Annotated in this window: 50 protein-coding genes and 1 tRNA gene (1 of these 51 running past the window's edge); 17 read left to right on the forward strand and 34 right to left on the reverse strand. The window is 71.3% G+C overall.

From position 1 onward, the window contains the following. The first annotated feature begins 167 nt into the window (after positions 1 to 167). Entirely contained in the window at positions 168 to 932 is a 765-nt protein-coding gene (locus IF04_RS0119495; RefSeq protein WP_030259023.1) for an SLATT domain-containing protein, read from the forward strand. Positions 933 to 944: 12 nt separating this feature from the next. Here the strand turns inward: IF04_RS0119495 and IF04_RS0119500 are convergent, their stop codons facing one another. From IF04_RS0119500 to IF04_RS36670, 4 genes are all read right to left on the reverse strand, one after another. Continuing rightward, a complete protein-coding gene (locus IF04_RS0119500; RefSeq protein ID WP_030259025.1) occupies positions 945 to 1,595 on the reverse strand; it encodes a hypothetical protein in 651 nt (216 codons plus the stop codon). Positions 1,596 to 1,721: 126 nt separating this feature from the next. Next, positions 1,722 to 2,399, reverse strand: coding sequence for a GntR family transcriptional regulator (locus IF04_RS0119505; protein ID WP_030259028.1), 678 nt, complete (start codon positions 2,397 to 2,399; stop codon positions 1,722 to 1,724). A 254-nt stretch (positions 2,400 to 2,653) separates the two neighbouring features. Next, positions 2,654 to 4,012: an aspartate aminotransferase family protein gene (locus tag IF04_RS0119510; protein ID WP_030259031.1), complete on the reverse strand. Its 1,359-nt coding sequence runs from the start codon at positions 4,010 to 4,012 to the stop codon at positions 2,654 to 2,656. Positions 4,013 to 4,290: 278 nt separating this feature from the next. After that, positions 4,291 to 4,866, reverse strand: a complete 576-nt coding sequence (locus IF04_RS36670; protein WP_030259032.1) for a hypothetical protein — start codon at positions 4,864 to 4,866, stop codon at positions 4,291 to 4,293. A 307-nt stretch (positions 4,867 to 5,173) separates the two neighbouring features. Between IF04_RS36670 and IF04_RS0119520 the strand changes: the two genes are divergently transcribed. Further along, the gene (locus tag IF04_RS0119520) at positions 5,174 to 5,935 is read left to right on the forward strand and encodes a response regulator transcription factor (RefSeq protein WP_037959993.1); all 762 of its coding nucleotides are present in this window, start codon (positions 5,174 to 5,176) and stop codon (positions 5,933 to 5,935) included. Positions 5,936 to 5,970: 35 nt separating this feature from the next. Further along, positions 5,971 to 7,416 (forward strand): sensor histidine kinase, encoded by a 1,446-nt coding sequence (locus IF04_RS0119525; RefSeq protein ID WP_245654444.1) that lies wholly within the window; start codon positions 5,971 to 5,973, stop codon positions 7,414 to 7,416. 128 nt (positions 7,417 to 7,544) lie between these two features. Here IF04_RS0119525 and IF04_RS0119530 read toward each other — a convergent pair whose 3' ends face one another. Next, the gene (locus tag IF04_RS0119530; protein WP_030259038.1) at positions 7,545 to 8,351 is read right to left on the reverse strand and encodes a polyphosphate polymerase domain-containing protein; all 807 of its coding nucleotides are present in this window, start codon (positions 8,349 to 8,351) and stop codon (positions 7,545 to 7,547) included. Beyond that, complete coding sequence (locus IF04_RS0119535) at positions 8,348 to 9,055, reverse strand: DUF4956 domain-containing protein (protein ID WP_078600496.1); 708 nt, start codon at positions 9,053 to 9,055, stop codon at positions 8,348 to 8,350. Before IF04_RS0119535 ends, IF04_RS0119530 begins: the two co-directional genes overlap by 4 nt. A gap of 372 nt (positions 9,056 to 9,427) precedes the next feature. Between IF04_RS0119535 and IF04_RS0119540 the strand changes: the two genes are divergently transcribed. Together IF04_RS0119540 and IF04_RS35850 are read left to right on the forward strand one after the other, a co-directional pair. Then, positions 9,428 to 10,411: a phosphatidylinositol-specific phospholipase C gene (locus tag IF04_RS0119540; protein WP_157847682.1), complete on the forward strand. Its 984-nt coding sequence runs from the start codon at positions 9,428 to 9,430 to the stop codon at positions 10,409 to 10,411. Positions 10,412 to 10,628: 217 nt separating this feature from the next. Further along, the gene (locus tag IF04_RS35850) at positions 10,629 to 12,464 is read left to right on the forward strand and encodes a serine/threonine-protein kinase (RefSeq protein ID WP_037959994.1); all 1,836 of its coding nucleotides are present in this window, start codon (positions 10,629 to 10,631) and stop codon (positions 12,462 to 12,464) included. 50 nt (positions 12,465 to 12,514) lie between these two features. Here IF04_RS35850 and IF04_RS0119550 read toward each other — a convergent pair whose 3' ends face one another. After that, entirely contained in the window at positions 12,515 to 13,801 is a 1,287-nt protein-coding gene (locus IF04_RS0119550; protein ID WP_030259051.1) for an adenylosuccinate synthase, read from the reverse strand. A gap of 299 nt (positions 13,802 to 14,100) precedes the next feature. Here IF04_RS0119550 and IF04_RS0119555 point away from each other — a divergent pair, with 299 nt between their 5' ends. Beyond that, on the forward strand, positions 14,101 to 15,042 hold the full coding sequence (locus IF04_RS0119555; protein WP_037959996.1) for a diacylglycerol kinase family protein: 942 nt from the start codon (positions 14,101 to 14,103) through the stop codon (positions 15,040 to 15,042). A gap of 149 nt (positions 15,043 to 15,191) precedes the next feature. Here the strand turns inward: IF04_RS0119555 and IF04_RS0119560 are convergent, their stop codons facing one another. The 14 genes from IF04_RS0119560 to IF04_RS37580 all read right to left on the reverse strand — a co-directional run bounded on the left by IF04_RS0119560 (position 15,192) and on the right by IF04_RS37580 (position 29,793). After that, the gene (locus IF04_RS0119560; protein ID WP_030259059.1) at positions 15,192 to 15,848 is read right to left on the reverse strand and encodes a response regulator; all 657 of its coding nucleotides are present in this window, start codon (positions 15,846 to 15,848) and stop codon (positions 15,192 to 15,194) included. Next, on the reverse strand, positions 15,845 to 17,287 hold the full coding sequence (locus IF04_RS0119565; protein ID WP_078600598.1) for a sensor histidine kinase: 1,443 nt from the start codon (positions 17,285 to 17,287) through the stop codon (positions 15,845 to 15,847). Before IF04_RS0119565 ends, IF04_RS0119560 begins: the two co-directional genes overlap by 4 nt. 258 nt (positions 17,288 to 17,545) lie before the next feature. Next, positions 17,546 to 18,760, reverse strand: a complete 1,215-nt coding sequence (locus IF04_RS0119570) for a cytochrome P450 (protein WP_030259065.1) — start codon at positions 18,758 to 18,760, stop codon at positions 17,546 to 17,548. A 26-nt stretch (positions 18,761 to 18,786) separates the two neighbouring features. Then, a complete protein-coding gene (locus IF04_RS0119575; protein WP_030259068.1) occupies positions 18,787 to 19,599 on the reverse strand; it encodes an alpha/beta hydrolase family protein in 813 nt (270 codons plus the stop codon). 51 nt (positions 19,600 to 19,650) lie between these two features. Next, positions 19,651 to 21,147, reverse strand: a complete 1,497-nt coding sequence (kynU, locus tag IF04_RS0119580) for a kynureninase (RefSeq protein WP_078600500.1) — start codon at positions 21,145 to 21,147, stop codon at positions 19,651 to 19,653. 60 nt (positions 21,148 to 21,207) lie between these two features. Continuing rightward, positions 21,208 to 22,116, reverse strand: a complete 909-nt coding sequence (locus tag IF04_RS0119585; RefSeq protein WP_030259074.1) for a tryptophan 2,3-dioxygenase family protein — start codon at positions 22,114 to 22,116, stop codon at positions 21,208 to 21,210. Positions 22,117 to 22,349: 233 nt separating this feature from the next. Further along, positions 22,350 to 22,763, reverse strand: coding sequence for a DUF3151 domain-containing protein (locus tag IF04_RS0119590; protein WP_030259077.1), 414 nt, complete (start codon positions 22,761 to 22,763; stop codon positions 22,350 to 22,352). Between the two features lie 172 nt (positions 22,764 to 22,935). Beyond that, positions 22,936 to 23,958 carry a class II fructose-bisphosphate aldolase gene (gene fbaA / locus IF04_RS0119595; protein WP_030259080.1) on the reverse strand — a complete coding sequence of 341 codons (1,023 nt, stop codon included), beginning with the start codon at positions 23,956 to 23,958 and terminating at the stop codon, positions 22,936 to 22,938. A 226-nt stretch (positions 23,959 to 24,184) separates the two neighbouring features. Continuing rightward, positions 24,185 to 24,727: an orotate phosphoribosyltransferase gene (gene pyrE, locus IF04_RS0119600; RefSeq protein ID WP_030259085.1), complete on the reverse strand. Its 543-nt coding sequence runs from the start codon at positions 24,725 to 24,727 to the stop codon at positions 24,185 to 24,187. A 55-nt stretch (positions 24,728 to 24,782) separates the two neighbouring features. Beyond that, positions 24,783 to 25,634, reverse strand: coding sequence for an aldose epimerase family protein (locus tag IF04_RS0119605; protein ID WP_037959999.1), 852 nt, complete (start codon positions 25,632 to 25,634; stop codon positions 24,783 to 24,785). Between the two features lie 67 nt (positions 25,635 to 25,701). Then, positions 25,702 to 26,757: an SRPBCC domain-containing protein gene (locus IF04_RS0119610; RefSeq protein WP_030259092.1), complete on the reverse strand. Its 1,056-nt coding sequence runs from the start codon at positions 26,755 to 26,757 to the stop codon at positions 25,702 to 25,704. Between the two features lie 107 nt (positions 26,758 to 26,864). Next, a complete protein-coding gene (locus IF04_RS0119615) occupies positions 26,865 to 28,535 on the reverse strand; it encodes a polyamine aminopropyltransferase (RefSeq protein WP_030259095.1) in 1,671 nt (556 codons plus the stop codon). A gap of 98 nt (positions 28,536 to 28,633) precedes the next feature. Then, positions 28,634 to 29,152, reverse strand: a complete 519-nt coding sequence (locus IF04_RS0119620) for a DUF2617 family protein (RefSeq protein WP_030259098.1) — start codon at positions 29,150 to 29,152, stop codon at positions 28,634 to 28,636. A gap of 338 nt (positions 29,153 to 29,490) precedes the next feature. Next, positions 29,491 to 29,793 carry a hypothetical protein gene (locus IF04_RS37580; RefSeq protein ID WP_078600600.1) on the reverse strand — a complete coding sequence of 101 codons (303 nt, stop codon included), beginning with the start codon at positions 29,791 to 29,793 and terminating at the stop codon, positions 29,491 to 29,493. 108 nt (positions 29,794 to 29,901) lie between these two features. On the opposite strand from IF04_RS37580, the gene IF04_RS0119625 reads away from it, so the two are divergent. Then, on the forward strand, positions 29,902 to 31,071 hold the full coding sequence (locus IF04_RS0119625; RefSeq protein ID WP_037960119.1) for a pyridoxal phosphate-dependent aminotransferase: 1,170 nt from the start codon (positions 29,902 to 29,904) through the stop codon (positions 31,069 to 31,071). 76 nt (positions 31,072 to 31,147) lie between these two features. Here IF04_RS0119625 and IF04_RS0119630 read toward each other — a convergent pair whose 3' ends face one another. After that, on the reverse strand, positions 31,148 to 31,678 hold the full coding sequence (locus tag IF04_RS0119630) for a YbjN domain-containing protein (protein WP_030259103.1): 531 nt from the start codon (positions 31,676 to 31,678) through the stop codon (positions 31,148 to 31,150). 116 nt (positions 31,679 to 31,794) lie between these two features. Beyond that, on the reverse strand, positions 31,795 to 34,446 hold the full coding sequence (gene clpB, locus IF04_RS0119635; protein ID WP_030259106.1) for an ATP-dependent chaperone ClpB: 2,652 nt from the start codon (positions 34,444 to 34,446) through the stop codon (positions 31,795 to 31,797). Between the two features lie 214 nt (positions 34,447 to 34,660). Here clpB and IF04_RS0119640 point away from each other — a divergent pair, with 214 nt between their 5' ends. Both IF04_RS0119640 and IF04_RS0119645 read left to right on the forward strand, forming a co-directional pair. Further along, positions 34,661 to 35,065, forward strand: a complete 405-nt coding sequence (locus IF04_RS0119640) for a pyridoxamine 5'-phosphate oxidase family protein (RefSeq protein ID WP_030259108.1) — start codon at positions 34,661 to 34,663, stop codon at positions 35,063 to 35,065. 323 nt (positions 35,066 to 35,388) lie between these two features. Continuing rightward, positions 35,389 to 35,793, forward strand: a complete 405-nt coding sequence (locus tag IF04_RS0119645; protein ID WP_030259113.1) for a hypothetical protein — start codon at positions 35,389 to 35,391, stop codon at positions 35,791 to 35,793. A 39-nt stretch (positions 35,794 to 35,832) separates the two neighbouring features. On the opposite strand, the gene IF04_RS0119650 is transcribed toward IF04_RS0119645, so the two are convergent. The 4 genes from IF04_RS0119650 to dnaK are packed head-to-tail and all read right to left on the reverse strand — an operon-like array spanning position 35,833 to position 40,015. After that, positions 35,833 to 36,291: a heat shock protein transcriptional repressor HspR gene (locus tag IF04_RS0119650; RefSeq protein ID WP_030259115.1), complete on the reverse strand. Its 459-nt coding sequence runs from the start codon at positions 36,289 to 36,291 to the stop codon at positions 35,833 to 35,835. Positions 36,292 to 36,293: 2 nt separating this feature from the next. After that, on the reverse strand, positions 36,294 to 37,478 hold the full coding sequence (gene dnaJ, locus IF04_RS0119655) for a molecular chaperone DnaJ (protein WP_030259118.1): 1,185 nt from the start codon (positions 37,476 to 37,478) through the stop codon (positions 36,294 to 36,296). A gap of 39 nt (positions 37,479 to 37,517) precedes the next feature. After that, positions 37,518 to 38,162: a nucleotide exchange factor GrpE gene (grpE, locus tag IF04_RS0119660; protein WP_030259121.1), complete on the reverse strand. Its 645-nt coding sequence runs from the start codon at positions 38,160 to 38,162 to the stop codon at positions 37,518 to 37,520. Then, on the reverse strand, positions 38,159 to 40,015 hold the full coding sequence (gene dnaK / locus IF04_RS0119665; protein WP_030259125.1) for a molecular chaperone DnaK: 1,857 nt from the start codon (positions 40,013 to 40,015) through the stop codon (positions 38,159 to 38,161). The genes grpE and dnaK overlap by 4 nt, the downstream gene beginning before the upstream one ends. A 425-nt stretch (positions 40,016 to 40,440) precedes the next feature. On the opposite strand from dnaK, the gene IF04_RS0119670 reads away from it, so the two are divergent. The 4 genes from IF04_RS0119670 to IF04_RS0119685 all read left to right on the forward strand — a co-directional run bounded on the left by IF04_RS0119670 (position 40,441) and on the right by IF04_RS0119685 (position 46,932). Then, a complete protein-coding gene (locus IF04_RS0119670; RefSeq protein ID WP_030259128.1) occupies positions 40,441 to 42,708 on the forward strand; it encodes a (Fe-S)-binding protein in 2,268 nt (755 codons plus the stop codon). Positions 42,709 to 42,912: 204 nt separating this feature from the next. Next, positions 42,913 to 44,238 (forward strand): FG-GAP repeat domain-containing protein, encoded by a 1,326-nt coding sequence (locus IF04_RS0119675; protein ID WP_037960009.1) that lies wholly within the window; start codon positions 42,913 to 42,915, stop codon positions 44,236 to 44,238. 172 nt (positions 44,239 to 44,410) lie between these two features. Further along, the gene (locus IF04_RS0119680) at positions 44,411 to 45,805 is read left to right on the forward strand and encodes an FG-GAP-like repeat-containing protein (protein WP_030259135.1); all 1,395 of its coding nucleotides are present in this window, start codon (positions 44,411 to 44,413) and stop codon (positions 45,803 to 45,805) included. A gap of 158 nt (positions 45,806 to 45,963) precedes the next feature. Then, entirely contained in the window at positions 45,964 to 46,932 is a 969-nt protein-coding gene (locus tag IF04_RS0119685) for a Yip1 family protein (protein ID WP_030259138.1), read from the forward strand. A 145-nt stretch (positions 46,933 to 47,077) separates the two neighbouring features. Here the strand turns inward: IF04_RS0119685 and IF04_RS0119690 are convergent, their stop codons facing one another. The 4 genes from IF04_RS0119690 to IF04_RS39110 form a co-directional block, all read right to left on the reverse strand. After that, a complete protein-coding gene (locus IF04_RS0119690) occupies positions 47,078 to 48,625 on the reverse strand; it encodes a ricin-type beta-trefoil lectin domain protein (RefSeq protein ID WP_030259143.1) in 1,548 nt (515 codons plus the stop codon). Positions 48,626 to 48,756: 131 nt separating this feature from the next. Further along, positions 48,757 to 49,254, reverse strand: a complete 498-nt coding sequence (locus IF04_RS0119695) for a phosphoribosyltransferase (protein ID WP_030259145.1) — start codon at positions 49,252 to 49,254, stop codon at positions 48,757 to 48,759. Between the two features lie 51 nt (positions 49,255 to 49,305). Further along, positions 49,306 to 49,881 carry a dCTP deaminase gene (gene dcd, locus IF04_RS0119700; protein WP_030259148.1) on the reverse strand — a complete coding sequence of 192 codons (576 nt, stop codon included), beginning with the start codon at positions 49,879 to 49,881 and terminating at the stop codon, positions 49,306 to 49,308. A gap of 136 nt (positions 49,882 to 50,017) precedes the next feature. After that, positions 50,018 to 50,176 carry a hypothetical protein gene (locus IF04_RS39110; protein ID WP_169746141.1) on the reverse strand — a complete coding sequence of 53 codons (159 nt, stop codon included), beginning with the start codon at positions 50,174 to 50,176 and terminating at the stop codon, positions 50,018 to 50,020. 245 nt (positions 50,177 to 50,421) lie between these two features. On the opposite strand from IF04_RS39110, the gene IF04_RS0119710 reads away from it, so the two are divergent. Then, a tRNA-Gly gene (locus IF04_RS0119710) sits at positions 50,422 to 50,495 on the forward strand. Between the two features lie 92 nt (positions 50,496 to 50,587). Here the strand turns inward: IF04_RS0119710 and IF04_RS0119715 are convergent. Further along, positions 50,588 to 51,223 carry a YceI family protein gene (locus tag IF04_RS0119715; RefSeq protein ID WP_030259150.1) on the reverse strand — a complete coding sequence of 212 codons (636 nt, stop codon included), beginning with the start codon at positions 51,221 to 51,223 and terminating at the stop codon, positions 50,588 to 50,590. A gap of 207 nt (positions 51,224 to 51,430) precedes the next feature. Here IF04_RS0119715 and IF04_RS0119720 point away from each other — a divergent pair, with 207 nt between their 5' ends. Then, positions 51,431 to 52,159 (forward strand): DUF4232 domain-containing protein, encoded by a 729-nt coding sequence (locus IF04_RS0119720; RefSeq protein ID WP_030259154.1) that lies wholly within the window; start codon positions 51,431 to 51,433, stop codon positions 52,157 to 52,159. 62 nt (positions 52,160 to 52,221) lie between these two features. On the opposite strand, the gene IF04_RS0119725 is transcribed toward IF04_RS0119720, so the two are convergent. Further along, positions 52,222 to 52,746 (reverse strand): hypothetical protein, encoded by a 525-nt coding sequence (locus IF04_RS0119725; protein ID WP_342668213.1) that lies wholly within the window; start codon positions 52,744 to 52,746, stop codon positions 52,222 to 52,224. 101 nt (positions 52,747 to 52,847) lie between these two features. On the opposite strand from IF04_RS0119725, the gene IF04_RS0119730 reads away from it, so the two are divergent. Further along, a complete protein-coding gene (locus IF04_RS0119730) occupies positions 52,848 to 55,298 on the forward strand; it encodes a phosphoketolase family protein (protein ID WP_078600506.1) in 2,451 nt (816 codons plus the stop codon). Here IF04_RS0119730 and IF04_RS0119735 read toward each other — a convergent pair. Next, the gene (locus IF04_RS0119735; RefSeq protein WP_030259159.1) at positions 55,295 to 56,413 is read right to left on the reverse strand and encodes a Gfo/Idh/MocA family protein; all 1,119 of its coding nucleotides are present in this window, start codon (positions 56,411 to 56,413) and stop codon (positions 55,295 to 55,297) included. The two genes, IF04_RS0119730 and IF04_RS0119735, sit on opposite strands and share 4 nt — an antisense overlap. A 63-nt stretch (positions 56,414 to 56,476) precedes the next feature. On the opposite strand from IF04_RS0119735, the gene IF04_RS0119740 reads away from it, so the two are divergent. Next, positions 56,477 to 56,542: the beginning of a winged helix-turn-helix transcriptional regulator gene (locus tag IF04_RS0119740; RefSeq protein ID WP_078600508.1), read on the forward strand. 354 nt of this gene lie beyond the right edge of the window; 66 of the gene's 420 nt are visible here — the first part of the coding sequence; the start codon lies at positions 56,477 to 56,479; its stop codon lies off the right edge, out of view.

Raw genomic sequence — 56,542 nt, forward strand, 5'->3', positions numbered from 1 at the left:
GTGAGGGCGGGAACTGGCCTATACCTGATCCCGCGCCACTTCCGGGCGGAAATAGCTGGATTCTGGCGGCAACGCCAGCCGTTCGGCGGTAGGAAGGGTGTCTGCGCGCCACGGCCGTCTCATTCGCATCGCGCGCACCGCACGTATCTTCAACAGGGAGTGCACGGGTGAGCCAGCCGGAGATGCAGCCCGAGAGGCCGCCCGAGGGGCCTCCTCGGGCGGATGGCGAGGACGCACAAGGGCGGGATCGCGGTGATCTAGCCGGCCGTGCCTTTCCGCTCGGTGACTGGGGAGAGCCGGCCGAGCGCCTGGACGAGCTGTACCAATGGGCCGAGACCGGCGCGCTGCACGTCATCGACTGGTACCTCGCCGACCGCGTCGCCAAGCGGCGCACCGCCCGGATACTGCGGGCCGGCGCCGCCGCCGGCGTCTCGGCGGGGGCGCTGCTGCCCCTGCTCGGCGTCAGCGGCGCCCTGGACCGCGGCGCGGAGTACGGCTATCTGGCGCTGCTGCTCGCCGCCGTCTGCGTGGGCTGCGACCGGTTCTTCGGCGTGACGGCGGGCTGGATGCGGGACGTGGCCGCCGCGCAGGCCGTACAGCGGCGGCTGGAGGCGCTGCAGTTCGACTGGGCGTCGGAGAGCGTCCGGGAGGTGCTCGGCCCGACGGAGGGCACCGCCTCCGAAGCGGCCGAGCGCTGCCTGACCGTACTGCGGCGCTTCCACGAGGACATCGCGGAGCTCGTGCGCTCCGAGACCGCCGACTGGATGATGCAGTTCCGTACGGGCCCGGTGCCCACGGCCGGCCGGCCGGCACCGGCCCCCTGGGGCCCGCCGCGCCAGGAGGCCGCGCCGGACCGCGCGGGCCGGATCGTGCTCCCCCCGGGCACCCGCCCGAACATGCCCCGGCAGCGACCGCCGGAACCGCCTCGGTGAGGGAGCGCTCGATCAGCTGAAGACGATCATCGAGCCCTGGCCGAGGCTGCGGGTGGCCGCCGCGTGCAGCCCGAGCCAGACATGACGCTCCCGTGCGAACGGACTGTCGTCGGCCCCCGTCGTCCCCGCCCGCTCCTCCAGCGTGGTCGGCCCTTCCGGCGGTGCCGGCGTGGCGGGCGGGTTGGCCGGGTCGATGCCGATGGCCGGCGCGACGACTTCGAGCTCCCGCAGCAGCCCGTGCGAGGACCCCAAGGGGCCGCCGCCTTCGAGCAGTTCGTCGTTGGCGAGCGGGTGCGGGAAGTCCACCGGTACGTACGCGCCGGCGTGGTCGTAGTGCCACACCAGGTGCGACTCCTGGGCCGTACTCTCGAACATCTCCAGCAACTGCTCGTAGTCGCTGCCCAGTTCGTCCACCGGCGACACGGCGAGCCCGCAGACCTGGAGGAGGTACGCGCGGCGCAGGAAGTGCAGCGCGTCGTAGTCGAAGCCGGCGACCGGCGCGACGTCCCCCGACAGACCCGGCATGTAGTTGAAGATCGGCACGGGCGGCAGTCCCGCGTCGTTCAGCGCTTTGTCGTAGGCGGCGAGCTCTTCGGAGAAGGGATTGTCGGGGCTGTGGCACAGCACGTCGACCAGGGGGACCAGCCAGAGGTCACACGCCACAAGTTCTCGCTTCCGTTCGGTTCCGTTCGGTTCGGTTTCCGTTCGGTTCGGTTCCGGCAGACCAGGCGATCGAAGACCAAACGATCGACTGCGTTCGACAAAGCCGATGGTCGGGACAGCGTAGTGCTAGGCGAGGTTCTCCACGAGGGCGAGGGAGTGGGCGTTGTACTCACGCACCAGACGCTGCGCGGTGGCCAGGTCGCGGTGGACGACCGCCGCCGCCAACTCCTGGTGTCCCTGCCACAGATGGCCGCACAGGTCGGTCTTGTCACGCAGCATCGGCACGGCGAACACCCAGCCCTGTATCCGCATCCGGTCCAGGAAATCCGCGATGTACGGATTCCCCACCAAGTTGCCGAACTCACGCCAGAACCGCAGGTCGTAGCCGATCAGTACGTCCAGGTCGCCGCAGCGCGCGTACCGTTCGGCCTCCTCGGCGCGGCGGCGGAGGGAGACGAGCATGTCGGACGTGACGCTGCGGACCAGCTCCTCCGCGCTCGTCCGGAACACACCCTCCACGACGAGCGTGCGCGCCTCGACCATGGCGCGGTAGTCGGCGGCCGTGAACGTGTGGACGCAGAAACCGCGGTGCTGCTCCACGTCCAGGAGGCCCTGCGCCGCGAGGTCGAGCAGCGCCTCCCTTACGGGGGTCGCGGAGACTCCGTACTGCTCGGCGATCTCCTTGACGGTGAACTGGCGCCCCGCGGGCAGCCGTCCGGCCAGCACCTCGTCGCGCAGCGCATCCGCGATCTGCTGACGCAGGGTGCTGCGCTGGATGACTCCGCTGACCGGCCCGGCGGGCATCGTGTCCGTCTCCTTCCGCGACCGCACGGCAGGAACGCGGCCCTCGCCCTCACGATAGGCGAGCGCCGCACGAGACGGATGAGGCAGTGGGTACGAAAGGGCGAGTGGAGGGGGTTTGTGCTGGTGAGCGGGGTGAGGAGATGTGTGGGGGCCGGGTGGGGACGGGGCTGGGGCGGCCCCGCGCGCTCAGGCACGGGGCCGCAGCAGTTGTCAGGCCGTGTACGCGTCGGCCTCGGACGGTGTACGCGCCGGGCTCAGACCGTGTACGCGTCTGCCGTGGTCAGGGCCTCGTCGAGGGCTGCCAGGCCCTCCTTCGCCTCCGTCTCGGTGATCGTGCACGGCGGGACGACATGCGTACGGTTCATGTTCAGGAACGGCCACAGGCCCCGCTCCTTGCACGCCGCCGCGAACTTCGCCATCGGGGCGTTGTCCGCGCCCGAGGCGTTGTACGGCACCAGCGGCTCGTGCGTCTCACGGTTCTTGACCAGCTCGAGCGCCCAGAAGGCACCCATGCCGCGCACCTCGCCCACCGACGGGTGGCGCTCGGCGATGTCCCGCAGCGCCGGCCCGATGACCTTCTCGCCGATCTCGGCCGCGTTCTCCACGATCCGCTCCTCCGCCATCGCGTTGATCGTCGCGACCGCGGAGGCGCAGGCCAGCGGGTGGCCGGAGTACGTGAGGCCGCCCGGGTAGGGGCGCTGGTCGAAGGTCGCGGCGATCTCCGCCGAGATCGCGACGCCGCCCAGCGGCACATAACCGCTGTTCACGCCCTTGGCGAAGGTCATCAGGTCGGGCACGACATCGAAGTGGTCGAGCGCGAACCAGCGGCCCGTCCGCCCGAAGCCCGCCATGACCTCGTCCAGGATGAAGACGATGCCGTACCGGTCACAGATCTCGCGGACCCCGGCGAGGTATCCGGGCGGCGGGACCATGATGCCGGCGGTGCCCGGAACGGTCTCCAGGATGATCGCGGCGATCGACTGCGGGCCCTCGTAGACGATGGTGTCCTCGAGGTGGCGCAGCGCGCGCTCGCACTCCTGCTGCTCGCTCTCCGCGTGGAACGGCGAGCGGTACAGGTACGGGCCCCAGAAGTGCACCACGCCGGCCGACGCGGTGTCCGAGGGCCAGCGCCGCGGGTCACCCGTGAGGTTGATCGCGGCCGCGGTGGCACCGTGGTACGAGCGGTACGTGGAGAGCACCTTGGACCGGCCGGTGTGCAACCGGGCCATGCGCACGGCGTTCTCGACCGCCTCGGCGCCGCCGTTGGTGAAGAAGATCTTGTCCAGGTCGCCGGGCGTGCGCTCGGCGATCAGCCGCGCGGCCTCGGACCGCACGTCCACGGCGAAGCCCGGCGCCAGGGTGCAGAGCTTGCCGGCCTGCTCCTGGATCGCGGCGACAACCTTCGGGTGCTGGTGGCCGATGTTGGTGTTGACCAGCTGCGAGGTGAAGTCAAGGTAGCGGTTGCCGTCGTAGTCCCACATGTACGAGCCCTCGGCGCCCGCGATCGGCAGCGGGTCTATCAGGCCCTGCGCCGACCAGGAGTGGAAGACGTGGGCACGGTCGGCGGCCTTCACGGCCGCGCCGACGGCGGGGTCTGGTTGCGTCGTGGTCACGGTCACTACCTCGGATCGCTCTGGGCCGCCAGGAAATCAGGAACGCGAGAACGCTGGACTGCGAGAACGCGGGAACGCGGGGCGGCGGACGCTCTCAGCCTAAGGATCACCACGACCGCGCCGGTACCGACAGTGTGTATGGCACTCACCACGCGCTCTGACAGGTTGTCGATCGTCACTCGTGAAGATCAAGATCGGCAGTCGTCGGGCGCGGGTGGTCGTCGCCGTCGTCACCGGGCGCGGGCGGTCGCCGTCACGCGCCGGCCGTCACCTGCGGCTCAGTCGTCATCGTCGTCATCGTCGTGGTCGATGTCGTGGTCCGCTATGGGTACGGCCTTGGGGCGGCCGTCGTCGCACCGGACCGCGTACGTGCGGTCGTCGCCGTCGTCCAGCGGCTCGAACTCGATCGTCGCGACGTCGGAGGGGCCTCGCTTCACGGAGTCCATGTGATAGCCCGACGCCGGGCTCCACACCGTGAGGTACACCGTGCCATCGGGGCGGCACTCGGCGGTGGCGCTGCCCCCTGTGACATTCACGGTCCCCACCCGCGCAGGGGAGCCAGGAGACGAGGCCCCGCCCGAGGACGGCGTGGCGCCGTCGGAGGGCTTGCCGGACCCGCCGGAATCGGGAGCGCCGGACTCGGAGGCACCGCTGCCCGGGTCCGAGGAGCCGGGAGGCTGCGCGGACGTACGCGCGGCCGCGAGCTTCTGGCGCACCCCGTCGTCGTCGAGCGGCTCGGCCCGGCTGTTCCGCACCCCCATGTCGGTATTGGCCAGCGACCACGCGCCCAGCCCGCCCGCTCCCGCGAACGCGCAGACCCATACGGCGGTCACCACCGCGCTTCGCCACTTCATCGCGCGCCCCTCCTTTCCCTGCCTCATCGATGCCTCGTCCCGGCCTCGGTCTTTTCTCACTCTGCCTGCTCGATCCGGCCCGCGTCGGTTTTCCACAGGCCGGATTTCACGGCCCGCCGCGATCACCGGCCTCGATCGGGTGAGCCGGTTGTCCACAGCGCCCCGTCCACGGCTTCCGCGCCGCAGCGAGAGGGCGCGGACCAGGCACGATCCAGACTCCCGCACCGTTCCCTAACGTCCGGTTAAAGCGGTCCCAAAGCCTCCGGCCGACCGCCCGGACGGAATCATTGCTGGTTACCGTGGCGACATGTCCCACCTGCTCGTCGTCGAGGACGACCCCCAACTGCGCAGTGCGCTCGTGCGGGCGCTGCGTGACCGCGGCCATGCCGTGGCCACCGCCGCGACCGGGATGTCCGGCCTCGACGCTGCCGTGACCGACCGCCCCGACCTCGTCGTCCTGGACCTCGGCCTGCCCGACGTGGACGGCGCGCAGGTCCTGCGGATGCTGCGGGCGGTCAGCGATGTACCGATCATCGTCGCCACCGCGCGCGACGAGGAGGGCGACATGGTCGCGGTGCTCGACGACGGCGCGGACGACTACATCGTCAAGCCGTTCGGCGCCGCACAGCTGGACGCGCGGATCAAGGCGGTACTGCGTCGGCTGGGCACCGCGGAGCCTGAGGCGCCGCTCCGGGTGGGCGGGCTGGTCCTGGACTCGGCGGCGCGCGAGGTCGTGCTGGACGGCGCGCCGCTGGATCTCACGCCCCGCGAGTTCGACCTGCTCCTGTACCTCGCCCGCCGCGCCGGCCAAGTGGTCTCGCGCCGGGAACTGCTCGCCGAGGTGTGGCAGCAGCCGCTCGGCGGCGCGGACAAGACGGTGGACGTCCATCTGTCCTGGCTGCGCCGCAAACTCGGCGAGACGGCCCAGAAGCCTCGGTATCTCCACACGGTCCGCACCGTGGGGGTCAAGCTCGCCGCCCCGGAGGAGGAGGCCGTCGCCGAGGACGAAGGCGGCACGAGTGATGTCGGTCGGGCCGGCGGGGCCAGCGGCCCGCGGATTCCGGAGTAGTTCCGATGCGTCTCCGGATTCTTCTGGTCACGGCCGTGACCACCGCTCTCGTCCTCGCCACGCTCCTGGTGCCGCTCGCCCTGCTCACCCGTAGTCACGCCGCGGACCGGGCCACCGCGGACGCCACCGCCCGCGCGCAGTCGCTGGCCGCGGGCATCGGTACCGCGCTGGCGCACCCCGGCCCCGGGGGCAGCCGGGCCACCGCCGCGTCTCTCGTGACGGCCGCCAACGGCGCGGATCTCCCGCGTACTTCGGTGATCCTCGCCGACGGGACCGTGCTGGGCCCGCCGGCGCAGGTCACGGACGCCGTGCGCCTGGCGCGTTACGGGCGTGCGTTCGCGTACGCGCCCCCTGAGGGCGGCCAGACCGTACTGGTACCGGTACAGGGCACGTCGGGCGGCACCGCCGTCGTCCATGTCGCGCTGACGGACACGCAGTTGTATGCGGGAACGCTCCCATCGTGGCTGGCCTTCGCCGGACTCGGCGCCGGGTTGGTGCTCCTCGGTCTGCTGGTCGCCGACCGGCTGGGCGCGCGCCTGGTCGGCTCGACACAGCGGCTCGCGAAGGTCGCCGACCGGCTGGCGGCCGGCGATCTGACCGCACGCGCGGAGCCGGACGGACCACCGGAGCTGCGCCTGGTGGCCGGCCAGCTCAACCACCTTGCCGGCCGGATCGAAGGGTTCCTCACCGCTGAGCGGGAGAACGCAGCCGACCTTGCGCACCGCCTCCGCACCCCGGTCGCCGCGCTTCGCCTTGATGCGGAGGGGCTGCGCGACCCGGCCGAGGCGGAGCGGATCGCGGCGGACGTGGCGGCACTGGAGCGCAGCGTGGACGAGGTCATCCGTACGGCGCGCAAGCCACTGCGGGACGCCACGGGCCTCAATGGCGCGGGCGGCCCGTCCCGTGGCGGGGCCGGTGAACCGTCCGCCGACCTGACCGCGGTGGCGCGTGAACGGGCGGACTTCTGGCGCCCGTTGGCCGAGGACCAGGGGCGCACGCTGGACTTTCACGCTCCCGATGCGCCGGTGTACGTCCGGGCGGACGAAGCGGAGCTGGCAGCGGCGGTCGACGCCCTCATCGGCAACGTCTTCGACCACACCCCGGAAGGCGTGGGCATGCGCCTGTCCGTGTCGGCCGCGGCCGGCCAGGAGCCCGGGGGCAGTACTGCGGACGGGGCGGGCGCCGGCTCCGCACCCGGGCGCGCGAGCGGGCGTACGGGCCCGGATGCGGCCGATCGCACCGGCGGCCTGCTGGTCATAGAGGACGACGGGCCCGGCTTCCCGGAAGGACACGTCCCGCAGCGGGGCAAGAGCGGCGGCGGCTCCACCGGTCTCGGCCTGGACATCGTCCGCCGGGTCGCGGAGGAGTCCGGCGGCCGCACGGAGCTGACCACCGCGCGGCGGGCGAGCGGCGGGGAAGACACCCCGGGCACCGGCCGGGGCGCCCGCGTGGAGGCGCATCTCGGGGGACCATCGGCGTAGCGGCGGTGTGGGCTGGTGCACGCCGCCGGTGGGGCCGGTCCACGCCGCCAGTGGCGGCCGGTACGCGCCGCCGTTGGGGCCGGTACACCCCGTCGGCGGCCTGACAGTCCCACCGTTCCTCCGCGCCCTCAGGCCGCGTACGGCTCGGTCGGGGTGAAGACCCGCCGGGTGGCGCGGCGCCAGGTGTTCGCGGTGAGGTCGGGCCGGAGGGCCGAGAGCGCGCCGCAGTACTTGGTGAATTCGGCCGGGCGGACGCCGTAACCGTGCAGCAGACGGTCGGTCTCGGTCAGATGCCCATCTGTTTTGGACTCGACGAGCACCAGACCCCCATCGGCACGGACCGAACGCCCGGTGCGCGGATCGCGGCAGACCATGCCCGCATCGCACGTGATGCGCTGGCCGTCCGCCACGAAGGTCGCGCGCTGGTAGTCGGTGACGAGCGAGGTGGCGAGGTCCGTGGGGGCCGCCATGTCGTACGTACGGCGCAGCACGGAGGCGAGGAACTCGCGCGGGGCCTGGTCCAGCGCGGTGTCGCCGGGCAGCATCGGCTGCCGGAACTTCACCGTCTCCCCGCGCCCGCTCTTGAGCTTGATCTCGAACTGACGCTCGCCGGTGTCCTCGTACAGCCGCTCCCGGATCTTGTAGCGGAGCCGCCGCCCCTGCCGGTGATCGTGGAAGGCACGCAGGTCGGGCGTGTCGTAGTACACGGAGTTGTACCGGAACCAGCGGCGGCCGTTGATGCACAGCGACTTGAACGGGCCGCCGGGGCGCTTCGGGTCGGTCAGCCGGGCCGCGAAGTCGGCGAAGACCTCGATCGGTACGAGATAGCTGTTGTCGTGGCGGGCCAGCAGCTCGGCGCGGGCCTGCACCTCGGCGAGGGTGATGGGATGCGCGGCCAGCGCGGCGCGCCCGATGGCACGTACGGCGGGGTTCACACGGTCTCCTTCGAGGCGTCGGCGGTACGTCCGGAGGGGAGGTCGGTGGTGCGATCGGCGCGGCGCGGGGCGGTGGTGTCCGCGAACGCCTTCTGGGAAGTCCTGTGGGACGTCTCGTGAGGCGTACGAGCGGCAACGACGGAACGTTCCATCTCGCGGTAGCGGACGTCCACGACGGTCACGTCCCGGACAAAGTCCACCTGCTTGACGGTCCAGTCGAGCGGCTCGCCCACCCGGCGGGCCAGATCGGCGCGGAGGGCGGCCGGATCCGCGTGCACGGTGTCGAGCGTGACGACCGTGCGCCGGCTGCGGGTCAGCAGCTTGGGGTGGTCGGCGCACCAGATGACGAAGAGCAGCAGCACGGCGAAGATCGCGGCGAAGCCCAGCTCCAGCTGCGGCAGGCCGCACAGCAGGCCCAGGACGAGGGTGGTGAAGTAGTACGCCACCTCCTCGTGCTGGATGGAGTCCGACCGCAGCCGGATGATCGAGAGCACGCCGAACAGGCCGAAGGCCAGCGCCGTACCGCCGCTCCCGTTGACTCTCGCGAGCGCCGCGACGACCGAGAAAAGGGCGACGTTGAGCGCGAGGTAGGCCGGCACGAGGTCCCGCCGCCGGTGCCGCGGGTAGTAGACGGCGAATGTCAGCGCGCACACCGCGGCCAGGTCGAGCCCGAGATGGGCGGCCAGCTGTCCGAAAGTGATCATTGCTTTCCCTGTCCGGTCACGGGTGGCCGACCTGCCCGGTGGCCACGTTTCCTGCGATTCGCTCCCCTGGCGTGGCGCAGCGCGGCACGGCGACGGCGGGAGGCACAGGAAAAACGTAGGAACCGGAGGGTTAAGCGCGCCCCTCTCGAGCGTTAAGGAAGGCGTTGGCGAGAGCGGAAGCAGGTGCCGGGTGAGGCGTCGCGCGTACGCCGCCCATGCCTCCCCTCCGACGCTGCGGTTTCTTCCGACTCACCCACTCCATCTCCCCCTTACGGCTACTCTCACCACACGCAGCTCTGCCGTGCCGCGACTGCCTGCATGGAGCCGGGCCGTGCGCAGCCGTATGCCGTCGCAGGGGGATGCCGTATGTCCATGAGTCGTCGAGGCTTTGTCACCGCGGCCGTGGGCGGGTCCGCCGCCGCCCTGCTCGTTCCCGGAGCGTCCGCACGCGCGCTGACGGCCCCCACCACCCCGTCCGCCGGCCGCTTCTCCGCGGCGGCCGACCCCGCCCGGTGGATGGCCGCGCTGCCCGACAGTGCCCCGCTGACCCGGCTGACCATCCCCGGTACGCACGACACCTGCGCCACCGACCCGATGAACGGCACGGAGTGGTCGCACACCCAGAACATGGGCATACCGGAGCAACTACGGCGCGGGATACGGTTTTTCGACATCCGCTGCGGCGAGCCGCCCTCGGACGTGCCCGACGAACTCGGCATCTATCACGCGTCGTACTACCAGGACATCACCTTCAACACCGTCCTCGATCAGTGCCGCGACTTCCTGCGGGCTTCCCCGGGCGAAACCGTGCTGATGCGCGTCAAGAACGAGCACGGGCTGACCGATGCGCAGCTCAGTGCCAAGTTCGGCGAGTATCTGGGAGCCAAGGGATACGGCGATCTCTTCCTCATCGAGCCCGCACTTCCGGCGCTCGGCGCGGCGCGCGGCAAGGTCGTCCTCATCACGCAGTTCGCCTCCGGACTGCGCGCACCGGCCTGGCCCGCGGGCGACAACGGCACCTTCTCCAACGAGTGGTTCGAGCTGCAGGACCACTACGCGACGTCCGTCGACACCAAACGGCAGGACATTCTTCGGCACTTCGACGCCGCGACGGCCCATCAGGACTCCGGTCGGCTCTACCTCAACTTCGCCAGCCTCGCTCCGGACGCCGCCAACGGCTTCCGCTGGCCCAAGCACCTCGCCGACGCGGTCATGCCGGCCGTCCTGGACTACCTCGACGGCCACCCGCAGCCCGGTGCCCACCTCGGGGTCGTGGTCATGGACTTCCCCGAATTCCACTCCCCTGCCACCGAGTCGCTCATCGCCCGCAATTTCCCCGCGGCGGCGTTTTCCTGATCCGGTCTCAGCCAGAGCCCCCATGTCATCCCCCGTTCGCGAACCCTCACTTCGCATGACCCATCACTCTGTGTGACGAACGGGCCGACTCGATCGTTCCCGCCTCGTGACGCCCCGGCTGCCACCGTGCGATCCCCCGCGGCCTACGCTCGGCTGACGATGCCGGAACGGCACGAGACGCGTCGGCAACGGCAGAGCAACGGGGAGGGTGCCGAGCATGGACGGCCTCAAGGGACTGACCGCCGAGGACCCGAGGACGATCGGCGACTACCGCCTGCTCGGCCGGCTGGGCACCGGCGGCATGGGGCGGGTCTACCTCGCGCGTTCCGAAGGCGGGCGGACCGTGGCCGTGAAGCTGGTGAAGGCCGAACTGGCGGTCGAGCAGGAATTCCGGGACCGGTTCCGGGCCGAGGTCGAGGCGGCGCGCCGGGTGGGCGGCCGGTGGACCGCTCCCGTACTGGACGCCGACACCGAAGCACAGGTGCCGTGGGTGGCGACCGGGTACATCGCGGGCCCGTCGCTGAGCGAGGTCGTGGAGGGCACGTACGGGCCGCTTCCGGAGTACTCGGTCAAGCGGCTCGCCTACGGGCTGTCCAGCGCGCTGCTCGACATCCACGGCGTCGGCCTGGTGCACCGCGACCTCAAGCCGTCCAACGTCCTGCTGACCATCGACGGTCCGCGCGTGATCGACTTCGGCATCGCGCGGGCGCTGGACGCGGTGAGCGAGCACACCCAGACGCAGGCGGGCATGGTCGTCGGCTCGCCGAGCTTCATGTCGCCCGAGCAGGTGCGCGGCGAACGGATCACGCCGGCCAGCGACGTCTTCTGCCTGGGCTCGGTGCTCGCGTACGCGGCCTCCGGACGGATGCCCTTCGGATCGCTCGTCTCGGGTGTGCACTCCGTGATGTTCCGCGTCGCCGAGTCCGACCCCGACCTGGACGGCGTACCGGAGGCCTTGCGGGAGCTGATCGGCGGCTGCCTCTCGAAGAGCGCGGCGGAGCGGCCGGCCCCGGAAGAGCTCATCTCCGTGATCGGCCCGGTGAGCAGCGGCGGAGCGGCCGCGCCCTGGCTGCCGGCCGAGCTCATCGCCCGGCTGGGGCAGCACGCCGTACAGCTGCTGGACACGGACACGCCGCCTTCGGGGCAGCGGGCGCGCCCGGGGCGCGCGGAACCGCCCACCACGATCCTGCCGGCGGGATCGGGGTCGGGGTCGGGGTACGGACCAGCAGCGAGTACGGGCTCCGACAGCGCCCCCGTGCCCGCACCGGCCCGTCGGCGCCGCTGGCCCCTCGCCCTCGGGGCCGTCGCCGTGGTGATCGCCGCGGCCGGTGTCGCGGCAGTCGCCGTGCCCGCGCTGGGCGGCGGTGCGCAGGACGAGGGCGGCTCGGACATCCCGGCCGACTACGTGGGCACCTGGACCGGCGATGTGGAGCGGGACGGGGTGCCCACGGGGCAGCAGCGGCGCTTCGTGATCTCGCACGGGAGCGTCGGCGAGGTGGTCGCCAACAGCATCAGCCTCGGCGCCACCTACCAGTGCAAGAGCGACGGGAAGCTGGTCTCGGTCTCGGCCGCCGAGGGGCTGCGGCTGGACACCACCGTGGTGAAGTCCACACCCGAAGGACGCTGCTCGGCACTGGGCGAGCACAGCCTCAAGAGGGGGCCGCAGAAGAACACCCTCGTATGGAGCGCGGCAGGGCGTACTGCAACGCTGCGCCCCGCGGGCCACGAGGTGGTGCCCACGGCGTACCTCGGCACCTGGGAGCGCCCGAACGCGGACGGTGTGGGCACCCAGCGGGTGACGATCGAGCGCACTCCGGTGGGCAGCCCCGCCGTGACGATCGACGTGCAGGGCAGCGGCGGGCACTGCACGGCGCGCGCGGACTTCTACTCGGCCGAAGGGAAGCTCTCCGTCGGCCCCTCCGTGGTGCAGCGCCCCGCACCGGGATGCGCGGCCAGCAGTTCGTCCCTCTTCAGGATCGCGGGTGACGGCTCCCTGGTGCGCGAGTTCCGCGGAAACGACAAGCAGCCGCGTACCTACACGAAGGTGCAGTGAACGCGGCTGCTGACCGTCGCGGTCGGCCCCTACGGGGCCTGACGCACGCCTCAGTCCAGGAACGAGTTGATCTGGATCGTCTCGTCGCGGCCCGGGCCGACGCCGATCGCGGAGATCGGGGCGCCCGACATCTCCTCCAGCGCCTTCACGTACGCCTGGGCGTTCTTCGGGAGCTCGGCGAAGGTCTTGGCCTTGGTGATGTCCTCGGACCAGCCCGGCAGCATCTCGTAGACCGGCTTCGCGTGGTGGAAGTCGCTCTGGTTGTGCGGCAGCTCCTCGACCCGCTTGCCGTCGACCTCGTAGGCGACGCAGACCGGGATCTGCTCCCAGCCGGTGAGCACGTCGAGCTTGGTCAGGAAGAAGTCCGTGAGGCCGTTGACGCGGGTCGCGTAGCGCGCGATGACCGCGTCGAACCAGCCGCAGCGGCGGTCGCGGCCGGTGGTCACGCCACGCTCGCCACCAATGGTGCGCAGCGCCTCGCCGTCCTTGTCGAACAGCTCGGTCGGGAACGGGCCGGCGCCGACGCGCGTGGTGTACGCCTTCAGGATGCCGATGACCCGGTTGATCTTCGTCGGGCCGACGCCCGCACCGGTGCAGGCACCGCCGGCGGTCGGGTTCGAGGAGGTGACGAAGGGGTACGTGCCGTGGTCGACGTCCAGGAGGGTGCCCTGGCCGCCCTCGAAGAGGACGACCTTGCCCTCGTCGATGGCGTCATTGAGGATCAGCGTGGTGTCGGCCACGTAGCCCTTGATCTGGTCCGCGTAGCCGAGCATCTCCTCGACGACCTGCTCGGCGACCACCGCGCGGTGGTTGTAGAGCTTGGCCAGCACCTGGTTCTTGAAGTCGAGGGCCGCCTCGACCTTCTGGAGCAGGATCGACTCGTCGAAGAGGTCCTGCACGCGGATGCCGGTGCGGTTGATCTTGTCGGCGTAGGTCGGGCCGATGCCGCGCCCCGTGGTGCCGATCTTCCGCTTGCCGAGGAAGCGCTCGGTCACCTTGTCGACGGTGATGTTGTACGGCGTGATCAGGTGGGCGTTACCGCTGACCAGCAGCTTGGACGTGTCGACGCCGCGCTCGTTCAGTCCGCTCAGCTCGGAGAGCAGGACCGCCGGGTCGACGACGACACCGTTACCGATGACCGGGGTGCACCCCGGCGAGAGGATCCCGGAAGGGAGCAGGTGCAGTGCGTACTTCTGGTCGCCCACGACGACCGTGTGGCCGGCATTGTTGCCGCCCTGGTAGCGCACTACATAGTCAACGGATCCACCGAGCAGGTCGGTGGCCTTTCCCTTGCCCTCGTCACCCCACTGAGCACCGAGCAGCACAAGTGCGGGCACAGGCGTACACCCCTTCCGGGCGGGGCATGTCCAACGTGCGAGCGGCTCACTGCCTGGTGCAGCCGCCGCGCGAGCCGTCGAACCGGTGCCCCGGATAGACGAAGCCCCTGACGCAACAACGACAGGGGCTCTTGCACCGAGAGATTACCGAATATTTCTCTCGGGCGACGAACAGGACAGTCCCGGGCGCCCGGCCACCGCCGGGGTACGGGGGCCCGCGGCGGCCGCTATGGCTGTTTTGTCCCCCGTCCCGTCCGAGTCCGTTCCCCGAGAGAACGCAAGCCCTAGGAAGGACCGAGGTGTCGGCTCCAGACCTTGCCGGGCGCTCCCTGCTCGTGGTCATCGACCCGGTCGCCCGCCGTGTGGACGGCGAGTCCGTGCGGATCGCCAAAGACGTCCTGTGCGCGGCCGCGACCACGAAGATCTGTTTTCCGGACGACCCCGGGGAATTCGCCCGGGTGCTCGCCCGAAGGGGGCAACGCCGCCCCGTGGTGATCGGCGACGACCGCGCCCTCCTGCGCACCGTCGAGCTGCTCCACAAGGAGCGCGAGCTGCCTCGCGTGGCGCTCTCGCTGGTGCCTGTCGGGGTGCCGTCCGCCATCGCGCTGAGCCGGGCGCTGGGCGTCCCCACGGACACCGTGACCGCCGCGCGCGCCGTCCTGGACGGCCAGGAGCGCACCCTCGACCTGCTCGCGGACGACAGCGACGGGATCGTGCTGGGCGGCCTGCGCATCCCCGGCGGCGATCCGGCCGAGCAGCCCGCACAAGCCGCCCGTACGGCCGCTGAGGAGCCGGCGGTGCCCGCGCAGCGCCCCTGGTGGGCCCCGGCCGCCCGGACCGCGAGAGCGGCCCTCTCGCTGCTCACGGCGCCCGTTCCGGGCGGCGGGCGGCGCGACGGCCGGGCGCTGCCGCGGCTGCGCGTGGAGGCGGACGGCGTCGTACTGGCGGACCTGGACCGGCCGGTGCACCGGGTGTCGGTCGCGCCTGTGGGGTGCACGGCACGGGACGGGGCAGCGCCCGGTGACGGGGCGGCGTACCCCTCGCAGGAGCCCGACGGGCTGGCCGAGGTGATCGTGCAGTGGCAGGCCACGGAGGCGCCGGTACGAGTCCGGGCGCGGGCCGTGACGGTGTCCGGGCCGGACTTCCGCTACCGGGCGGACGCGGTGATCGGCGGGCCGGTCAGGACGCGGACGTGGACGGTCCAGCCGGCCGCGTGGCGGCTGACGCTACCCCGGGGGTGACGCTTCTCACGCTCCGCAAGGCGCTGCCCGGGCCTCCGGGGAGCGCCGACGCGGCGCCTCGGGAGCGTCGAGGCGGCGCCCCGGGAGCGTCCATTTTCCACAGGTTGTGGAAACCAGTTGCGGCGCCGGCCGGGTCCCGGCACAGGATCTCAGAGGCCCGGAGTGACCAGGCGGGTTTCGTAGGCGAAGACGGCTGCCTGGGTGCGGTCGCGGAGGCCGAGCTTCACCAGGATGCGGCTCACATGCGTCTTGATCGTGGATTCGGCCACGACGAGGTGGGCGGCGATCTCTCCGTTGGAGAGGCCCTGGGCGACCAGTACCAGGACCTCGGTCTCCCGTTCGGTGAGATCACCGATGCGTTCCTGGGCGGGCGGCCGGGGCGCGCCCAGACGGGAGAACTCCGAGATCAGCCGCTTGGTGACGGTCGGTGCGAGCAGCGCTTCGCCGGCTGCCACGACCCGTACACCGTCGGCCAGCTGGCCGGCGGACGCGTCCTTGAGGAGGAAGCCGCTGGCTCCGACACGGAGCGCTTGGTACACGTACTCGTCCAGGTCGAAGGTGGTCAGAACGAGCACCTTGGCGTCCGCGTCGGCAGCGACGATCTCGCGGGTCGCTTCGAGGCCGTTGACCTCCGGCATGCGGATGTCCATGAGGACCACGTCCGGGTGCAGGGCGGCGACCTTGTGGACCGCGTCGCGGCCGTTCACCGCCTCGCCCACGACCTCGATGTCCGGCATCGCGTTGAGGAGGACGGAGAAGCCCTCGCGGACCATGACCTGGTCGTCGACGATCAGGACCTTGATCATGCTTGCGGCCTCTCCGGGGAGGTGGGGGAAGTAGCGGAGTCAGGAGAGTTGGGGGAAGTGGATACAGGGGGGTGTGACTGTCGTGTCGGTCGGGACGATGAATCCGGATCTGCGGCCGAGCCCGAGAGCCCCGAAAGCGACGCCGAGTCCCATGCCGCAGCCGGGGCCCGGGGCTCCGGTGGTCGTACGGGGGCTGCTGGGAGGAAGGCCGTTACTTCGTATCCGCCGTTGTCCGTGGGGCCGTTGGTCATTTCGCCGTTGAGCATGGTGACGCGTTCGTGCATGCCGAGGACGCCGTGACCCGCGCCGGGGGACGGCTTGGCCAGGCGGTTCGGGGGGCCGTTGACGACGCGGAGGCCGAGGCCGCCCAGGACGTACGCGACTTCGACCCGCGCCTCTGCGCCCGGTGCGTGCCGGAGCGTGTTGCTCAGCGCTTCCTGGACGATGCGGTACGCCGAGAGTTCCACGCCCTGCGGCAGCGGCCGTACCGCCCCCGTCACCACGGCCTCGACGGTCAGCCCCGCGCCGCGCACGCTCTCCAGCAGCGCATCCAGGTCGGCGAGAGTCGGCTGCGGTGCCTCCGGACCGGCGAAGGCGTCCGGGTCCTCGGAGCGTACGACGCCCAGGATGCGGCGCAGTTCGGTGAGTGCCGCCACGGCGTTCTCGCGGATCGTCGAGAACGCGGTGGCCAGCTCGGGCGGCGTGTCCTGCATCCGGTACGGCGCGGCCTCCGCCTGGATGGCGATCACCGACATGTGGTGCGCGACGACATCGTGCAGCTCGCGGGCGATGGTCGCGCGCTCCTCCAGGAGGGTGCGCCGCGACCGCTCCTCGGCGGTGACCGTACGGGTCTCCACGACCTGCTGCCGCTCCTCGCGCCAGGCGCGTACCGCCGCGGCCGCCAGCAGGACGATCCCGCTCATCACCGCCAGCGGCGCCAGCACCGACCCGCCATCGGCGCCGGCCACCGCGACCCCGGGCGCGAGGACAGCGAACGTCACCGCCCACATGCCCGGTGCCAGGCGCGGCCGGGTACGCAGGACGACCAGCACCATCGTTCCTACGTGGGCGATGAACGCGATCTCCCAGGAGGAGTCGCCGGCCAGCAGCCCGAGACACACCGCCAGCAGCGACACCCAGAACGCCCCGACCGGACGGACGAGCGTCATCGCCGGTGGCCCCGCGACGAGTACGCCGAAGACCAGCAGCAGCAACGACGGGCCGGAGCCGCCGGTCTTGGCGGAGACGGCCAGCAGTACGCAGGCGGCGAAGCCGATGACGAGCGCGTGCGGGAGCCAGCGCAGGCACCGGCCGATCCGGGACGGCAGCCAGGGCACCCAGCCGGCCGCCTTCGCGTCGTCCAGCGAGGGCATCGGATGAAAGGCGAAGGCGTGGGTGAACAGATCCTGGCGCAGGCCGCGGAGCGCACCGCTCGCCATCCGGGCTTCGGGAGGCGGCACCTGGTGGGGCGGGGCACCGGCGCGCCCGGCGGCGCCCTGCTTGCCGCGGGCGCCGTTCACGTACTGAGGTGTCTCGTTCACGACTACCACGGTAGGTACGGGCGCGGGCGGTGGCGTCCGGCCCAGTGGGGATCTGTGCGGGTCCGTCTCAGGTACTACATGGCGCACACATCCCTCGCGCGGCGCCACTCACCCCGCACACCCTACGCACCGCCCCCCGCCCCTCGCCTCACCTCCTCAGACCTCCACCAGCAGTTCCTCCAGCCCCCTGATCACGAAGTTCGGCTTCCAGGACGGTTCGGCGGTGAGGCGGAGGGAGGGGGCGGCGCGCAGCAGGGCTCCGAAGGAGGCGGTCAGTTCGAGGCGGGCGAGCGGGGCGCCGAGGCAGTAGTGGATGCCGGCGCCGAGGGAGACGTGCGGGTTGTCCGCGCGGGACAGGTTCAGCTCCTCCGGCCGGTCGAAGACCGCCGGGTCGCGGTTGGCCGAGCCGAAGAGCAGAGCGACCTCGGCGCCCCGCGGGATCACCGTGCCGTCGATCTCGATGTCGTCCAGCACCCAGCGTTCGAAGAGCTGGAGCGGCGTGGCGTACCGGAGCAGTTCCTCGACGGCGGTCGGCAGCAGCGCCTCCGGTGCGGCGCGCAACGCGGCCAGCTGCTCGGGGTGGTGGAAGAGGGCCAGCCAGCCGTTGGCGGTGGTGTTGACCGTCGCCTCGTGGCCCGCGTTGAGCAGCAGGACGCAGGTGGAGATCATTTCCTGTTCGTTCAGGCGGTCGCCCTCGTCGTATGCCGCGATCAGGGCGCTGATCAGGTCCTCGCCCGGCGACTTGCGCCGGGCGGCGATCAGTTCACGCAGATACGCGGAGAATTCGAGGGACGCCTGTACCGCGCGGCGGGCCGTCTCCTCGTCCGGCTTCAGCTCGTACATTCCGCAGATGGCAGCCGACCAGGGGCGCAGCAGCGACCGGTCGGCCGCCGGGATGCCGAGCATCTCGGCGATGACCGCGACGGGCAGGGGCTCGGCGATCGCGGTCAGCAGGTCGCCGCCACCCTTCGCGACGAAGTCCGCGACCAGGCCGTCCACCAAGTGCCCGATGACAGGCGCCAGTTGCTCGACCGTGCGAGGCGTGAACGCCTTCGACACCAGGCGGCGCAGACGGGTGTGGTCCGGCGGTTCGAGGTCGAGCAGGCCGTTGTCGTTGAGGACGTGGAAGGGCTCGTGTGCGGGCGGGGGCGGGGTGCGGCCGAACTCCTCGTGGGAGAAGCGGTGCAGATACGTACGGCCGAGGCGGCGGTCCCGCAGGAGCGCGCTGACGTCCTCGTGCCGCGGTATCAGCCACTGGTTGCTGGGCGGGAAGTAATGCACGCGGCCCGCGTCGCGCAGCTCGGCGAAGCCGGGGTAGGGGTCGGCGACGAACTCGGGCGACCAGGGCTGGAATGCGGCTGCGGCTGGCATGGAGGGACGGTACCGCCGGTCACCCGTCATTCGTCAGGGGTCGACCGCGCCTCCGGCCCTGCCTGCCCGGACGCCGCCCGCAGTGCTGCCAACAGCGCTCCGTACGCCGCCGTACCCGGGGTGACGGCCGCGTAGTGCCCGACGCCGGGCAGCTCGCGCAAGGTGGGCGCCCCAGTGCCGCCGTGCGCCGCGACGTACCGCCGCGACAGATCCACCGGTACATCGGGGTCCTCCGTACCGTGCAGCACCGTCACCGGTACGCGGGGCGGAAGCCGTACGGGGTCGACTCCGGCAATACGTTCCGCGAGACCGTCGGCGAGGCCATCGTCGTGGCCGGTCAGAAACTCCGCCACCGCGCCCTCGCTGAGCCCGAGTTCGTGGGCGCGGGCGAGGTCGGCGACCGGGGCAACGGCGACGGCCGCCGTGACCGGGCCCGGCCGGGCGGCCGCCCAGAGCGCCAGGTGGCCGCCGGCGGAGTGCCCGGCGACGACCACGGAAGCGTGCTCACCGGCCTCGGCGGTCGCGACCCGTACCGCGTTCGTCACATCGTTGAACGTTTCCGGGAATCCGCCGCCTCCGCCGGCTCTCCGGTACTCCGCGAGGGCAACCGGCAGGCCCTCCCGGGCCAGCGCGGCGGCCAGCGGCGAGAGGTGCGTACGGTCGTAGGCCACCCGCCAGAAGCCGCCGTGCAGCAGCACGGTCAGCGGGCCGCGCGGCGCCTCCGGTGGCCGGTACAGGTCGACCACCTGGTCGGGGTGGTCGCCGTACGCGATCCGGCCGTCCGGCGGTACTGGCGCGCACGCCAGCAGCGCCTCCTCCTCGCCCAGCGCCCCGCTCATGCCACCTCGCTCATCCGCTCCGCCCACACCGGCCCCCGCACGCCGCCCGCCTCACATCGTCGTGGGTCCCTGTTCCGTCGCGCCCGCGGCCACCGCGGAGGCGGTCCCGTCGCCCGGTACGTACGCCACCACTTCCGCGAGGACGCGGGCCGCGCGCTCCGCGTCCGCGAAGGACGTGTAGAGCGGGGTGAAGCCGAAGCGCAGCACGTCGGGGTGGCGGAAGTCGCCGATCACGCCGTGCCGGATCAGCTCGCCCATCACCTCGCCGGCGCCCGCGCACTCCAGCGCGACCTGGCTGCCGCGCTCGTCGTGCGGCTCCGGCGTCACCGACCGCACCCGGCCGCGCGGCACGTACGCCCGCACGCACTCCAGGAAGAAGTCGCTCAGCGCGAGGCTCTTGGCCCGTACGTCCTCGATGGCCACGCCTTCCCAGACCTCCAGCGCGGCCTCCAGGGCGAGCAGCGACAGGATGTCCGGGGTGCCGACCCGGGCGCGTTCGATGCCCGCCGCCGGTACGTACTCGGGGTTCATGCCGAAGGGTTCGGCGTGCGAGTTCCAGCCGGGGAGCGGGGAGTCGAAGCGCGGCTGGTGCTCGGCGCGTACGTACAGGTACGCGGGCGCGCCGGGGCCGCCGTTGAGGTACTTGTACGTGCAGCCCACCGCGAGGTCGACACCGTGCGCGTCCAGGCCGACCGGCAGCGCGCCCGCGCTGTGGCACAGGTCCCAGACGGCGAGGGCGCCCGCTTCGTGCAGCGCGGCGGTGATGCCGGGCAGGTCGTTGAGCCGACCGGAGCGGTAGTCGACGTGGTTGACCAGGGCGGCGGCGGTACGGTCCGACACCTCGGTGGGGATCTTGCCCGCCTCCACAGGGCGCAGCGTACGGCCGGTCAGCCGGGCCACGGACTGCGCGATGTAGCCGTCGGTCGGGAAGGTCGCGGCGTCGACCAGGATCTCGTCCCGGGGGACGCCGTCCACCGCCGGGCCGGTCTCGTCGGCCATGCGTACGGCGGCGACCAGCGCCTTGAAGACGTTGATGCTGGTGGAGTCGCCGACCACGACCTGGCCGGGGGCCGCGCCGAGGAGCGGGGCGATACGGTCGCCGATCCGCTCGGGCGCGGTCCACCAGCCGGACTCCGACCAGGAGCGGATGCGCAGCTCGCCCCACTCGCGGGCGACGACCTCGCGGACCCGCTCGGGGACCGCCTGCGGCAGCGCGCCGAGCGAGTTGCCGTCGAGGTAGACCGCCTCGTCGAGCACGAATTCCGCGCGCTTGCCGCTCAGCGGGTCCTCGGCGTCCAGCTGAGCGGCCCGGGCGGCCAGGTCGTCGCGGACGACGGCCGCGGCGACGGAGCGGGCGGTCAGCGCGCCGCCCGCGGCAGAAGTATCGATTCTCTCGGTGGACACGCCGGCCTCGGCGCTCTCGTTCGGCTGCACCTCGTTGTCACCCTCCGCGCGGACAGCGCCGCATCGCTCGGTCGTGAGGAGCCCCTCGGACCCGGCTTCCTCATCGGTGAGGAGCCTCTCGGACCCGGCTTCCTCGTCGGTCATGAGTGGCCGCTCCGTCACGAGTGCCCCCTCAAGCGGGTCCGAGTGCCGTCGTCCGGCCGCTCAGACATGGCTGCGTGCCGTCCACAGCTCGGGAAAGACGTTTTTGCCGGCCCGCTTCTCCAGCCAGGCCACCCCGGCCGAACCACCCGTCCCCCGCTTCGCGCCCATCGCGCGGCGGGTCGCCACCAGGTGATCGTTGCGCCATCGCCAGACCAGTTCGGCGACGTCCGTGAGGGCCTCGCCCAGCCGGACCAGCTCGTTCTCCGGGTCGCGCGCCGGGTCGCCGGCGTAGATCTCCGCCCAGGCCGTCTCGACGGCCGGGTGCGGCTCGTACTTGAGCGTGGGGTCGCGGTGCAGTACGGACACCGGGATCGCATACCCCCGGCGGTCCAGCAGCCGCAGAACCTCGTCCCACAGGCTCGGCTCGTGCAGGGCCTTCTCCAGCTCGGCGTGCTCGCGGGGCGCGCCGCGGTGCGGGACGAGCATCGACGCGGACTTCTCGCCGAGCAGGAACTCCAGCCGCCGGTACATCGCGGACTGGAAGCCGGAGCCCTCGCCGAGCGCCCCGCGGTAGGCGTTGAACTGCTCCGGGGTCAGCCGGGCCAGCGGCTTCCACGCGGCGTTCAGGGCCTCCAGCTCGTACGTGGAGCGGCGCAGCGCGTCCATCGCGGTGGGCAGGTCCTCGCTGCGCAGGGCCTGCGCAGCGGTGTGCCACTCGTGGACGATGACGGTGAACCACAGCTCCATGACCTGGGTGGTCACCAGGAAGGCCATCTCACCGGGATCGTCGGAGAGCAGATGCTGGGCGTGGGTGAGCATCTCCGCCTGTACGTAGTCCTCGTACGGCGTGGTGCCCTGGAAATCCAGGTTCGGGTCCGTCTCCGCCTGCCCGAACGGGCAGCTCGGGGCCGGCTGCGGGGCCGGCTCCGGGGACGGGGACGCCTGGGACGCTGATGACGAGTGCGACATCAGAACTCCTCGTGATGCATGCCTCCGGGTAGCGGTCCGCCCCTTCCTGTCGGCATCGGAGCCCCGGTCCCCTCGTCAGGCCCGGCTCACCGGACCTGTTGCGCATCTTCCGCAACTCCCCGGGGTTTGGCAAGGGCCGACCCGGCCGACCCGGAGGCCCTCCAATGGCTCAGGACCGGCCGGAACACATCGGCCGGCCGGCCCTGAGCACTCATTTCGGCAGGGGGCTTCCCTCAGGAGAGCGTGTCGGCCGCGGTCGGCGAGGACTCGCGCAGGAACGCCGTGCAGCGCTCGTACTCCTCCTGCTCGCCGATCGCCTGGGCGGCGCGGGCGAGGGCGTGCAGGGCCCGCAGGAAGCCGCGGTTCGGCTCGTGCTCGAACGGGACCGGGCCATGGCCCTTCCAGCCGGCACGGCGCAGCGCGTCCAGGCCGCGGTGGTAGCCGGTACGGGCGTACGCGTACGACTCGACGGTGCGGCCGGCCTGGAAGGCGTCGTCCGCCAGCTGCGCCCAGACCAGCGAGGACGCCGGGTACTTCGCGGCGACGTCGGCCGGTGCGGTGCCCGCCGCGAGCAGCTCGCGGGGCTCCGGGTCGTCGGGCAGGTGGGTCGGGGGCGGTCCCCCGAGCAGGTTCTCGTGAATGGCCATGGTTCCAAGTCTGCCTGGTACTCGCGGTCCGCGGCGCCCCGGCGGTGGCCCTTCGGCCGGGCGCACGGAGGACCGGGCACGCGCGCGGAGGGCCCCGTACGCGTGTTCCTGGTGCGTACGGGGCCCTCCGGCGTACTCCACTGCGCGCGCCGGTGCAGCGCGCACGGCGGCGTTACTTGATCTTGGTGCCCGTGGAGCGCAGGTTGGCGCACGCCTCGGTGACGCGCTTCGCCATGCCGGCCTCGGCCAGCTTGCCCCAGCTGCGCGGGTCGTAGGTCTTCTTGTTGCCGACCTCGCCGTCGACCTTCAGGACGCCGTCGTAGTTGCGGAACATGTGGTCCGCGATCGGGCGGGTGAAGGCGTACTGGGTGTCGGTGTCCAGGTTCATCTTCACGACGCCGTTCTCCAGCGCGGTGGCGATCTCCTGCTCGGTGGAGCCGGAGCCGCCGTGGAAGACGAAGTCGAACGGGGCGGACTTGCCGTACTTGGCGCCGACGCCCTCCTGGAGGTCCTTGAGGAGCTCAGGGCGGAGGACGACGTTGCCCGGCTTGTAGACGCCGTGCACGTTGCCGAAGGAGGCGGCGAGCAGGTAGCGGCCCTTCTCGCCCAGGCCCAGCGCCTCGGCGGTGCGCAGCGCGTCGTCGACGGTGGTGTACAGCTCGTCGTTGATCTCGTGGGTGACGCCGTCCTCCTCGCCACCGGTCGGGGTGATCTCGACCTCGAGGATGATCTTCGCGGCGGCGGCCTTGGCGAGCAGCTCCTGGCCGATGGACAGGTTGTCGGCCAGGGTCTCGGCCGAGCCGTCCCACATGTGCGACTGGAAGAGCGGGTTCTGGCCCTTGGCCACGCGCTCGGCGGAGATGTCGATCAGCGGGCGGACGTAGCCGTCCAGCTTGTCCTTGGGGCAGTGGTCGGTGTGCAGCGCGACGGTGATGTCGTACTTCGCGGCCACGACGTGCGCGAACTCGGCCAGGGCGACGGCGCCGGTCACCATGTCCTTGCTGTACTGGCCGCCCAGGAACTCCGCACCACCGGTGGAGATCTGGATGATGCCGTCGCTCTCGGCCTCGGCGAAACCGCGCAGCGCCGCGTGCAGCGTCTGCGTCGAGGTCACGTTGATGGCCGGGTAGGCGAACTTGCCTGCCTTCGCCCGGTCGAGCATCTCGTTGTAGATCTCGGGGGTTGCGATGGGCATCTGTCCGCTCCTTGTGATGTGCGGGTACCGGTGTGTTCTGGGCCCTGACCAGGGGGCGACGTCATCGTCGCGGCCCATCTTCCCAGACTTGCCGGATACCTCCACATCGCACTTCCGCCCGGACGGCGCAAGGGGCGGGCTGTTTCACGTGAAACAGCCCGCCCCTTGCGGAAAGGCCAGGTCAAGGCGGTGCGGGCCGGAGCCCCCGCCCGACGCGCCCGTTCTCTCAGGCGAGATCCAGGTCGGTGAGCCGGTAGCCGGTGATGTACTTCAGGCCCGCGTCGGCGATGGCCGACTCGGCACCGCGGTCGACGATCGTGGCGACCGCGACGACCTCGGCGCCCGCCTCGCGGGCCGCCTCGACGGCGGTCAGCGGCGAGCCGCCGGTGGTGGAGGTGTCCTCGACGACCAGGACGCGGCGGCCCTTGATGTCCGGGCCCTCGATGCGGCGCTGCATGCCGTGCGTCTTCTGCGCCTTGCGGACCACGAAGGCGTCCAGCTTCCGACCGCGCGCGGCGGCGGCGTGCAGCATCGACGTCGCGACCGGGTCGGCGCCGAGCGTGAGCCCGCCGACCGCGTCGTAGTCGAGGTCGGCGGTGGCGTCCAGCATCACCTGGCCGACCAGCGGCGCGGCCTCGGCGTCGAGGGTGATCCGGCGGAGGTCGATGTAGTAATCGGCTTCCTTGCCGGAGGAAAGCGTCACCTTGCCGTGCACCACGGCCTTGTCCTTGATCTGCTGCAGCAGCTCGCCGCGCACGTCGTCACTCATGCGCACGAGCTTAGGACAGCGAGGGGCACGGCCTCGGACACGGCTCCCGCCCGGCTCAGGCCAGCGAGCGCCAGGTCCACGTCGTGGAGATCTCCAGCGGGTCGATGGGGGTGACCAGGCGCGGGTGGGTGTTGAGGCCGTTGGGCGGGCCGGACTGCGGCTCCACGCACACGGCCGCCTCCTGCTCGTCGTACACGACCACCCACTCCGCGCGGCTGGTGACCTTCAGCTCCAGGCGTTCCGGCCAGGTCAGCGTGACATCCACGCCCTGCGGCATCCCGAAGCAGTCGTCCCAGGGGCCGGGGCGGGGGTCGATGCGGCGGCCCGTGGGGAGGTGGTCCTCGCCGCGCTCCTCCTGCCACTCGGGGTCGAAGTCGATGCGTACGCCCTCGCCGCCGTCGCCGAGGTCGCGGAGGAACCACGGGTGCCAGCCGGCCTGGGCCGGGAAGGAGTCGCCGTACGTCTCGACGCCCATGGTGAGGGTCAGCGAACCGCCGTCCTCGGCCAGCTCCACCAGCTGGGTGACCTTGCCCGGGTACGGCCAGGGGGCGGCCGGGTCGTCCAGGTCGTACGTGAAGGCCGCGCTGGTCCCGGTCGTGCGGGCGGTGCGCCAGGAGAGGTTGCGGCCGTTGCCGTGGATGGCGTGCGGCGGGGAGTTGAGCGGCATCTGATGCGTCTCGGAGCCGTTGCGGAACCGGCCGTTCTCGATCCGGCCGCACCACGGCACCATCGGGAAGCAGCCGTACTTGGCTCCCTGCCGGAGCAGTTCCGTGCCGCCGATCCGGAGGCTCTCGATACGGCAGCCGTTGTCCGGGCGGACGGCCACTTCGGTGTCGCCGGCGGCCAGCCGTACGGTACGCGCCACGCGCGGCTTGCGGGCGGGCTCTGCGGGGTTCTCAGTGCTCACGGATCGACCTTAACGGTGCGGCCCGGGCGCTGCGGCCCGGGCACGCTCGCCCACTCGTCCGGGCGCGTCAGCGGCGGCGCCGCAGCGCCCGGCCGACCACCACCGCGGAGGCCAGGACCACGGCGGCCGCGGGCGCCGCCCAGCGGAGCGTGGCCGAGGCGCTGGACGTCTCGGGCGCGGGCACGGGGGCGTAGCGGCCGCGCGGCGGGGCGTGGTCCACTTCCTCCGCGCTGCGGCCGATCATCGTGCGGCGCGCGTGCGCGGCCTCGGCGGGCGGCTCGGCCGGGATGCCGAGGTCGTCCTCGGCGAGCGGGTCCAGCGAGGAGGGCGGGATCTCGGTCTCGAAGACGCCGGCCCGCGCCTCCGCTGGATCCTCGGCGCCGTCCACCTCGTCGATGTCGTCGTCGCCGTCGTCCGTACCGATGACGTCGGCCGGATCGTCCTCGGCGCCCGCCTCCTTCAGGCCGGCCTCTTCAAGGCTCCCGCCATCCAGGCCCTCGTCCTCCAGGTCCTCGTCCTCCAGACCCGCCGCATCCAGTTCCTCGGCATCTCCCGCCGCATCCCGTTCCCCCGCGGTCCCGGCCTCGGCCGGTCCCGCGGCCAGTACCGCCAGGCCGTCCACCACCGTGGTCGGCCCCGCTGCCGCGTCCGGCCCGGCCTGCTGCCCCGCGACCGGGTTCGTCGTCAGGTCGTCGGTGAGGGTCGTGGCGAAGCGCTCCAGGAGGCGGCGGCCGGCCGTACGGGCGGCGTCGTCCGAGGCGTCCGCGAGCCGCCCCTCGGCGCGCACGGCCGCGGTACAGGACAGCGTCGTGCCCTTGCCGCCCGCGTCGGGCGCCACCCGGACGGTCAGGTCCAGCTCGGCGAGGCCGTCGCCGCGCACCTCCGTGCCGTGCACCGCGGCGTCGAAGGCGTCGGGCTCGTCCTCGCGCGGGGTCACCCGCAGTGACCCGCGGTAAGTGATGGTGGAGCCGCCGATCCGCAGCCGCAGCCGGCCCTCCGGAACTCCGGGAGCGGCGTCCGCGTCGAGCTGGGCGCCCGGGACGCAGCGGGCCAGCCGCTCCGGCTCGGCGAGCGCCTGCCGCACCGTACCGACGGGAAACGGAACGTACACCTCGTGCTCCATGAATCGGAGCCTACCCAGCGGGCCCCGCCCCGTGCCCGCTCCCGCACAACTTTCTCCACATACCGTCACCGTCCGGGCCACGCCCTTCGGCCACCGCGGTCCGCGCCTCACCCGCCGTACCGCGGATGCATGAGCGTCGACGGCGGGAGGCCGGACAGACGCGTACGGGCCAGCGCGAGATGGCCGGAACGGAGCAGGGCGGGGGTCAGGGTGCGCAGCGGTGGCGCGGCGGGCGAGAGGCCCGGATGCGGCGTGGTGCGGCCGGCCAGGAGGAAGCCCCAGTACCGGACAGTCCCCGGCCCGGCGCCGTCCCGGTCGGGCCCGCCCGAAGGCCGGCCCGGCATCCCGTACGGAACGGTGCGCAGGCCCGCGGCGCGCAGTGTCGCCTCGACCGTCCAGAAGCTGCGCGGCCGGGCGCGCGGCGGCCCCGCGTGCACCGCGAGCCGCCCGTCCCTGGCCAGCGCCCGGGCCGCGAGCCCGTAGAACTCCTGGGAGTACAGCTTGGTGCCGGCGGTGAGGTGGGGGTCGGGCAGGTCGGAGAGGACCACGTCGTACGGGCCGTCCCTGCGCACCTCGCGCCGGGCATCCCGGCGCAGCCAGTCGAAGGCGTCGGCAATCACCACGCGGACCCGCGGATCGTCCAGCGACCGGCGGTTCAGCCGGGCGAGCCCGGGGTCGGTGCGGGCCAGCCGGACCAGGCCGCTGTCGCGTTCGACGACGGTGACCGAGTCGACGCCGGAGTAACGCAGCAGCTCACGCGCGGCCAGGCCGTCACCGCCGCCGAGCACGAGCACCCGGCCGTGCGGCCCGCCCGCCATCGCCGGGTGCACCAGCGCTTCGTGGTAGCGGAATTCGTCCCGCGCGCTGACCCGCAGCCGCCCGTCCAGATAGAGCGCGAGCGGCGCCTCGGCACGCCCGGCGCCCCGGCCCGCGTGCCCGGCGCCGCCCGTACCGCCGGTCAGTACGACTTCCTGTACGGCCGTCCGGACGGCGACCCGCGGACCCGTGCCGTACACCGCCTTGCGCGCGGCCGCCTCGAAGGGTCCCGCCAGTACCGTGCACGCCGCGAGGAGCACGAGGACGAGCGCGTTGGCCGCCAGCAGTGACCGGCGCGCCCGTATGGAGAGGTCGCGGCGGAACAGCCCGAGGACGAGCGCGCCGCCCGCGATCGCGTTCACGCCGCCCGTGACCAGCGCGCCCGAGAGCTGCCCGAGCAGCGGCAGCAGCAGGAAGGGGAAGGCGAGGCCGCCGACCAGGGCGCCCACATAGTCCGCCGCGAAGAGGTCGGCGACCGCGCCGCCCGCGTCCTGGTTGCGGATCCGCTGGATGAGCGTCATCAGCAGCGGTACCTCGGCGCCGATGAGCACGCCGATCACCAGCGAGAAGCCGACGAGCGCGGGCCGGGACTGGCCGAACCACGCGAAGCACGCGTACAGCGCCATCGCCGAGACCCCACCGGTCAGGGCCAGCGCCGCCTCGACCGCGCCGAAGCCGACCGCGGCCCGGCAGCGGAGCCGCTTGGCCAGCAGCGAGCCGACGCCCATCGCGAAGACCATCACGGAGAGCACCACGGACGCCTGCGTCACGGAGTCGCCGACCAGGTAGGAGGAGAGGGCGACCAGCTCCAGTTCGTACACCAGCCCGCAGGCGGCGCAGAGGAAGACGACGGCGAGGACGAGCAGCCGGCCGAGCCCGGCCGGCACCGGCAGCCGTGGCGGCCTGACGACCTCCGGCGGCTTGCGGGGGCCGGAGGTGAGGGCCGCTGGCGGATCGATCATGTTGCGAACGCTACGTGACGGCCCCGTCGCGGCTCGTCACCCACAAGAGCGCATTGGATTCGCGCGGGGACGACGCCGGGCCGCTTCCGCGCGCCCGCTCACAACGCCGCCACCGCCCGCACTCCCACCCTCGTACGGGTCGCCACCAGCCGGCCCTCCTGGGGGTAGGCGTGCCACGTGCGCCAGCGCACCTGGCCGCACTCCCGTTGCGCAAGCATCGCGGTGAACGCATGCGGCGCGCCGGGGAATGTGCCGGCGAGTCCGTACGGATGCTCGGCCACCAGTGCGAGCAATTCCTGTGCCCGGCCCGCGAACGAGCCGCGGGAAAGCGTCTCCACATGGGCGGCGAATTCGTACTCCCAGTCGCCGATGCGTTTCGCCACACCGAGTGGCAGCGGCGTACTGCTTCCGGGCATGCACGCCACGGTTTCCGAGCAACTGCCGTGCTCCTCCTCCAGGAGCACTTGGTGCGAGGCGCCGAGCAGCCGCAACTGGACTTTTACGTCGTCCAGTTGCAGGTCGAGGACGGCGAGAGCGGGCAGCGGCTCGCGGCCGAGTGCCCAGGCCAGGTCGGCCGCGCGGGTGTCGGTGTAGGCGGTCTTGATGGTGGTGAGCATGGGTCGGCTCCGCAAGCACGCAGTGGATGGTGGGCCGGCCCGCCCCGGAGGAGGACCAGGGATACGACTTACCGGCTGCCGGCTCGTGACCACGTGGGGTCCGAGAACTGGTGGATTCTCACAAGAGAGGGAATCATGAAACTCGCGGGGCCCACAGCCTTTTTACCCATCTTCGTGGGGTTTCCATCCCTCAGAGGGCCTCTCAGTTCAGTTGTTCAACATGCTTGCGCCCGGCGGTTGTTGAGAACCGCCGGGCGCATATGCGTCTAGTCATGGGCCGGTTGCATGTTCCCCACCGTCCCGGTGTGCGTCCGCCTCGGGACGCGCGGGGGATCGGCTCAGGAACCGCCGCCTCCGCCACCGCCGCAGCCGCCGCCACCGCCGCCCCCGCAGGACGAGCTTCCACCGCACGACGAACCCCCGCCGCAGGACGAGCCGCCACCGTGATGGCCGTGGTGGCCGCCGCCCGACCCGCCGTCACCGGCCCACCAGCTGCCCCCGGAGGAGGCCCCGCTGCTGCCCGCGGACCACCTGCTCTTCTTGCGGCCCTTCGGCGACTCGTTGGCGGCGGCCGTCCGCGCCATCCAGACCGAGGCCGCGACAAAGGCGCAGATCACCAGGAAAATTACAACGCCGGTCATGCGCTTCACCCCCGTAGTTCGGTTCTTGCGTGCGGGTCACATGCCCGGCCCCGCCGGTGTCAAAAGCGGAGTTGAGGAACTCCAGAGGTTCGGCGGAGGATGGCGGCCATGGGACGACCGCTGCTCAACCGCCGCCTGGCCGAATTCGGCACGACGATCTTCGCCGAGATGTCCGCGCTCGCCGTACGGACCGGCGCGATCAACCTCGGCCAGGGATTCCCCGACACCGACGGCCCCGAAGAGGTCCGCGAAGCGGCGGTGCGCGCCCTGCGCGACGGCCGCGGCAACCAGTACCCACCGGGCCCCGGCATCCCCGAACTGCGCACCGCCGTCGCCGCGCACCAGCAGCGCTGGTACGGCCTGCCGTACGACCCCGACACCGAGGTCCTGGTCACCGCGGGTGCCACCGAGGCCATCGCCGCCTCGCTCCTCGCCCTGCTGGAGCCGGGTGACGAGGTCATCGCGCTGGAGCCGTACTACGACTCGTACGCCGCGTGCATCGCCATGGCCGGCGCCACCCGCGTCCCGGTCACCCTGCGCGCCTCCGTCGAGGAGGCGGCCTACCGTCTCGACCTGGACGAGCTGCGGGACGCCGTCACCGACCGCACCCGCCTCATCCTCCTCAACACCCCGCACAACCCCACCGGCACCGTCCTCAGCCGTGACGAGCTGGCCGCCATCGCCGAACTGGCCTGCGAGCGCGGCCTCCTCGTCGTCACGGACGAGGTCTACGAACACCTGGTGTTCGAGGGTGAGCACGTGCCGATGGCGTCCTTCCCCGGAATGCGCGAGCGCACGGTGACCATCGGCAGCGCGGGAAAGACGTTCTCCTTCACCGGCTGGAAGGTCGGCTGGGTGACCGGCACGCCCGAGCTGGTCGGCGCGGTCCGCTCCGCCAAGCAGTTCCTCACCTATGTCTCTGCGGGCCCCTTCCAGTACGCGGTCGCCGAGGCGCTCGCGCTGCCGGACGACTACTTCCACGGGCTGCGGGCGGACCTGCGCCGCAAGCGGGACATCCTGTCCGACGGGCTGACGGAGGCCGGCTTCCAGGTCTTCCGGCCGAGCGGAACGTACTTCGTCACCACCGACATCACTGCCCTGGGCGAAAAGGACGGCCTGGCCTTCTGCCTCGGCCTCCCCGAACGCTGCGGAGTGGTCGCCGTGCCGAATTCCGTCTTCTACGACGACAAGGAGGCGGGCCGCAGCCTCGTCCGCTTCGCTTTCTGCAAGAAGGACGAGGTACTGCGGGACGCCGTATCCCGCCTCCAGCGACTGTGAGGCGGTCGGCGGAGAACGGAAGGGCCCCGGAGCACACTCGCTCCGGGGCCCTTCCGCAGAACCGTCGTAACGGGGCTCACGCCTCGTCGTCGGGCTTCTTCGTGTCGCCGTCGATGTCGGCCTCCAGGCCGAGCTGCTCGATGAGCCACTTGTCGAACTCGATGGACGCGCGGATCCAGCTGACCGTGCTGGAGACGAAGTGCTCCAGCGAGACACCGGTGCCGACCAGCATCGATGCCTCACCGATCAGACGGACCGTGCCGTCGTCGTGGGTGTGGGTGTAGGCCTTGGGCCACAGGGTGCGGCGGTTCCAGTCGTCGATCGCCTCCAGCAGCTTCGCCTTGAGCTCGATGCCGTGCGGGCGGTCGTAGAACGTCCGGACGGAGAAGATCTGCTGCTCCTCCTCGCCACGGAACATGAAGTACGTGCGGAACTGCTCCCACGGGGCGGCGAGGTCGCCCTCGTCGTCGACGACGTACTTCAGCTCCATCTGGTCAAGGAGCTGCTTGACCAGGTCCTGATCGGGCACGATCGGCCCCTCAGGCCCGGTCGGCTGCGGTTCGGGCTGGCCCCCGAAATTCGGAATCGAGGACGGGTCGATAGTCACCGTGGAAGTCCCTTCGTATGGTCCTCGCCATCCTCCCCCACACCCGCCCCGTCCTGGCAAGCGGACGGGGCGGGTCGGGTAGACGGCACCGCCGCAACGGCGAGGGCGCGCGCCGGTCAGGCCGCTGCCACCGGCTCCCGCTCCGCCGTCACGGAAAGGTGGTCGCCGTCCACATCCACCCGTACGGTGTCGCCGTCGCGGATGTCGCCCGCCAGGATCGCCCGGGCGAGCTGGTCGCCGATGGCGGTCTGGACGAGGCGGCGCAGCGGCCGGGCGCCGTACGAGAGGTCGGGCTGCGCTTGCTCCGGCTTGTCGATCACCGGCTCCTGGCCCAGCCACGCCAGCCAGGTCAGCGCCGCGTCCGAGACGTCCAGCGTCAGCCGCCGGTCGGCGAGCCGCTTCTGCAGGTGCGCGATCTGGATCTGCGCGATCCGCTGGAGCTGGTCCGTGCCGAGCGGGTGGAAGACCACCGTGTCGTCCAGCCGGTTCAGGAACTCCGGGCGGAAGGCGGAGCGGACCGTCTCCAGCACCTTCTCCTTCTTCTGGTCCTCCTTCAGCAGCGGGTCCATCAGGAAGTTGGAGCCGAGGTTGGAGGTCAGGATCAGGATGGTGTTGCGGAAGTCGACCGTGCGGCCCTGGCCGTCCGTGAGCCGGCCGTCGTCCAGCACCTGCAGCAGGATGTCGAAGACCTCGTGGTGGGCCTTCTCCACCTCGTCCAGGAGGACGACGGAGTACGGGCGGCGACGGACGGCCTCGGTGAGCTGGCCGCCCTCCTCGTATCCGACGTAGCCGGGAGGCGCGCCGACCAGCCGGGCGACGGAGTGCTTCTCGCCGTACTCCGACATGTCGATGCGGACCATCGCCCGCTCGTCGTCGAAGAGGAAGTCCGCGAGCGCCTTGGCCAGCTCGGTCTTGCCGACACCGGTCGGGCCCAGGAAGAGGAACGAGCCGGTCGGGCGGTCGGGGTCGGCGATCCCGGCACGCGTGCGGCGCACCGCGTCCGACACCGCGCGCACGGCCTCGGTCTGCCCGATCAGCCGCTTGCCGAGCTCGTCCTCCATGCGCAGCAGCTTCTGGGTCTCGCCCTCCAGCAGGCGGCCGGCCGGGATGCCGGTCCAGGAGGCGACCACGTCCGCGATGTCGTCGGGACCGACCTCCTCCTTGACCATCGACTCCTTGGACGCCTCCTGCTCGGCCTCGGCGGCCGCGGCCTCGTCCAGCTCCCGCTCCAGGCCGGGGATCTCGCCGTACAGCAGCTTCGACGCCGTGTCGAAGTCGCCGTCGCGCTGGGCGCGTTCGGCCTGGCCGCGCAGCTCGTCGAGCTTCTCCTTCAGCTCGCCGAGGCGGTTCAGGCCCTGCTTCTCCTTCTCCCAGCGGGCGGTCAGGCCGCGCAGCTCCTCCTCCTTGTCGGCGAGGTCCTTGCGCAGCTTCTCCAGGCGCTGGACGGAACCGGCGTCGGTCTCGTTCTTGAGCGCCAGCTCCTCCATGCGCAGCCGGTCCACGGAGCGCTGGAGCTCGTCGATCTCCACCGGGGAGGAGTCGATCTCCATGCGCAGCCGCGACGCCGACTCGTCGACCAGGTCGATGGCCTTGTCGGGGAGGAACCGGGAGGTGATGTACCGGTCGGAGAGGGTGGCGGCGGCGACCAGCGCGGAGTCCGCGATCTGGACCTTGTGGTGCGCCTCGTAACGGCCCTTGAGGCCGCGCAGGATCGCCACCGTGTCCTCGACCGTCGGCTCGGCGACCAGCACCTGCTGGAAGCGCCGCTCCAGCGCCGGGTCCTTCTCGATCCGCTCGCGGTACTCGTCGAGCGTGGTCGCGCCGACCATCCGCAGCTCGCCGCGGGCCAGCATCGGCTTGAGCATGTTGCCCGCGTCCATGGCGGAGTCGCCGCCGGCGCCCGCGCCGACGACCGTGTGCAGCTCGTCGATGAAGGTGATGATCTGGCCGTCGCTGGACTTGATCTCCGCCAGGACGGTCTTCAGCCGCTCCTCGAACTCACCGCGGTACTTCGCGCCCGCGACCATCGCGCCGAGGTCCAGCGCGACCAGCCGCTTGTTGCGCAGCGACTCGGGCACGTCGCCCTTCACGATGCGCTGCGCCAGCCCTTCCACTACGGCGGTCTTGCCGACGCCCGGCTCACCGATCAGCACGGGGTTGTTCTTCGTACGCCGCGAGAGCACCTGCACGACGCGGCGGATCTCCTGGTCCCGGCCGATCACCGGGTCGAGCTTGCCCTCGCGCGCGGCCGCGGTGAAGTCCGTACCGAACTTCTCCAGCGCCTTGTACGTGCCCTCGGGGTCGGGCGTGGTCACCCGCCGGCCGCCCCTGCTCTTCTCGAAGGCGTCCAGCAGCTTCTTGGCCGAGGCACCCTGCTGGTCCAGCAGCTCGCCGGTGGCCCCGCCCTTCGCGGCGACGCCGATGAGCAGGTGCTCGGTGGAGATGTAGTCGTCGCCCAGCTCCTTGGCGCGCTGCGCCGCGTCCGCTATCACGGCGAGCAGCTCGCGGTCGGGCTGCGGCGGAGCGACGGTCGAGCCCTGGATGCTGGGGAGCGCGGCGATCCGGCGCTCGGCCCCGGAGCGCAGCGCCGCGGCGTCCGCGCCGACGGCGGCCAGCAGATCGATGATGTTCGCGTTTTCGTCGGACTGCCCGGCGAGAAGCGCGAGCAGCAGATGGGCAGCGGTCATGTCCGCGTGCCCCGCGGTCACGGCCCGCTCATTGGCGGCGCTCAGCGCCTCCCGGCTCTTGTTGGTCAGCTCGGCGTCCACGTGCTCGCGCTCCTCCTCGTACCTCTGGCCTGCATGTACATGGCCCTCGCGGGCCGATCCTGCCTAGCTCAACGTGCGATAAGTTGAGTCTATTCCACTCAAGCCCAAAACGCCGACCCTTGAGCCCGTCCACCGCCCCCTGGGGTGCCCGCTGGCCGCCCGCCCACTCCTGGTCCCGTGAGTAGACCGCGCGAGGCCCCCGTAAGGTGCGGGCATGGCTCAAGACCTGCGGAATCCCGATCCCGAGTACCTCGCCTTCTGGCGGGAGCGGCATGTGTGCACCCTGACCACCCTGCGCCCGGACGGGACCCCGCACGTCGTGCCGGTGGGGGTGACGTACGACCACGAGCAGGGGCTGGCCCGCGTCATCACGAGCAAGGGCGGCACCAAGGTCCGCAACGTCCTGGCGGCGGGCGACGGCGGCGCGCGCGTCGCGGTATGCCAGATGCAGGGACGGCGGTGGGCCACGCTGGAGGGGCTGGCGACGGTCCGTACGGACGCGGAGAGCGTGCGGGACGCGGTGGAGCGATACGCGGTGCGGTACGAACGGACCCCGCGACCCAACCCCGAGCGGGTGGTCATCGAGATCCGGGTGACGAGGATGCTCGGGCGGGCATGAGCCCCGGTGGGTGACCAGTTCTGCCCAGGATTTGGTCCGTTCCGGACCGAATACGTCAGCTGGAGGCCGAATGAGGTCAAAAACGCGCACCAGCAGGGCGTACGGAATCGCCTGCACGCCTCCTGACCCGCTTCCTCGGGCCGAATCCTGCCCGCGCTGCGGCGGCCTGCTCGCCGTCAACCAGGACGGATGGAAGATCTGCCACGCCTGCGGCTACGCCTCGCCACCCGGCACCGCGTCGCCGCCCCGCTCCGCCCACAGCGGTATCGTCACCCCCACAGTCGTCAGAGCCTGTGTCTAGACCTCAGGTCCCGGGGGGCACGATGAATGCGGTGCGAGTGACGGCGATCGCGTGCTTGATGCCGCTGTCCGAGCTGGACGACGATCCGTTCCTGGTCGACGACCGCCGCCAGCACGAGATGTGCTCGCAGTGGGCCGCGGACCGCGACTACCGCCTCACCTGGCGGCTGAGCCTGCACCACCTGCGCGCCGACCACTGCGCCCTGTGGCAGGACGTGGAGGCGGGCCTGGTCGATGTCTTCGTCGTGCCGAACCGCCGCGCCCTGGAGAACGCCGTCGACTCGGCCGAGGAATTCACCGCCCGGTGCGTCGCGGCCGGCGTCCGGCTGGAGACCGCCGACCTCGCCGAGCCGGTCTACACCGCGGCGATGAAGTCCCATGTGCACCGCCGGCTGTCGATGCCGACGGCCGGATACAACGGCTGCTGAGACCGGATCCGGATACAACGGCCGCCGAAACGAAGGCCGTTACTCGGACGTCCGCTTCGGGCGCCACACGACCAGCGCGCTGGTCTGCTGCACGTCCTGATACGGGACCAGGTCACGGCGGTAGCTGGCGTGCACCGCCGCCTCCCGCTGCTGGATCGCGGCGGCGGCGCCCTCCACCGCGCTCTGCAGCTCGGCGACCCGCTGCTGGAGCGCCGCGACCTGGTTCTCCAGTTCGATGATGCGCTTGATGCCCGCGAGGTTGATGCCCTCGTTCTGCGAGAGCTGCTGCACCTGGCGGAGCAGCTCGATGTCACGGGCCGAATAGCGCCGACCGCGCCCGGCCGTACGGTCCGGTGAGACCAGGCCGAGCCGGTCGTACTGGCGCAGCGTCTGCGGGTGCAGGCCGGAGAGCTGAGCCGCGACGGAGATGACGTACACCGGCGACTCGTCGGTCAGTTCATAGGGGTTACGACTGCGCCGCCCGCCCCGGCTGTCCATCATCAAGCTCCCTTCGCGGCCTGGTAGAGCTTCGCTCGCGGGTCCTCACCCGCGGTCGCCTCGCGGTACGCCTCCAGCGACTCACGCGCCTTGTCGCCGAGGTCCTTGGGCACGACCACCTCGATGGTGACCAGGAGGTCGCCCCGGGTGCCGTCCTTGCGCGCCGCGCCCTTGCCGCGGGCCCGCATCGTCCGGCCGTTCGGCGTCCCGGCCGGGACCTTCAGGGTGACCGGCGGTCCGCCCAGGGTCGGCACCTTCACCTCGCCGCCGAGCGCGGCCTCCGGGAAGGTGACCGGCACGGTAACGGTGAGGTTGTCGCCCTTGCGGCCGAACACCGGATGCGCGTCGACGTGCACGACGACGTACAGGTCGCCGTTGGGCCCGCCGCGCTCGCCCGGAGCGCCCTTGCCGCGCAGCCGGATCCGCTGCCCGTCCGAGACGCCCGCGGGGATGCGCACCTGCATCGTGCGCGAACTCGTCGCGCGTCCGCTGCCCTTGCACACCTCGCAGGGGTCCTCGGCGATCAGGCCGCGGCCCTTGCAGTCGGCGCACGGGTCGGTGAGCGAGAAGCCGCCGCCCGCGCCCCGGCTGACCTGCCCCGTCCCCACGCAGGTCGGGCAGACCCGCGGGGTGCCGTTCTTGTCGCCGGTGCCCGAACACGCCTTGCAGGGCGACGGGCTGGACATCCGCAGCGGGACCGTGGCCCCGTCCACCGCCTCGGTGAAGCTGAGCGTCACCTCGGACTCGATGTCCTGGCCGCGGCGGGGCTGCGTACGCGTCCCCGCGCCGCCGCCCCTGTTGAACAGGCCGCCGAAGACGTCCCCGAGGCCACCGCCGAAGCCGCCGGCGCCCGCTCCACCCTGAGCGCCCCCGAAGAGGTCACCCAGGTCGAAGTTGAAGCTGCCGGCGCCGGCCCCGGCGCCACCGGGACCCGCCCGGAAGCCGCCGTTGCCGAACAGCGCCCGCGCGTCGTCGTACTCCTTGCGGCGCTTGGGGTCGCCGAGGACGTCGTTCGCCTCGGAGATCTCCTTGAAGCGCGCCTCGGCCTGGGCGTCGCCCTTGTTGGCGTCCGGGTGGTTCTCCCGGGCGAGCTTGCGGTACGCCTTCTTGATCTCGGCGTCGGTGGCGTCCTTCGGGACGCCGAGGACCTTGTAGTAGTCCTTCTCGACGAAGTCCTTGGTGCTCATCCCCGACGTCCCTCCTCCCGTACTGTCCTGCTTCTCACGTCAGCCCTCGTCCGGGCCACCGCTCTCCTCGTCCGACTTCTCCTCGGACTTGGCGGCCTGGGCCCCCGGCTGGGGCTCGGCGACGGCGACCCGCGCGGGGCGAATCGTTCGCTCGCCGATCCGATACCCCGGCTGCAGGATCGCAACGCACGTCGTCTCCGTGACGTCCGGTGCGTACGAGTGCATGAGCGCCTCGTGGATCGTCGGGTCGAAGGGCTCGCCCTCCTTGCCGAACTGCTGCAGGCCGAGCTTGGCCACGACCGTCTCCACCGACTCGCCGACCGACTTGAAGCCGCCGACCAGCTCACCGTGCTCGCGGGCCCGGCCGATGTCGTCGAGGACCGGCAGGAGCTCGGACAGGAGGTTCGCCGCGGCGATCTCCTTGACCGTCACCCGGTCCCGCTCCACCCGCCGGCGGTAGTTCTGGTACTCGGCCTGGAGCCGCTGGAGGTCCGCGGTGCGCTCGTTGAGCGCGGTACGCACCTGGTCCAGCTGGGCCGTCAGGCCGACGTCCTGATTCGCGTCCCCGGCCGGGGCCGGGCCCGCCTTGTCGGCGGACCCGGCGACCTGCGCCGCATCGTCAGGGGCTGCGGCGTCAGAGGGGACGTCAGGCTTCTCGTCAAAGCCCGGGGTCTCCTCCGTCACGCGGCACCATCCTTCTTGGGCTTCTCGTCGTCCACGATCTCAGCGTCGACCACGTCGTCCTCGGCCTTGGCCTGCTCGCCACCGGCGGCACCCTCGGCACCGCCCGCGGCCTGCGCGCCCTGGGCGTCGGCGTACATGGCCTGGCCCAGCTTCTGCGAGACGGCGGCGACCTTCTCGGTGGCCGTACGGATCTCGGCCGTGTCCTCGCCCTTGAGCTTCTCCTTCAGCTCGCCGACGGCGGTCTCGACCTCGGTCTTCACCTCGGCGGGGACCTTCTCCTCGTTGTCCTTGAGGAACTTCTCCGTCTGGTAGACGAGCTGCTCGCCCTGGTTACGCGTCTCGGCGGCCTCGCGGCGCTTGTGGTCCTCGTCCGCGTAGCGCTCGGCCTCCTCGCGCATGCGGTCGACCTCGTCCTTCGGCAGCGAAGAGCCGCCGGTGACGGTCATCTTCTGCTCCTTGCCCGTGCCCAGGTCCTTCGCGGTCACGTGCATGATGCCGTTGGCGTCGATGTCGAAGGAGACCTCGATCTGCGGGACGCCACGCGGGGCCGGCGGCAGACCGGTCAGCTCGAACATGCCGAGCTTCTTGTTGTACGCCGCGATCTCGCGCTCGCCCTGGTAGACCTGGATCTGCACGGAGGGCTGGTTGTCCTCGGCGGTGGTGAAGATCTCCGAACGCTTGGTCGGGATCGTCGTGTTCCGCTCGATGAGCTTGGTCATGATGCCGCCCTTGGTCTCGATACCGAGGGACAGCGGGGTGACGTCCAGCAGGAGGACGTCCTTGACCTCACCCTTGAGGACACCGGCCTGCAGCGACGCGCCGATGGCGACGACCTCGTCCGGGTTGACGCCCTTGTTGGCGTCCTTGCCGCCGGTCAGCTCCTTGACGAGCTCGGCGACGGCCGGCATACGGGTCGAACCGCCGACCAGGACCACGTGGTCGATCTCGGACAGCTGGATGCCGGCGTCCTTGATGACGTTGTGGAACGGGGTCTTGCAGCGGTCGAGCAGATCGCTGGTGAGCTGCTGGAACTGCGAGCGCGTGAGCTTCTCGTCCAGGTGCAGCGGGCCCTCGGCCGAGGCGGTGATGTAGGGAAGGTTGATCGTCGTCTCGGTGGAGGACGACAGCTCGATCTTCGCCTTCTCAGCGGCCTCGCGCAGGCGCTGGAGCGCCATCTTGTCCTTGGACAGGTCGACGCCGTGGCCGTTCTGGAACTGCTTGACCAGGTAGTCGACGACGCGCTGGTCCCAGTCGTCACCACCGAGCTGGTTGTCGCCGTTGGTCGCCTTCACCTCGACGACACCGTCGCCGATCTCCAGCAGCGAGACGTCGAAGGTACCGCCACCGAGGTCGAAGACCAGGATGGTCTGGTCGTCCTTCTCCAGGCCGTACGCCAGCGCCGCGGAGGTGGGCTCGTTGACGATGCGCAGGACGTTCAGGCCCGCGATCTCGCCGGCCTCCTTGGTGGCCTGCCGCTCGGAGTCGTTGAAGTACGCCGGAACGGTGATGACCGCGTCCGCGACCTTCTCGCCGAGGTACGACTCCGCGTCCCGCTTCAGCTTCTGCAGGATGAACGCGGAGATCTGCTGCGGGTTGAAGCTCTTGTCGTCGATGTCCACCTTCCAGTCGGTGCCCATGTGGCGCTTGACCGACCGGATGGTCCTGTCGACGTTCGTGACCGCCTGGCGCTTCGCGACCTCGCCGACGAGCACTTCACCGTTCTTGGCGAAAGCGACGACGGACGGCGTGGTCCTGGCGCCCTCGGCGTTGGTGATGACGGTGGGCTCACCGCCTTCGAGAACACTGACGACGGAGTTCGTCGTGCCCAGGTCGATGCCGACCGCACGTGCCATTTCGATTCCTCCAGCTGACATTGAGTGGAACTGGCTCAAGGGTGCACCAGAGATCCGGCCCTGTCAAAGGACCTGAGCCAGAGCCACTCAACTCTCCTGCCGAAGATCTGCGCAGCGCGTTATTTCCGCAGGTCACAGCAGTGCGAGAAGCAAGAAGAAGAAGCATCGGCGCGCGACGGACGCGTCAACGACACCCCCACCCTCCCTCTCACGGGCGACCGCCGCATCTCCGGCGTGTCGCGCGCGCACCAGCGGGAGGAGTCGTACGACACCCTTAGGCCACCCTCAGCGACGCAGATCACCGCCGCGCCCGGTACAGCAGGGCGTGAATAGTGGGTAATCTCGGAGGGATTAACTAAGTTACTGCTTAGTAGTCACCGAGACACCACCGAAGAACCCGCTCACGCAGGCCCGAGGAGCCACCCATGCAACTCGCCGCGATCATCGTGTCGCTGGTCCTAATCGCGGTCGGCGTCGCACTGTTCGGCCGCGCCATTGTGCAGATCTACCGCTACATGCGGCTCGGACAGTCCGTACCCGCCGGTTCACGGACCAATGACCCCACGCAGCGCACCGTCACGGTGGTCAAGGAATTCCTCGGCCACACCAGGATGAACCGCTGGGGCGTCGTCGGCGTCGCGCACTGGTTCGTCGCGGTGGGCTTCTTCTCGCTGCTGCTGACGATCGTCAACGCCATCGGCCAGCTGTTCAAGGCCGACTGGCTGCTGCCGGTCATCGGTGAGTGGGCGCCGTACAACGTGTTCGTCGAGTTCATCGGCACGATGACGGTGCTCGGCATCCTCGCCCTGATCGTGATCCGGCAGCTGAGCAAGCCGGGCAAGGCGGGCCGCAAGTCGCGCTTCGCCGGCTCCAACTTCGGCCAGGCGTACTTCGTCGAGGCCGTCATCCTCATCGTCGGCGTCTGCATCTTCATGCTGCACGCGCTGGAGGGCGCCCAGCACCACGTGGACAGCTACGAGGCGTCGTTCTTCATCTCGTACCCGGTCGTCTCGTGGCTGGAGGGCCTGGACGTCTCGACGCTCCAGAACCTCACCTACTTCTTCGCCGGCCTGAAGATCGCGACGTCCTTCATCTGGATGATCACCGTCGCGCTCAAGACCGACATGGGCGTCGCCTGGCACCGCTTCCTGGCCTTCCCCAACATCTGGTTCAAGCGCGAGTCCGACGGCGATGTCGCGCTCGGCGCCCTGCTGCCGATGACCAGCGAGGGCAAGGAGATCGACTTCGAGGACCCGGGCGAGGACGACCAGTTCGGCGTCTCGCAGGTCGAGCACTTCTCCTGGAAGGGCCTGCTGGACTTCTCCACCTGCACCGAGTGCGGCCGCTGCCAGTCGCAGTGCCCCGCGTGGAACACCGGTAAGCCGCTCTCCCCCAAGCTCATGATCATGGCGCTGCGCGACCACGCGCACGCCAAGGCCCCGTACCTGCTCGCCGGCGGCGGCAAGGACGCGGAAGGCAACGAGAAGGCTTCCGAGGAGCAGCTCAAGGACGTGCCCAAGGAGGCGCTGGCCGAGGCCGAGCGTCCGCTGGTCGGCACCCTCGAGGAGAACGGTGTCATCGACCCGGACGTGCTGTGGTCCTGCACCACCTGCGGCGCCTGCGTCGAGCAGTGCCCGGTGGACATCGAGCACATCGACCACATCGTCGACATGCGCCGCTACCAGGTCATGATCGAGTCCAGCTTCCCCAGCGAGGCGGGCACGATGCTGAAGAACCTGGAGAAGAAGGGCAACCCCTGGGGCCTGGCCAAGAAGCAGCGGCTCGCATGGACCAAGGAAGTCGACTTCGAGGTCCCGGTCGTCGGCAAGGACGTCGAGGACCTCACCGAGGTCGACTACCTCTACTGGGTCGGCTGCGCCGGCGCCCTGGAGGACCGCGCCAAGAAGACCACCAAGGCCTTCGCCGAGCTGCTGCACATCGCCGGCGTCAACTTCGCCATCATGGGCGGCGACGAGAAGTGCACCGGTGACTCCCCCCGCCGTCTGGGCAACGAGTTCCTCTTCCAGCAGCTGGGCGCGGAGAACGTCGCCACGCTGAACGCGGCCTTCGGCGAGGACGACGAGGACGAGTCGACCAAGAAGCCGAAGTCCAAGAAGAAGATCGTCGCGACCTGCCCGCACTGCTTCAACACAATCGCGAACGAGTACCCGCAGCTCGGCGGCGAGTACGAGGTCATCCACCACACCCAGCTGCTGCAGCACCTCATCGACGAGGGCCGCCTCACCCCCGTCACCCCGGTCGAGGGTCTGATCACCTACCACGACCCCTGCTACCTGGGCCGCCACAACAAGGTCTACACGCCGCCGCGCGAGATCATCGCCAAGGTGCCCGGCCTGCGGAACGAGGAGATGCACCGCCACAAGGAGCGCGGCTTCTGCTGCGGCGCCGGCGGCGCCCGGATGTGGATGGAAGAGCGCATCGGCAAGCGCATCAACAACGAGCGCGTGGACGAGGCCCTGTCCCTCAACCCGGACATCGTCTCCACCGCCTGCCCGTTCTGCCTGGTCATGCTGACCGACTCGGTCAACGGCAAGAAGAACGATGGCAAGGTCAGCGAGAACGTCCAGGTCGTCGACGTGGCCCAGCTCCTGCTGGACTCCGTCAAGACCCCGGCCGACCCGGCCGGCGAGGCCGAGCCCGCCGACGAGCCGGAGCCCGAGCCGGTGAAGTAACCCGCTGTACGTCCCTTCGACGGCCGGTCCCGCAGTTGCGCGGGACCGGCCGTCGTCGTTGCGCACCCGGGTCCGGCGCCCGCTGCACACCTGTGCCCCGCGCCCTCCGTGCACCGTGTCCGGAACCGGACGAACGTGCGGACCCATGACGTATGTCCGTGCGAACATGAGGCGCCGGATACGGATGGGGCGCTGGGGGGCGAAGTGCGGTACCGGAGATCACGAGCGGCACGCGCGGCGGGGGCCGGGCTGTGCTGCGCACTGCTGGTGGCCGGCTGCGGCCTGCTCCCGGCGGGCGGCGGCGCGCGCTCCGCGGCCCACCACGCCGCGTCCGGCCCCCCGGTACGGCCCGTCCCGCACGGCAAGGGCAGCAAGAAGGCCGACGACTTCAACGGCGACGGCCACCCCGACCTCGTCCTCGACACGCTGCTCAACCCCGACGACAGCCACGACGACGACCCCGGCATCGGCATCGTCTACGGCTCGGACCACGGCCTCGACCCGGCCGTGCGCCGGCTCCTCACCCCGGCCCGGCACGCGGCGCCCACGGACGGCGTCGTACCGGCCGTTTTCGACGCCGAGGCCGCCTGCGACCTGGACGGCGACGGCTTCACCGACCTCGTCGTCAGCACCGACCCGCCGTACGACGGCCGGGGCCGCCCGCCCGTCCCCGTACAGCTCCTCTTCGGCTCCCCCGAAGGGCTCACCGCGCGCGCCGTGAAGCTGCGCATCCCCGACCGCGCCAGATTCGGCAACGAGTGGCCCGACCAGCCGGTCTGCGGCGACTTCGACGGGGACGGCGCGCAGGACCTGGCGGTCACCGCGTCCGGGCCGCGGGCGAGCTTCCTGCGTGGCCCGTTCACCCGCGCGGGCGCGCCGAAGGGGGCCGGCGCGCCGCTGGACGTCCCCGGCACGGCGCTCGCCGGGCTGCCGACGCCCGTCGATGTGGACGGGGACGGCGCCGATGACCTGCTCGTACGGTCCGGCGCTCCGGGCCGCCGCGCGCCGGGGCGGCTCGCGCTGGGCGGCGCGCGGGGGCCGGACGCGGCGGGGGCCGCGCTGCCGACGGGGTACGACGTGGCGTTCGGGCGGTTCGACGGCGGCGCGTCGGCCGACGCAGTGGTCACCGGGGGCGGCCGGCTCGCCGTCCGGTACGGCATCGGCACGGCGGCCCCGCGGAGCGCCGCGGTCCGGGTGGCGGGGCGGTCGGTGGCCGCCGGGGACGTGACCGGCGACGGCCGTACGGACCTGGTCGTCTCCGGCGGCACGGGGCGCCCCGTGCTCCTCCCGGGCTCGGCCGCCGGCCTGCGCGCGGACCGCGAGCAGGCCGTGCCGAAGGCCCCCGGGATGCCCGCCGCCGCCCGCGCGGCGGTGCTCCGGCTGGCCGACTACGACCACGACGGACGGGCCGACCTGGTCCTCCTCACCCGCTCGGGCGGCCGGGACGCGGTCACGGTGCATCGAGGGACGGCGTCCGGATTCGCGGACGAGCCCACGGTGTCGTTCAGTACGGCGGCTTTTACTGAGTGAGCGCGCCTGGGCCCGCCGGCCAGGTGCGTACGGCGTGCAACCCTCCTGCCCCCTCGCGGGTCTTGTGATCGTCAACTGCCGCTGGACTCCGGGTGAATGCCCGGTGACGCGCGGCGGACGGCACTCATCCGGACGGGATGCGCCCGCGTCCCGCATGCAGCAGGAGAACAGCGTGCCCAAGCACCTTCGTACGGCCGTGGCCACCGCAGCGGCGGCGGCCCTGACCGGCGGTCTGCTCACCCTCTCCACCGGCCCCGCGGCCGCCGCCACCGTCGCGGGCCACAAGAACGCCGGTGCCGTCACCGTCCTCTACGGCTCCGCCGACGGCGTCTCGGCCACCCGGCACGCCACCTTCACCCAGAACACCGCCGGAGTTCCGGGCGCGGCGGAGACCGACGACTCGTTCGGCCTGGCCACCTCGGCCGGCGACTTCAACTCCGACGGGTACGCGGACCTCGCCGTCGGCTCCCCGTACGAGGACGTCTCGGGCGACACCGACGGCGGCACCGTACAGATCCTGTGGGGCGCCGCCGGCGGCATATCGCGCGCCGCCACGGTCCCCGACCCCGCCCCGACCAAGCACGACCGCTTCGGCAACGCACTCGCCGCGGGCGACTTCGACGGCGACAAGAAGGGTGACCTGGCCGTCGGTACCAGCGCCGCGACGCTCCGCGTCCTCAAGGGCGGCTTCACCTCGGCAGGCGTCGCCGCGTCGAAGACGGCGGTCACGCTGCCGATCCTCGGCGGCTCCGGCAACGGCATTCTCCAGCTCACCGCGGGCGAGGTCACCGCGGACGGCCGCACCGACCTGGTCGTCGACGGCTACCAGGACGCCGCGGACGACGGCGAGAACTACTACAACGCCAACTACTTCCTGCCCGGTTCGGCCTCCGGCCCGTCCGGCTCGGCCGCGCGCAAGCTGCCGGCCGGCTTCATCACCGCCATCGGTGACACGGACGGCGACGGCTACGGCGACCTGGTCACCGGCATGCACTGGGACGCCGGCCTCCTGCCCGGCACGACCAAGGGCGGCAAGGTCAACGTCATCTACGGCTCGGCGGGCGGCCCCACCAGCCGGATGGACACCATCACCCAGGAGTCCGGCGCGGTCCCGGGCGGCTCCGAGAACGGCGACAGCTTCGGTTACGAGGTCTCCCTCGGCGACATCGACGGCGACGGCCGGCAGGATCTGGCGATCGGCGCGGCGGGCGAGGACATCGACGGCGTCACGGACACCGGCTCGGTGACCGTGCTGCGCGGCTCCGCGTCCGGCATCGACACCGCCCACGGAGTCCAGTACTTCCATCAGGACATCGCGGGCGTGCCCGGTGCGTCCGAGGACACCGACCTCTTCGGCACCGAGGTCTTCCTCTCCGACACCGACGGTGACGGCAAGGCCGACCTGTCCGTGGGCGCGGGCTACGAGAACGACGGCAACGGGGCGGTCGTCTCGCTGCCGTCCGACGGCACCCGCATCGGCACCGCCGGTGCCCGCTCGGTGACGCCGGGCGCGGTGGGCGTGCCGACCACCGGCCGGCCGCAGTTCGGCGCCGTCTTCACGGGCTGACTCCGGGGCCCGCTCGGCCCCGGCGGGACGGCCCTCGGCCGCCCCGCCGGGTTTCCCCTAGGGGATGTCACAGCTCGGCAGCAATGCCCGTCCTGTCCGCCCTCTCCCGCCTGCGACCCGCCGGGACCAGGTACGTTCGAAGCGTGGCTGGATTCAGGATGGGTCGCGGACGGAACTCCCGCGCCGCGCAGCAGGGGCAGCAGGGCCAGACCCCGTACGGTCAGCAGGGTCAGCCTGGCCCGTACGGAGCACCGGCACCGTACGGTCAGCAGCAGGCGCCGTACGGCCGGCAGGCCCCGCCCCCCGCACAGGGACAGTGGCAGCAGCAGGCTCCCTACGGCGGCGCTCAGGGTGCCGGCCGGCACGGCGAGCCCGAGTACTTGGGCGACCAGGGGCACGCCCCGCAGCAGTCGCCCTACGTCGGCGGCAACGCCCGCGCGGACGCACCGGGCCACACCCAGCAGTTCAGCGTGGGCGAAGCACCGGACGCGTACGGGGACGGCCAGTACGGCGGCCAGTACGACGACGGCCAGTACAGCGGCGGCAGCATGTACCAGGCAGGTCAGGCGGCTGCTCCGCCCGCCGGTCCGCGCCTGCCGTGGAAGCAGCTGCTGAGCGGCATCGTCCGGCAGCCCGACCAGACCTTCTGGCGGATGCGGGACTACGCCGTGTGGGGCCCGGCCCTCGTCGTGACCTTCGTCTACGGCCTGCTCGCGGTCTTCGGCTTCGACGCCGCCCGCGAGGACGTGCTCAACGCCACGCTCTCGCAGAGCATCCCGTGGGTGCTGATCACCGGCGTGATGTTCGTCATCGGCGGGCTGATCCTGGGCGCGGTGACCCACACCCTCGCCCGGCAGCTCGGTGGCGACGGCGGGTGGCAGCCGACCATCGGCCTGTCCATGCTGATCATGTCGATCACGGACGCGCCGCGACTGCTCTTCGCGATGTTCCTGGGCGGCGACAGCACGCTGGTCCAGGTCCTCGGCTGGCTGACCTGGCTCGCCGCCGCGTACCTCTTCACCACGATGGTCCGCAGGTCGCACGACCTGCCCTGGCCCAAGGCGCTGGGTGCCTCCGCGATCCAACTGGTCGCCCTGCTCGCCCTGGTGAAGCTGGGCACGCTGTAGCGACGATCGCCGCCACGCCGGCAACGCATCCTGATGAGGCAGGGCCCCGTTCCGTACGGAACGGGGCCCTGCCGCGTATCAACTGGCCTTGATCACAAGCCGTTTCACGTGAAACGCTGCGTCACCGCGTCACCACGCGGCTGTTTCACGTGAAACGCTGCGTGGCCGACCCGTCACACTTCTGCAGTCGCACTCGGTCCTTCGCCGAGGCCAGTGTCAGACACAGCTCCCGGGCTGCCTCCGGCCGGATGCTCTGCGTCGCCGCGTCCTTCACGAACCGCTGGTTGGCCGCGCCCGAGCAGTTCCACAGCACCACTCCGGCCCCGGCCTCGTACTTCGCCTCCGGCACGTCCAGGCACCGGTCCTGCGTCAGCTCCACATGCACCGACCGCCGGCCGCTGTCGTACCACCAGCCCTGGTTCCGCTGGTCCTTGCAGTCCCAGCCGCCGACGGCCGTGCCATTGCGCGAACTGCCGCCGGTCGCGTCCACACAGCTCCCCGTGCCGGCGTTCTTCAGCGGCCGGTAGGCATCGTCCCAGGCCCCCGCGTACAGCTCCGGCTTCCCGGTGCTCGCCGGGTCCGCGCAGGACGCCTCGCGCAGACCGGACGCATAGAGCTGGGTGAGGCAGGAGGCGAACGCGGCGTGCCCGCGCGCGTTCGGGTGGAAGGACTGGCGTACGGAGTTGGCGTCCGGCGGGAAGGGGTGGGAGACATCGACGTACAGGCCGCGCGCCCAGGGCTCCTCCATGCACACCTCGTGCCCGTGGAAGAGCCGCGAGTTGTCCAGGTACACCGCGCCCGAGTCGCGGGCCGCCTTCCGCATGCCCTCCTCGAACGCCGGTACCGCGGCGTTGCGCCCCCACGCCGAGTCGGAGGTGTACCCCGTGCAGCCACCCGGCAGCTTCCCCGGATAGTTCGGGTTGTCCTCGATGTCCGGCCCGATCGGGCTCGGGTACCCCATCACCACGAGCTTGTAGTCGCCGTCCGCGTACCCGGCGTCCCGCATCACCGTCCGCAGGTCACCGACCGTCTGCTCGACCTTCGGCACCAGCCCGTCGACCCGCGCCTGCCACCCCGGCGCGTACTTCGGCTCGCAGGCCCCCTGCAGCAGCAGCCAGCGTGTGACGCAGTCCGTCATCACCGGCCCGAACTGCAGGTCGTCATTGGCCCCGGCCACCAGCACGACCATCTTCAGCCGGGTGTTCCTGGCCTTGATCGCCAGGCTGTCGCTCTGCACCAGTTCATCGGCGTACTGCTTGCTGCCACCGATCCTGATGTTCCCGGTGTACGCGCCCGAGCAGGACACGTTGTACGTCACATCCGCGGCGATGCCGGTCCGGTGAATGGCCGCGTCCGGCGACCGATGACACCAGTTGTCCGGACCGTCGGTCCCCGGCTCGTACGTCCCGACGCCCTCGCCCGAGATCTCGCTGTCCCCCAGCGAGATCAGCGAGGTCTTGCGCTGTTCCATCGGGCGTTCGGCCGGGTCCCCGTACAGCCGGGTGGCCTCCTGGGCCCTGATCTCCTCCAGCTCGGGCGGCAGCGGCTTGCTCTCCGCGGCGGCCGCCACAGCCCCGGCCGACGGCTGCGCCGCCACGCTCGTCCCCGTACCGGCGGCGGTCACACCACCGGTCAGCACCATCACGGCGGCGGCTGCGGTCACCAGCCGCCGCCCTCGTCTCGCACGCACCATTGGGCCTCCCCTCCGGTCTGCTGTTACCGCCGGTTTCTACTCGTAGGTAGGCCCCGGCGGAACACCCGGCACAGGATTGGCCCGAATTCACCATGCGCCCCAACTGGCGCACAGGTACGGGAAGTTCGCCCTCAGGCGTCGAGCACCTGACCCTCGCGCCGCACGACCGGCGGCTCGACGCTCCACGGGAAGTTGATCCAGTCGTCCGTGCGCTGCCAGACGTACTCGCACTTCACCAGCGACTGCGACTTCTCGTATATCACCGCGCTGCGCACCTCGGCGACGGTCCCTTGGCAGAAGTCGTGCACCAGCTTCAGCGTCTTGCCGGTGTCGGCGACGTCGTCCGCGATGAGCACCTTCTTGTCGGAGAAGTCGATCGCGTTCGGCACCGGCGCCAGCATGACCGGCATTTCCAGCGTCTCGCCCACGCCGGTGTAGAACTCCACATTCACCAGGTGGATGTTCTTGCAGTCCAGCGCGTACGCCAGGCCGCCGGCGACGAACACGCCGCCACGCGCGATGCTCAGCACCACGTCCGGCTCGTACCCGTCGTCCGCGATCGTCTGCGCCAGCTCGCGGATGGCGGTGCCGAAGCGCTCGTACGTCAGATTTTCCCGCACGTCAGTCACGTATCTCTCTCAGCCCTCTAGCGATTCCCCATCGCATCCGCCGTACGGTCCTCAGACCTGCGTACGGTGGAAGTTCTTGTACGAACGCGAGGGCGTCGGCCCGCGCTGGCCCTGGTAGCGGGAGCCGTACCGCTCCGACCCGTACGGAAACTCGGCCGGCGAGGTCAGCCGGAACATGCACAGCTGCCCGATCTTCATGCCCGGCCACAGCTTTATCGGCAGCGTCGCGACATTGCTCAGCTCCAGCGTGACGTGCCCGCTGAAGCCGGGGTCGATGAAACCGGCCGTCGAGTGCGTCAGCAGCCCCAGCCGCCCCAGCGAGCTCTTGCCCTCCAGCCGCGAGGCGAGGTCGTCCGGCAGCGTGATGACCTCGTAGGTCGACGCCAGCACGAACTCACCGGGGTGCAGGATGAACGCCTCATCCCCCTCGGGTACGACCTCCCGCGTCAGGTCGAGCTGCTCGACGGCGGGGTCAATGTGCGGATACCGGTGGTTCTCGAACACTCGGAAGTACCGATCGAGGCGCACATCAATACTCGACGGCTGAACCATCGACTCGTCGTAGGGATCGATACGCACCCGGCCCGCGTCGATCTCGGCCCGGATGTCCTTGTCTGAGAGAAGCACGCCACGAGGATACGCGCCCGGTACTCCCGCCTCCGCATCGCGCATCCGCCCCGGCTCACCGCCCCGCCCCTGCTCCCCTCCCGGACAGCCGCGAGGGCCCGGCCCCCTTCCGGGAACCGGGCCCTCGCCACCCTCGCTAGCGCTTCTCCATCTGCACAGGGACCGCGTGGCGCAGCCGCGCACAGCGCGGGCACCGCAGCAGCCGACCGGGGCCGAGCCGGTCGGTGGTCTGCATCGGGAACGAAGCGGTGCTGAACACGTGCCCTTCGGCACAACGGACGACGGTGCGCTCCATCAGGTCCCTCTCCCAAACGCATGGACAACAAAAGCCACATTAGGGGATGAACTGGGCGCACTCCCAAGCGGCACTCCGAACCGGGGAAGAGTCCCCACCGTACGCCTCAACTCCCGCACCCCGCACCCGCTTACCGCCCCGCGTCGCCCCCGGACATGACAAAAGCCTCACGGTCGAATACACCGGAGGCTGGGGATGAGGTACAGTGTGCGACGATGCACCGCCCTGCAAGATCAGGCGGTCACGCGGGTGTAGTTTAATGGTAGAACATGAGCTTCCCAAGCTCAGAGCGCGGGTTCGATTCCCGTCACCCGCTCCAGAGTTGAGGCCCAGGTCGGAGACCTGGGCCTTTGTCGTTGTGCGGGCCGGCCCCCTTGGCCCTCCCTTACCGGCGCCGCACCGGGGCCGTGGTCAGTCGACCGGGAAGGTCCGGATGGCGGCGATGTCGAACTGGAGGCGGACCTTTTCGCTCACCATGGCGCCGCCCTGGGCGAGTTTGGCGCTGTAGGTGAGGCCCCAGTCGGTGCGGTTGATGGTGGTGGTGCCGTCGAAGCCGACCCGCTCGTATCCGAACGGGTCGGTGACGTGCCCGATGTAGGTGAGTTCCAGCACGACGGGCCGGGTGATGTCCCTGATGGTGAGGTCGCCGGTCATGCGGTAGACGTCGTCGTCCGCGAGTTCCACGGCGGTGCTGGTGAAGGTCATCCGCGGGTAGCGCGCGGCGTCCAGGAAGTCGCGGCCGATCACGTGTGCGTCGCGCTGTTCCACGCCGGTGTCGATGCTGGCGGTGGACAGCGTGATCTGGGCCTGGGAGCGGGCCGGGTCGCGGCCGTCGAAGTAGAGGCGGCTCTCGTACGCCGTGAAGGCGCCGCGCACCGTGGTCACCATGGCGTGCCGCACGGAGAAGCCGATCCTGCTGTGGGCGGGGTCGATCATCCACTCACCGGTGAGTGCGGCGAAACCGGGGTCCAGAACAGCGAGGTCGGAGGGGGCCGACGCGGCGGGAGCTGCCGCGCGGCGGGAGGAGCTGCGGCCGAACAAGTTCATGATGGACGTTGTTACGTCAAAGTAAGAACGGACGCAACCCCTGTTCAGGGGCGCGGAATCGGAGAGTCCGGCGACCGGCGACGCGCCCGTGCACCCGAGTACACCGGACGTTAGCGCGGTGTTAGTGGATCAGCAGTGGGGGCGGCGAGTGTAGGTGGCGCGGAACGGAAGGACCGGCCGCACCGACGCCACCACCAGGGGGACACCATGTCGCACCGCACCCGTCGCCACGGCCGCAAGGCCGCCGCAGCCGCCCTGCTCGCCGCCACCGCGCTCGCCCTCACCGCCTGCCAGAGCGGCGAGTCCGGCGCCACCGGGTCGGACTCGTCGGCGTCCGCCGGCAGCTCCGCCGGGTCCGCAGGGTCGGCCGACGGCTCGTCGAAGGGCTCCGCGGATTCGGCGTCGCAGACGGGCACGGGCTCCGCCGAGGGATCCGGTACGAATGCCTCGTCCGGCGGGCAGCAGGCCACCGGGAGCGGTGGCGCGTCCGGTACGGGCAGCTCGGCCGCCCGCTGCACCACGGCGAACATGACGGCCGGCTGGGGCTCCGAGGGCGGTGGCCGCCCCGACATGAACAGCGACCGGCAGGAGACCGCCGCCGTGTGGTTCAAGAACAACGGCAGCGGCGACTGCACGATCAGCGGCTTCCCGGGCGTACAGCTCAAGGGCACCGACGGCACCACCTGGGACCTCGGGCGCTCCGGGAAGAAGCCCGTCCCGGTGACGCTGAAGCCGGGTGAGAACACCCACTTCACCTTCCAGCTGCTGCCCTCGACCAGCGACGACGACCGCAAGCTCGAGCCGGCCACGGTCGTGGTCACCCCGCCGAACGAGAAGCAGCACTTCGAGCTGCAGTGGCCCTACGGCGGCGCGATCCTGGACCAGTCGGGCGCCACCCACCCGGGCACCTTCGTCAACCCGGTCAACGTGGGCTGAGAACCGGCCAGCGTCGAGCGAGACCGGTCAGCGTCGGCCGAGCGGGCCCACCGTGACCGACCTCACCGCTCGTGGATGTGCTGATCGCGCCCCGCCTGGTAGACGCGGGCCGAGCCGGAGGCCGTGGCGTGCTGGGTGATCACCGGGGCGGCCGGAGGCGCCTCGGGGGCGACCTCGGCGAGCAGGGCCCGCAGGTCGTCGGCGACGTCCGGGCGGGCGGCGAGCAGCCGGCGGATCCGGCCCTGCCAGTCCCGGCGCAGCTCGTCCTCGGTCTCGTCGTCGGCGGCGTCGCGGGCCGCGAGCAGGTCCTCGCGGGCGGCTTCGAGCTCGTCCGAGACGGCGTCGGCGCGCTCGGGGCGGGCCCGCCGCCACAGTCCGACGACGCCCTCCCGTACGCCCTGCCACGCCTCCGTGGCCATCAGCGTGACAAGCGTCGTGCCGGCGGTCCCCGCCAGCGCCACGATCTCCGGATCCATCGGCCGTCCCCCATCTGCGTGCAGCGGCTGCGCGCGGATCTCCGCGCGCCCTTCTCCGTCTGCACGGTACGGGAGCAGGTCCGCGCCCGTACGCATTCCTCTCCAGGTCACGGGTACCGCGTACCCGGCCCGATCCTGCGTTGCCGGGTGGCGCCCCGGATCCCAGCATGGGAAGGGTCGGTTCGACGGGAAAGCCGGAGAAGGGTTGATTCATGCGGGATGCACCGGGGACCGGAACGGCGACGGAGAGCGGCGAGCGGACGGGTGCGGCGCCCCCGGGCGCGAGCGCACGGCCCGGTACCGCGCTGTCCGACGAGGACGTGCGGACGCTGGACGCCCACTGGCGGGCGGCGAACTACCTCGCCGCGGGCCAGATCTACCTGCTGAGCAACCCGCTGCTGCGCGAGCCGCTGGTGCCGGAGCACATCAAGCCCCGGTTGCTCGGCCACTGGGGCACCTCGCCCGGCCTCAACCTCGTCTACACCCACCTCAACCGGGTGATCGTCGAACGCGACCTGGACGCGATGTGCATCTGGGGGCCCGGGCACGGCGGTCCCGCGGTGGTCGCCGGGTCCTGGCTGGAGGGCAGCTACTCGGAGATCTACCCGGACGTCGGGCAGGACGAGGCCGGCATGGCCCGGCTGTTCAAGCAGTTCTCATTCCCCGGCGGGGTGCCCAGCCATGTCGCGCCCGAGACGCCCGGGTCGATCCACGAGGGCGGCGAACTGGGTTACTCGCTCTCGCACGCCTACGGGGCCGCCTTCGACAACCCGGACCTCCTGGTGGCCTGCGTCGTCGGCGACGGCGAGGCGGAGACCGGGCCGCTGGCCACCTCCTGGCACTCGAACAAGTTCCTGGACCCGGTGCACGACGGTGCCGTACTGCCGATCCTGCACCTGAACGGGTACAAGATCGCGAACCCGACGGTGCTGGCCCGGCTCCCCGAGGAGGAGCTGGACGCGCTGCTCCGCGGGTACGGCCATGACCCCCTTTACGTCACGGGCGACGAGCCGGAGGCCGTGCACCGCGCCCTGGCCGCCGCCATGGACCAGGCGCTGGACCGCATCGGCGCCCTTCAGCGGGCCGCCCGCGACGGCTCGGGCACGCCACAGGACCGGCCGCGCTGGCCCATGATCGTCCTCCGTACGCCCAAGGGCTGGACCGGCCCGCGCAAGGTCGACGGCAAGCCCGTCGAGGGCACCTGGCGCGCCCATCAGGTCCCGCTCGCCGCCACCCGCGAGAACCCCGACCACCTGCGGGAACTGGAGCGCTGGCTGCGTTCCTACCGCCCCGAGGAGCTGTTCGACGAGCAGGGCAGGCCGCGCGCCGACGTGCTGCGCTGGGTCCCCGAGGGCGCGCGCCGGCTGGGCGCCAACCCGCACGCCAACGGCGGCCGGCTGACCCGCTCGCTCCCGATGCCACCGCTGAGCGAGTACGCCGTACCGGTCGAGCGCCCCGGTACCGAGCTGCGCGAGCCGACCAAGGTGCTCGGGCAGCTGCTGGAACGGGTCATGGCCGACACCGCCGAGAGCCGCAACTTCCGCCTGGTGGGCCCGGACGAGACCGCGTCGAACCGCCTGCAGGCGGTGTACAAAGCATCCGGGAAGAACTGGCAGGACAAGCTGCTGGAGACCGACGAGGACCTGGCGCGGGACGGCCGGGTGCTGGAGATCCTCTCCGAACACACCTGCCAGGGCTGGCTGGAGGGCTATCTCCTCACCGGTCGGCACGGTCTCTTCTCCTGCTACGAAGCCTTCGTGCACATCGTCGACTCGATGGTCAACCAGCACATCAAGTGGCTCAAGGTCACCGGCGACCTGACCTGGCGCCATCCGATCCCCTCGCTCAACTACCTGCTGAGCTCGCACGTCTGGCGCCAGGACCACAACGGCTTCTCGCACCAGGACCCGGGCTTCGTGGACCACGTCCTCAACAAGTACCCGCCGGCCGTACGGGTCTATCTGCCGCCGGACACCAACACCCTGCTCTCCGTGGCCGACCACGCACTGCGCAGCCGGGACTACGTCAACGTCATCGTGGCGGGCAAGCAGCCCACCTTCGACTGGCTGGACATGGACCAGGCGATCGCGCACTGCGCCCGGGGCGCGGGCGTATGGGACTGGGCGGGCACCGAGCACGGCGGCGCGGCACCAGACGTGGTGCTCGCCTGCGCGGGCGACGTGCCGACCCAGGAGGTACTGGCCGCCGCCGCGCTGCTCCGCGAGCACCTCCCCGACCTCGCGGTTCGAGTCGTCAACGTCGTGGACATCGCGCGGCTGCTGCCCAGCGAGGACCATCCGCACGGCATGAAGGACGCCGAGTACGACGCGCTGTTCACCACCGACCGGCCGGTGATCTTCGCGTACCACGGCTATCCCTGGCTGATCCACCGGCTCGCCTACCGCCGCACCGGCCACGCCAATCTGCACGTGCGCGGCTACAAGGAGCACGGCACCACGACCACGCCCTTCGACATGGTCGTCATGAACGACCTGGACCGATACCGGCTGGTCATGGACGTCATCGACCGGGTGCCGGGCCTCGCCGTACGCGCCACGGCGCTGCGCCAGCAGATGCAGGACGCCCGCACCCGCCACCACGCGTACATCCGCGAGCGCGGAACGGACATGCCGGAGGTGGCGGACTGGCGGTGGCCGTACTAGGTCGCTGTCACGCGCTCCCCGGTAGCGGCTGCCCGCTCGATCCCAGCGAGCAGCCGCTGCCTGCGGGCGGCGTGCGCGAAATCCGGTACGGCGGCGGTGCCTTCGGTGAGGTCGGCGAGGACCCCGGCGTACTGGGCGCCGACGTTGTACGGGGCCCGGTCCAGCACGTCACCGAGCGCCGGGGTGTCGTAGTAGCGGCCCGGTACAGGCAGTTCGGCCAGGCGGGAGGCGTCGCCACGGGCGCCGCGGACCGTGAGCACGGCCTGCTGGAGGTGGCCGGAGTCGCCCGTGACGACCAGGTCGCCGTCCGTTCCGTTGATCTCCCAGTGGAAGTCGGTGCCGCGCGACAGCCCGCCGCGGAAGTGCACGGACGCCACCGCGCCTGAGGCGAGCTGCCCGCTCACCGCGATCTGATCCGCCGCTGTCATCGGCGCGGGGCGCCCGGTGCCCTCCTCGTGCACGGTCCGGCGCCGGGTCGCGGTCACCGCCGACAGCCCGGTGAACTCGCCCAGCACCATGGCGAACGCATCGATGGTGTGCCCGAAAGGAACGGTCAGCATGGTGGCGCCGTTCGCCCGGTCCAGGACGTACTCCACGCCCGGCCGGTACTCAGCGCCCCAACCGCGCCCCGAGGCCACCAGGCTGGTCGAGAGCACCTCCCCCACGTACCCGTCGGCGACCAGGTCACGGAGGTACCGGACCACAGGCGAGGTGCGAGCCTGCAGCCCGGTGAAGGTCCGCACGCCCGCGTCCGCCGCGGCCGCCGCCAGCTCCTCCGCCTCCGCCACACCGTTGCCCAGCGGCCATTCGGACAGCACCGCCTTGCCCGCGCCGATGGCGGCCAGCACGGCCTCCCGGTGCAGCGGCACCTTCACGCTGACGACCACGAGATCCACCTTGTCGCTGCGGACCAGCTCACCGGCGCTCCCGAAGGCGAGCGGGACGCCGTACTTCTCACCGGCCGCCCGCGCCGAAGCCGCGCTGCTCGCCGACAGGGCGCGTACCTCGAAACCGGGCAGGCGGCGGAGCGCGGGCAGATGGGCCTGCGCCGCCCAGCCGCCGCGTGCGGAGAGACCGATGATGCCGACACGGACCGGTGCGGTGGGGTTCTTCATGGCGGGGACGCTAGGCGGCACCCCCTGATCACCCGCAAGGGCCCCTGCTATCTTCTGGGAACCATGACTGGTCAGCGAGGTATTCAGCCGCGTACGAGCCCTGACTCGCGGCACGACATCTACGCGCTG

The organism is Streptomyces violens, from assembly GCF_000717745.1.
Classification (GTDB): Bacteria; Actinomycetota; Actinomycetes; order Streptomycetales; family Streptomycetaceae; genus Streptomyces; species Streptomyces violens.

What these genes read in the sequence shown, in the direction of transcription:
- IF04_RS0119670 (WP_030259128.1), top strand. Translation starts at nt 40,441, where the DNA reads ATGCAACTCGCCGCGATCATCGTGTCGCTGGTCCTAATCGCGGTCGGC.
- dnaJ (WP_030259118.1), bottom strand. Translation starts at nt 37,478, where the DNA reads ATGAGCACCAAGGACTTCGTCGAGAAGGACTACTACAAGGTCCTCGGC.
- IF04_RS0119730 (WP_078600506.1), top strand. Translation starts at nt 52,848, where the DNA reads ATGCGGGATGCACCGGGGACCGGAACGGCGACGGAGAGCGGCGAGCGG.
- IF04_RS0119610 (WP_030259092.1), bottom strand. Translation starts at nt 26,757, where the DNA reads ATGGAGCACGAGGTGTACGTTCCGTTTCCCGTCGGTACGGTGCGGCAG.
- IF04_RS0119585 (WP_030259074.1), bottom strand. Translation starts at nt 22,116, where the DNA reads ATGTCGCACTCGTCATCAGCGTCCCAGGCGTCCCCGTCCCCGGAGCCG.
- IF04_RS0119625 (WP_037960119.1), top strand. Translation starts at nt 29,902, where the DNA reads ATGGGACGACCGCTGCTCAACCGCCGCCTGGCCGAATTCGGCACGACG.
- IF04_RS0119735 (WP_030259159.1), bottom strand. Translation starts at nt 56,413, where the DNA reads ATGAAGAACCCCACCGCACCGGTCCGTGTCGGCATCATCGGTCTCTCC.
- IF04_RS0119615 (WP_030259095.1), bottom strand. Translation starts at nt 28,535, where the DNA reads ATGATCGATCCGCCAGCGGCCCTCACCTCCGGCCCCCGCAAGCCGCCG.
- IF04_RS0119505 (WP_030259028.1), bottom strand. Translation starts at nt 2,399, where the DNA reads ATGCCCGCCGGGCCGGTCAGCGGAGTCATCCAGCGCAGCACCCTGCGT.
- IF04_RS0119520 (WP_037959993.1), top strand. Translation starts at nt 5,174, where the DNA reads ATGTCCCACCTGCTCGTCGTCGAGGACGACCCCCAACTGCGCAGTGCG.
- IF04_RS0119645 (WP_030259113.1), top strand. Translation starts at nt 35,389, where the DNA reads ATGAATGCGGTGCGAGTGACGGCGATCGCGTGCTTGATGCCGCTGTCC.
- IF04_RS0119590 (WP_030259077.1), bottom strand. Translation starts at nt 22,763, where the DNA reads ATGGCCATTCACGAGAACCTGCTCGGGGGACCGCCCCCGACCCACCTG.
- IF04_RS0119575 (WP_030259068.1), bottom strand. Translation starts at nt 19,599, where the DNA reads ATGAGCGGGGCGCTGGGCGAGGAGGAGGCGCTGCTGGCGTGCGCGCCA.
- dnaK (WP_030259125.1), bottom strand. Translation starts at nt 40,015, where the DNA reads ATGGCACGTGCGGTCGGCATCGACCTGGGCACGACGAACTCCGTCGTC.
- kynU (WP_078600500.1), bottom strand. Translation starts at nt 21,147, where the DNA reads ATGACCGACGAGGAAGCCGGGTCCGAGAGGCTCCTCACCGATGAGGAA.
- IF04_RS39110 (WP_169746141.1), bottom strand. Translation starts at nt 50,176, where the DNA reads ATGGAGCGCACCGTCGTCCGTTGTGCCGAAGGGCACGTGTTCAGCACC.
- IF04_RS37580 (WP_078600600.1), bottom strand. Translation starts at nt 29,793, where the DNA reads ATGACCGGCGTTGTAATTTTCCTGGTGATCTGCGCCTTTGTCGCGGCC.
- IF04_RS0119720 (WP_030259154.1), top strand. Translation starts at nt 51,431, where the DNA reads ATGTCGCACCGCACCCGTCGCCACGGCCGCAAGGCCGCCGCAGCCGCC.
- IF04_RS0119685 (WP_030259138.1), top strand. Translation starts at nt 45,964, where the DNA reads ATGGGTCGCGGACGGAACTCCCGCGCCGCGCAGCAGGGGCAGCAGGGC.
- IF04_RS0119640 (WP_030259108.1), top strand. Translation starts at nt 34,661, where the DNA reads ATGGCTCAAGACCTGCGGAATCCCGATCCCGAGTACCTCGCCTTCTGG.
- fbaA (WP_030259080.1), bottom strand. Translation starts at nt 23,958, where the DNA reads ATGCCCATCGCAACCCCCGAGATCTACAACGAGATGCTCGACCGGGCG.
- IF04_RS0119540 (WP_157847682.1), top strand. Translation starts at nt 9,428, where the DNA reads ATGAGTCGTCGAGGCTTTGTCACCGCGGCCGTGGGCGGGTCCGCCGCC.
- pyrE (WP_030259085.1), bottom strand. Translation starts at nt 24,727, where the DNA reads ATGAGTGACGACGTGCGCGGCGAGCTGCTGCAGCAGATCAAGGACAAG.
- IF04_RS0119560 (WP_030259059.1), bottom strand. Translation starts at nt 15,848, where the DNA reads ATGATCAAGGTCCTGATCGTCGACGACCAGGTCATGGTCCGCGAGGGC.
- IF04_RS0119535 (WP_078600496.1), bottom strand. Translation starts at nt 9,055, where the DNA reads ATGATCACTTTCGGACAGCTGGCCGCCCATCTCGGGCTCGACCTGGCC.
- IF04_RS36670 (WP_030259032.1), bottom strand. Translation starts at nt 4,866, where the DNA reads ATGAAGTGGCGAAGCGCGGTGGTGACCGCCGTATGGGTCTGCGCGTTC.
- IF04_RS0119620 (WP_030259098.1), bottom strand. Translation starts at nt 29,152, where the DNA reads ATGCTCACCACCATCAAGACCGCCTACACCGACACCCGCGCGGCCGAC.
- IF04_RS0119690 (WP_030259143.1), bottom strand. Translation starts at nt 48,625, where the DNA reads ATGGTGCGTGCGAGACGAGGGCGGCGGCTGGTGACCGCAGCCGCCGCC.
- IF04_RS0119570 (WP_030259065.1), bottom strand. Translation starts at nt 18,760, where the DNA reads ATGCCAGCCGCAGCCGCATTCCAGCCCTGGTCGCCCGAGTTCGTCGCC.
- IF04_RS35850 (WP_037959994.1), top strand. Translation starts at nt 10,629, where the DNA reads ATGGACGGCCTCAAGGGACTGACCGCCGAGGACCCGAGGACGATCGGC.
- IF04_RS0119650 (WP_030259115.1), bottom strand. Translation starts at nt 36,291, where the DNA reads ATGGACAGCCGGGGCGGGCGGCGCAGTCGTAACCCCTATGAACTGACC.
- IF04_RS0119565 (WP_078600598.1), bottom strand. Translation starts at nt 17,287, where the DNA reads ATGGCGAGCGGTGCGCTCCGCGGCCTGCGCCAGGATCTGTTCACCCAC.
- IF04_RS0119715 (WP_030259150.1), bottom strand. Translation starts at nt 51,223, where the DNA reads ATGAACTTGTTCGGCCGCAGCTCCTCCCGCCGCGCGGCAGCTCCCGCC.